At 34.2% G+C, this 57,671-nt stretch carries 51 protein-coding genes, 1 pseudogene and 1 riboswitch (1 of these 53 running past the window's edge); of the genes and pseudogenes, 39 read left to right on the top strand and 13 right to left on the bottom strand.

Annotated features, from left to right (window positions below):
* Positions 1–751, top strand: the 3' portion of a protein-coding gene (locus GOQ16_RS12600) for a hybrid sensor histidine kinase/response regulator (RefSeq protein WP_262886261.1). It extends 386 nt beyond the left edge of the window; only the last 751 of its 1,137 coding nucleotides appear in the window; its start codon lies off the left edge, out of view; its stop codon occupies positions 749–751.
* Between the two features lie 17 nt (positions 752–768).
* Positions 769–1,716 (top strand): UDP-glucuronic acid decarboxylase family protein, encoded by a 948-nt coding sequence (locus GOQ16_RS12595; protein ID WP_160069605.1) that lies wholly within the window; start codon positions 769–771, stop codon positions 1,714–1,716.
* Positions 1,717–1,911: 195 nt separating this feature from the next.
* On the opposite strand, the gene GOQ16_RS12590 is transcribed toward GOQ16_RS12595, so the two are convergent.
* Positions 1,912–3,390 carry a polysaccharide deacetylase family protein gene (locus GOQ16_RS12590; protein ID WP_160069604.1) on the bottom strand — a complete coding sequence of 493 codons (1,479 nt, stop codon included), beginning with the start codon at positions 3,388–3,390 and terminating at the stop codon, positions 1,912–1,914.
* A gap of 630 nt (positions 3,391–4,020) precedes the next feature.
* Here GOQ16_RS12590 and GOQ16_RS12585 point away from each other — a divergent pair.
* A complete protein-coding gene (locus GOQ16_RS12585) occupies positions 4,021–4,407 on the top strand; it encodes a hypothetical protein (RefSeq protein WP_160069603.1) in 387 nt (128 codons plus the stop codon).
* Positions 4,408–4,811: 404 nt separating this feature from the next.
* On the opposite strand, the gene GOQ16_RS12580 is transcribed toward GOQ16_RS12585, so the two are convergent.
* Together GOQ16_RS12580 and GOQ16_RS12575 are read right to left on the bottom strand one after the other, a co-directional pair.
* On the bottom strand, positions 4,812–6,932 hold the full coding sequence (locus GOQ16_RS12580; protein ID WP_240141038.1) for a carboxy terminal-processing peptidase: 2,121 nt from the start codon (positions 6,930–6,932) through the stop codon (positions 4,812–4,814).
* A 140-nt stretch (positions 6,933–7,072) separates the two neighbouring features.
* On the bottom strand, positions 7,073–8,155 hold the full coding sequence (locus tag GOQ16_RS12575) for a tetratricopeptide repeat protein (RefSeq protein ID WP_160069601.1): 1,083 nt from the start codon (positions 8,153–8,155) through the stop codon (positions 7,073–7,075).
* Between the two features lie 97 nt (positions 8,156–8,252).
* Between GOQ16_RS12575 and GOQ16_RS12570 the strand changes: the two genes are divergently transcribed.
* The 26 genes from GOQ16_RS12570 (at position 8,253) to GOQ16_RS12445 (ending at position 36,470) form a co-directional block, all read left to right on the top strand.
* Positions 8,253–9,533, top strand: coding sequence for a replication-associated recombination protein A (locus GOQ16_RS12570; protein WP_160069600.1), 1,281 nt, complete (start codon positions 8,253–8,255; stop codon positions 9,531–9,533).
* Between the two features lie 78 nt (positions 9,534–9,611).
* Positions 9,612–10,148 (top strand): exonuclease domain-containing protein, encoded by a 537-nt coding sequence (locus tag GOQ16_RS12565; RefSeq protein ID WP_160069599.1) that lies wholly within the window; start codon positions 9,612–9,614, stop codon positions 10,146–10,148.
* 23 nt (positions 10,149–10,171) lie between these two features.
* Entirely contained in the window at positions 10,172–10,660 is a 489-nt protein-coding gene (locus GOQ16_RS12560; RefSeq protein WP_160069598.1) for an adenylyltransferase/cytidyltransferase family protein, read from the top strand.
* A gap of 426 nt (positions 10,661–11,086) precedes the next feature.
* A complete protein-coding gene (locus tag GOQ16_RS12555; protein ID WP_160069597.1) occupies positions 11,087–12,253 on the top strand; it encodes a nucleotide sugar dehydrogenase in 1,167 nt (388 codons plus the stop codon).
* 94 nt (positions 12,254–12,347) lie between these two features.
* The gene (locus GOQ16_RS12550; protein ID WP_160069596.1) at positions 12,348–13,343 is read left to right on the top strand and encodes a mannose-1-phosphate guanylyltransferase; all 996 of its coding nucleotides are present in this window, start codon (positions 12,348–12,350) and stop codon (positions 13,341–13,343) included.
* A gap of 18 nt (positions 13,344–13,361) precedes the next feature.
* Positions 13,362–14,312, top strand: a complete 951-nt coding sequence (locus tag GOQ16_RS12545; RefSeq protein WP_160069595.1) for a GDP-L-fucose synthase family protein — start codon at positions 13,362–13,364, stop codon at positions 14,310–14,312.
* A gap of 8 nt (positions 14,313–14,320) precedes the next feature.
* Positions 14,321–15,415, top strand: coding sequence for a GDP-mannose 4,6-dehydratase (gene gmd, locus GOQ16_RS12540; RefSeq protein ID WP_160069594.1), 1,095 nt, complete (start codon positions 14,321–14,323; stop codon positions 15,413–15,415).
* A 51-nt stretch (positions 15,416–15,466) separates the two neighbouring features.
* On the top strand, positions 15,467–16,525 hold the full coding sequence (gene rfbB, locus GOQ16_RS12535) for a dTDP-glucose 4,6-dehydratase (protein ID WP_160069593.1): 1,059 nt from the start codon (positions 15,467–15,469) through the stop codon (positions 16,523–16,525).
* Positions 16,526–16,529: 4 nt separating this feature from the next.
* Entirely contained in the window at positions 16,530–17,060 is a 531-nt protein-coding gene (gene rfbC / locus GOQ16_RS12530) for a dTDP-4-dehydrorhamnose 3,5-epimerase (RefSeq protein ID WP_160069592.1), read from the top strand.
* 7 nt (positions 17,061–17,067) lie between these two features.
* Complete coding sequence (gene rfbD, locus GOQ16_RS12525; protein ID WP_240141037.1) at positions 17,068–17,928, top strand: dTDP-4-dehydrorhamnose reductase; 861 nt, start codon at positions 17,068–17,070, stop codon at positions 17,926–17,928.
* Positions 17,929–17,940: 12 nt separating this feature from the next.
* Entirely contained in the window at positions 17,941–18,801 is an 861-nt protein-coding gene (gene rfbA / locus GOQ16_RS12520; RefSeq protein ID WP_160069591.1) for a glucose-1-phosphate thymidylyltransferase RfbA, read from the top strand.
* A 187-nt stretch (positions 18,802–18,988) separates the two neighbouring features.
* Positions 18,989–19,957: an SDR family oxidoreductase gene (locus GOQ16_RS12515; protein ID WP_160069590.1), complete on the top strand. Its 969-nt coding sequence runs from the start codon at positions 18,989–18,991 to the stop codon at positions 19,955–19,957.
* Between the two features lie 25 nt (positions 19,958–19,982).
* Complete coding sequence (locus GOQ16_RS12510; RefSeq protein WP_160069589.1) at positions 19,983–21,263, top strand: nucleotide sugar dehydrogenase; 1,281 nt, start codon at positions 19,983–19,985, stop codon at positions 21,261–21,263.
* Positions 21,250–22,653, top strand: a complete 1,404-nt coding sequence (locus GOQ16_RS12505) for a lipopolysaccharide biosynthesis protein (protein ID WP_160069588.1) — start codon at positions 21,250–21,252, stop codon at positions 22,651–22,653. The genes GOQ16_RS12510 and GOQ16_RS12505 overlap by 14 nt, the downstream gene beginning before the upstream one ends.
* A gap of 3 nt (positions 22,654–22,656) precedes the next feature.
* On the top strand, positions 22,657–23,649 hold the full coding sequence (locus GOQ16_RS12500; RefSeq protein WP_160069587.1) for a polysaccharide pyruvyl transferase family protein: 993 nt from the start codon (positions 22,657–22,659) through the stop codon (positions 23,647–23,649).
* Positions 23,650–25,017: a hypothetical protein gene (locus GOQ16_RS12495; protein ID WP_160069586.1), complete on the top strand. Its 1,368-nt coding sequence runs from the start codon at positions 23,650–23,652 to the stop codon at positions 25,015–25,017. It begins immediately after the preceding gene.
* Positions 25,014–26,108: a glycosyltransferase gene (locus tag GOQ16_RS12490; RefSeq protein WP_160069585.1), complete on the top strand. Its 1,095-nt coding sequence runs from the start codon at positions 25,014–25,016 to the stop codon at positions 26,106–26,108. The genes GOQ16_RS12495 and GOQ16_RS12490 overlap by 4 nt, the downstream gene beginning before the upstream one ends.
* The gene (locus GOQ16_RS12485) at positions 26,101–27,504 is read left to right on the top strand and encodes a hypothetical protein (RefSeq protein ID WP_160069584.1); all 1,404 of its coding nucleotides are present in this window, start codon (positions 26,101–26,103) and stop codon (positions 27,502–27,504) included. The genes GOQ16_RS12490 and GOQ16_RS12485 overlap by 8 nt, the downstream gene beginning before the upstream one ends.
* The gene (locus GOQ16_RS12480; protein WP_160069583.1) at positions 27,505–28,548 is read left to right on the top strand and encodes a glycosyltransferase family 4 protein; all 1,044 of its coding nucleotides are present in this window, start codon (positions 27,505–27,507) and stop codon (positions 28,546–28,548) included.
* 5 nt (positions 28,549–28,553) lie between these two features.
* Positions 28,554–29,651 carry a non-hydrolyzing UDP-N-acetylglucosamine 2-epimerase gene (gene wecB, locus GOQ16_RS12475; RefSeq protein ID WP_160069582.1) on the top strand — a complete coding sequence of 366 codons (1,098 nt, stop codon included), beginning with the start codon at positions 28,554–28,556 and terminating at the stop codon, positions 29,649–29,651.
* A 63-nt stretch (positions 29,652–29,714) separates the two neighbouring features.
* Complete coding sequence (locus tag GOQ16_RS12470; protein ID WP_160069581.1) at positions 29,715–30,917, top strand: glycosyltransferase family 4 protein; 1,203 nt, start codon at positions 29,715–29,717, stop codon at positions 30,915–30,917.
* Complete coding sequence (locus tag GOQ16_RS12465; RefSeq protein WP_160069580.1) at positions 30,904–31,800, top strand: NAD-dependent epimerase/dehydratase family protein; 897 nt, start codon at positions 30,904–30,906, stop codon at positions 31,798–31,800. Before GOQ16_RS12470 ends, GOQ16_RS12465 begins: the two co-directional genes overlap by 14 nt.
* Positions 31,801–31,803: 3 nt before the next feature.
* Positions 31,804–32,763: an MraY family glycosyltransferase gene (locus tag GOQ16_RS12460; protein WP_160069579.1), complete on the top strand. Its 960-nt coding sequence runs from the start codon at positions 31,804–31,806 to the stop codon at positions 32,761–32,763.
* Positions 32,750–33,217 carry a WxcM-like domain-containing protein gene (locus GOQ16_RS12455; protein WP_160069578.1) on the top strand — a complete coding sequence of 156 codons (468 nt, stop codon included), beginning with the start codon at positions 32,750–32,752 and terminating at the stop codon, positions 33,215–33,217. Before GOQ16_RS12460 ends, GOQ16_RS12455 begins: the two co-directional genes overlap by 14 nt.
* 95 nt (positions 33,218–33,312) lie before the next feature.
* Positions 33,313–34,086 (top strand): polysaccharide biosynthesis/export family protein, encoded by a 774-nt coding sequence (locus GOQ16_RS12450; protein ID WP_192922529.1) that lies wholly within the window; start codon positions 33,313–33,315, stop codon positions 34,084–34,086.
* An 11-nt stretch (positions 34,087–34,097) separates the two neighbouring features.
* Entirely contained in the window at positions 34,098–36,470 is a 2,373-nt protein-coding gene (locus GOQ16_RS12445; RefSeq protein WP_160069577.1) for a GumC family protein, read from the top strand.
* A gap of 96 nt (positions 36,471–36,566) precedes the next feature.
* Here GOQ16_RS12445 and GOQ16_RS12440 read toward each other — a convergent pair whose 3' ends face one another.
* Complete coding sequence (locus GOQ16_RS12440; protein WP_160069576.1) at positions 36,567–38,069, bottom strand: sulfatase-like hydrolase/transferase; 1,503 nt, start codon at positions 38,067–38,069, stop codon at positions 36,567–36,569.
* A 203-nt stretch (positions 38,070–38,272) separates the two neighbouring features.
* Positions 38,273–38,500 carry a hypothetical protein gene (locus GOQ16_RS17670; protein ID WP_204987481.1) on the bottom strand — a complete coding sequence of 76 codons (228 nt, stop codon included), beginning with the start codon at positions 38,498–38,500 and terminating at the stop codon, positions 38,273–38,275.
* Positions 38,501–38,924: 424 nt separating this feature from the next.
* Between GOQ16_RS17670 and GOQ16_RS12430 the strand changes: the two genes are divergently transcribed.
* Positions 38,925–40,256, top strand: a complete 1,332-nt coding sequence (locus tag GOQ16_RS12430) for an AAA family ATPase (protein WP_160069575.1) — start codon at positions 38,925–38,927, stop codon at positions 40,254–40,256.
* Between the two features lie 941 nt (positions 40,257–41,197).
* On the opposite strand, the gene GOQ16_RS12425 is transcribed toward GOQ16_RS12430, so the two are convergent.
* The 7 genes from GOQ16_RS12425 to GOQ16_RS12395 form a co-directional block, all read right to left on the bottom strand.
* Positions 41,198–41,812, bottom strand: coding sequence for a flavin reductase family protein (locus GOQ16_RS12425; protein ID WP_160069574.1), 615 nt, complete (start codon positions 41,810–41,812; stop codon positions 41,198–41,200).
* A gap of 19 nt (positions 41,813–41,831) precedes the next feature.
* Positions 41,832–42,530 carry an SDR family NAD(P)-dependent oxidoreductase gene (locus GOQ16_RS12420; protein ID WP_160069573.1) on the bottom strand — a complete coding sequence of 233 codons (699 nt, stop codon included), beginning with the start codon at positions 42,528–42,530 and terminating at the stop codon, positions 41,832–41,834.
* Between the two features lie 13 nt (positions 42,531–42,543).
* Entirely contained in the window at positions 42,544–42,822 is a 279-nt protein-coding gene (locus GOQ16_RS12415; protein WP_160069572.1) for a TIGR03643 family protein, read from the bottom strand.
* The gene (locus GOQ16_RS12410; protein ID WP_160069571.1) at positions 42,819–44,300 is read right to left on the bottom strand and encodes a cryptochrome/photolyase family protein; all 1,482 of its coding nucleotides are present in this window, start codon (positions 44,298–44,300) and stop codon (positions 42,819–42,821) included. The genes GOQ16_RS12415 and GOQ16_RS12410 overlap by 4 nt, the downstream gene beginning before the upstream one ends.
* Entirely contained in the window at positions 44,285–45,583 is a 1,299-nt protein-coding gene (locus GOQ16_RS12405; protein ID WP_160069570.1) for a DASH family cryptochrome, read from the bottom strand. The genes GOQ16_RS12410 and GOQ16_RS12405 overlap by 16 nt, the downstream gene beginning before the upstream one ends.
* A gap of 101 nt (positions 45,584–45,684) precedes the next feature.
* Entirely contained in the window at positions 45,685–47,004 is a 1,320-nt protein-coding gene (locus GOQ16_RS12400) for an ABC1 kinase family protein (RefSeq protein WP_160069569.1), read from the bottom strand.
* 2 nt (positions 47,005–47,006) lie between these two features.
* Entirely contained in the window at positions 47,007–47,666 is a 660-nt protein-coding gene (locus GOQ16_RS12395) for a TetR/AcrR family transcriptional regulator (RefSeq protein WP_160069568.1), read from the bottom strand.
* Between the two features lie 160 nt (positions 47,667–47,826).
* Here GOQ16_RS12395 and GOQ16_RS12390 point away from each other — a divergent pair, with 160 nt between their 5' ends.
* The 9 genes from GOQ16_RS12390 (at position 47,827) to GOQ16_RS12350 (ending at position 57,289) form a co-directional block, all read left to right on the top strand.
* On the top strand, positions 47,827–49,257 hold the full coding sequence (locus tag GOQ16_RS12390) for an SDR family oxidoreductase (RefSeq protein WP_160069567.1): 1,431 nt from the start codon (positions 47,827–47,829) through the stop codon (positions 49,255–49,257).
* Between the two features lie 666 nt (positions 49,258–49,923).
* A complete protein-coding gene (locus GOQ16_RS12385; protein WP_160069566.1) occupies positions 49,924–51,459 on the top strand; it encodes a SulP family inorganic anion transporter in 1,536 nt (511 codons plus the stop codon).
* A gap of 133 nt (positions 51,460–51,592) precedes the next feature.
* Positions 51,593–51,922: an ArsR/SmtB family transcription factor gene (locus tag GOQ16_RS12380; RefSeq protein WP_160069565.1), complete on the top strand. Its 330-nt coding sequence runs from the start codon at positions 51,593–51,595 to the stop codon at positions 51,920–51,922.
* 69 nt (positions 51,923–51,991) lie between these two features.
* Positions 51,992–52,465, top strand: a complete 474-nt coding sequence (locus GOQ16_RS12375; RefSeq protein WP_160069564.1) for a DUF6428 family protein — start codon at positions 51,992–51,994, stop codon at positions 52,463–52,465.
* A gap of 31 nt (positions 52,466–52,496) precedes the next feature.
* Positions 52,497–53,552: an ArsO family NAD(P)H-dependent flavin-containing monooxygenase gene (locus GOQ16_RS12370; RefSeq protein WP_160069563.1), complete on the top strand. Its 1,056-nt coding sequence runs from the start codon at positions 52,497–52,499 to the stop codon at positions 53,550–53,552.
* A gap of 9 nt (positions 53,553–53,561) precedes the next feature.
* Complete coding sequence (locus GOQ16_RS12365) at positions 53,562–54,335, top strand: metallophosphoesterase family protein (RefSeq protein ID WP_160069562.1); 774 nt, start codon at positions 53,562–53,564, stop codon at positions 54,333–54,335.
* Between the two features lie 18 nt (positions 54,336–54,353).
* Positions 54,354–54,731 (top strand): glycine cleavage system protein GcvH, encoded by a 378-nt coding sequence (gene gcvH / locus GOQ16_RS12360; RefSeq protein ID WP_160069561.1) that lies wholly within the window; start codon positions 54,354–54,356, stop codon positions 54,729–54,731.
* 7 nt (positions 54,732–54,738) lie between these two features.
* Entirely contained in the window at positions 54,739–55,770 is a 1,032-nt protein-coding gene (gene arsB / locus GOQ16_RS12355) for an ACR3 family arsenite efflux transporter (protein WP_160069560.1), read from the top strand.
* 111 nt (positions 55,771–55,881) lie between these two features.
* Positions 55,882–55,949, top strand: a riboswitch (Fluoride riboswitch).
* A 32-nt stretch (positions 55,950–55,981) separates the two neighbouring features.
* The gene (locus GOQ16_RS12350; protein ID WP_160069559.1) at positions 55,982–57,289 is read left to right on the top strand and encodes a voltage-gated chloride channel family protein; all 1,308 of its coding nucleotides are present in this window, start codon (positions 55,982–55,984) and stop codon (positions 57,287–57,289) included.
* 264 nt (positions 57,290–57,553) lie between these two features.
* On the opposite strand, the pseudogene GOQ16_RS17955 reads toward GOQ16_RS12350, so the two are convergent.
* Positions 57,554–57,671, bottom strand: a pseudogene (locus GOQ16_RS17955) (transposase); the annotation flags it as partial.

The following is a 57,671-nucleotide window of genomic DNA, read 5'->3' as shown; positions in this document are numbered from 1 at the left end:
TTTTCATAACACCATTGTAAAGCAAAATGAGGATTTGCAGACGATTATTGATAATCGCGATAGATTACATGCTATTCTGGCGCATGATTTAAGGACTCCAATTTCTTCGTTAAAAATGATTTTCAGTATTTTGTCTCTCAAAAATGAGGGCGATGTATTGGATGGTGATTTTATACGTATGCTCTACGCAGGTAGTGATATTGTGGAACAGCTATTCTCGCTTTTAGATAATCTTTTGAAGAGAATAAAATCCCAAATGGGATCTATGTCTCTGTTGCCCCAGATTTTTGATTTTGATATCGTGGTAGAATCTGCTGTTGAGGTCTCAAGACCTGCAGCTAAGATAAAAGATATTTGTGTTCAGGTAGATTTTCAGGATGAAATTGATGTACTTTTTGATATTGATGTCATGAAAAGTATTGTTCGTAACTTACTAATTAATGCAATTAAATTTAGTAATTCAAATTCTACGATACAGATTACGGTGCGTAAGGAGGATAATCAATTAGTTTTTGAGGTGCAAGATGAGGGCATCGGGATGACGGAAGCTGTTCAGGCTCGTCTGCGCAAGCGAATGTATGGCAACAGTGTTCAAGGGACTTTGAAAGAGGATGGTGTAGGACTTGGGTTATGGATTGTACAACATTTTATTGATTCTCATAATGGTTCTTTCTATTTTAGATCGGAGGAAGGCAAAGGTTCTCTTTTCGGATTTAAAATGCCGATAATTCACGATAAAAAAAACACATAGTTTAGTATATATTATAGATGAAAAATCCACTACGTAAGCGAATTTTAGTAACGGGCGGCGCTGGTTTTATTGGTTCACACCTTTGCGAACGTCTGCTAGAGCTTGGATGCGATGTTGTTTGTATGGATAACTACTTTACTGGGTCAAAGTCCAATATTTTACACCTTCTTGATAATCCTTATTTCGAATTAGTACGTCATGATGTTACGGTGCCTTTTATGGCTGAAGTTAATCAGATTTATAATCTCGCTTGTCCAGCTAGCCCCATCCATTACCAGCACAATCCAATCAAAACCGTGAAAACTTCAGTAATGGGTGCGATTAATATGCTAGGATTGGCTAAACGTGTTGGAGCACGTATTTTGCAAGCCTCAACAAGTGAAGTTTATGGTGATCCGAATGTGCATCCTCAACCTGAAAATTATTGGGGTAATGTGAATCCAATTGGCGTTCGTTCTTGCTATGATGAAGGGAAAAGGTGTGCTGAAACTTTGTTTATGGATTACCATAGACAGCATAACATTGATATAAAGATTATTCGTATTTTTAATACATATGGTCCCCGAATGCATCCCAAAGATGGTCGTGTGGTTTCTAATTTTATTATGCAGGCTTTGAAGGGAAAAGATATCACAATCTATGGTGATGGAAGTCAGACTCGTAGTTTCCAATATGTCGATGATCTGGTGGAAGGTATGTTGCGGATGATGGATTCAGATTCTTCCTTTATTGGTCCAGTAAACCTTGGAAATCCTGTAGAGTTTACCATGCTCGAGCTTGCTGAGCATATTGTAGCTTTAACAGGATCCAGCTCTAAAATCAAACATTTTAAATTACCAAAAGACGATCCAAAACAGCGTAAGCCAGAAATAGCCTTAGCAAAGAAAGAGTTAGGCTGGGAACCTAAAATACAGTTAGAGGAAGGATTGTTAAAAACAATTGCTTACTTCAAAGATATGGTTTAATTAATTACCTTGGGCAATATTTTGTATCCATAAAGTATCTTTAGTAATCCTTGATCTTACAAATAAATTGTTTTACCCAATTATTTCTGTGATTTACTAATAGCCTGAATTCGATTAATAATTTATTCCAAATTAATACTCGAATTCAGGTCTCATGTGCTATATTAACTTAAAAGGTGAGATTAGCGAAGCTAGTTAATCAGAAAGTTTAGATGTGAGACTCGTTTTGAATTCAGAATGTTTTAACATATTAACAAAGTATTTGGCATCTTTTAGATTGCTGTTGGTTCTATTTGAAAGATACTTTTCAGTATAGTATTCTGCTTGCTCATACAAGTGTTTTCTACAATCTATATTTATGGATATACCATCTTCGAACGAGCCGTAAGAAAGTCCTTTAACAGCTTCGTTAGATGAAATGTCTGCAATTTTTTCTAATTGTATACCGGGAATATTTAGTGTAAGTGAAGGGTAATAAAAATGAATTTTGTTTGGGAATTTCACTTTTATTTTAATAGTACGGTTTTCGGTCGTTATTTCAACTCTAGAATGTTGTCTATTGTAATTATATTCGTAATACTCTTCTTGAGATGGAACCCATAATGAATCCAGACCATCTTTACCGTATGTATTATTTAACCAAAGTAACAATTGCACATACCCATTGCCTGTCTCATGAACGCCAAGGTGAACTGCCTGTCGTTCTCTCGCATCTTTTTCGAATTTGCTTCTAACAAGGGATATCCCATCTGATTCATTGGTTAAGAAAACTCTTTCAAGAAGAACCTTATCTAGGTCGGTTGAGACTTGGTATGGCACTAAAATTGTGCCCCCTGTTTGGGCGGTCATGGTCTGAATATCATTAAACATTAATGCTGCCTGAACATAACTTTTGTTGCCATTGGGCTCAGCTAAAAATTTAAACGCCCTACCTTGCAGAGCCGCTTTTGTTTTAAGCTGAGCAATTTGAAAATGCTTGAGTAAAGAATCAGTATTCTTAGTATAATCAGTTTTAACATCATGTAACGCAATTCCCGTCCCGTAGTTAAGCATTTCGACCACATTGCTCCAACGTAAACCCGATTTCATATAGAAACGATAATAGTTTTCGGTAAATCCCCGTCTTACAGATACCTCAGCATTCATAAAATCCCATTGTGAGGCCAAGGTTGTTGTAAAATGAAATCTTACCTCTTTTCCGTTACCATCTGTGCTTCCGAGTGTTTTGCCAAGATGGTATACGCCAGGAGGGAGGTCGTTTGATTCCAAATTCTCAATATCGTAATAAAAGCTTCTCTCTGAAGTGCTATGATTCGTTATTGGTTTACCGTTTATGGCCGCCCAAGTTCTGCAAAAGGCAGATTGTTTGCAGTCGTCTTGTGTAAGCATAAACAACATCGTTTTATTGTATTTTAGCAGCGGAATATTTACACTTATATCTTTGGCAATTGTATGTTCATTAAGTGTCAAAGTAATTTCAGCTTCTGGGCCAACCACCTCCTTAGAAAATGGATAGTGATATTGGTTGAATACTACATTGTCTTCGTTTTTTTGACCTCCATTATCATCTTTCCCTTTATACAAATCTTTTTTGAGACAAGATTCAAACAGAAATGTTATAAATAAAATTCCTAAACAAAAGCTAATATTAAGTGTCTTTGATATTTTTCTCATTAATTCAAAAAAGCCTACAGTATTATAATTAAGTTAACATTTGAAAGCCACAAATATAGAAAAATAAACATAGTTATGGATACGGGAAACCTTATTGAATATACACCTTGTAATTAAGACCAGTATTTGTGTTGAAATTTGTTATAGTTTTTTCTATGTGAGATTTCAAATGTTTCTATCGGAATATTTCTTTAAATTGAAGATTGTCCTCTGGTTACAGCAGTACTAATAATACTGAGAGGTTTAAGTTAGTAGTTCTAATTCTACTCTGGTGGTTCTACCCTTTTTTTGCTAACACTTCCAGCTGTAATAGGGAGCTCGGGACTTAAATCCTAGAGTTTTTACTCACGAGAGGTGAACAAATTAAGTAGGGAAATAGTGATTATTTCCACTTCTTTCTTCAGCACTCACCATGCATACCGTTACTGGCGGTTAGTTAGAATAACGAGTTTTAATGAATTAGTTTTCCATTGATAGTAATTCTCTTATACTTGATAAGCTATCTTGGTAAAATATGAGGTGTTGCTACATTGGAACCAAGGGAGCAATATGTTATAATATAAAGGTTTTGAAAGCTGAACTTTTTAGGACTCCTGGTGAAAAATGTGAGGTATTTTTGAGTTGACTTAGTTGTTCTTGCACAAGGGTGGAGTATATTCGGAAATGCGATTAGAGATAAATCACCTTTTTGCATATCTTTACACTATGGATACAGAACAGGTAAAACTCTCAAAAGATGATCATATAAAAGTTATTTCTAAGCGTGACCAAACTCTTTCTACCCCAGTAGAGAAGATTACTTCTACAGCTTTCGATCTTGCTCAAGAAAATGATTACCAAAAAGCCTATGTTGAAATGCTAAATCGTATGCAGTTCGGCCAGGAGCGCGAGCGCTTTGAAAGTGATCCCAACCAGACTATGCATCCGTTCAAGGCGGATCCTAAGGAAGAGGAAATACATCAGCAATTGATCAAGGAGAAACTCGAATCTATCCGTAATAGACCTGGTTATACATGACGTGCACAATTACCTGCACACCTCCCTGTAGAGTAAGTAGAGATCTCCTGCCAAGTGAATCTGTCATAAATCGTCTGTTAGATTATCCGCAATATGCATTAGGAATAATTTAGCTTAGGAGGAAGGTTTTCAATTTTTGTATATTTTGAGTGCTTTCATTGTCTTCTTTTTCAGGTAATGCTATTTTTAGCATCTTCTTTCCAGCATGGTTATCCGTCCAAACTCCTAATGCGAAGTAATAGGATTTCAATCTTCGACGTTTTGCTGCATTGGGTTCATTAAGTGCATAATCTAGGATTAAGTGAATTACGGACTAGCGTTAATTATAAAGAAGTCTAGAAAATAATTATGCCCCTTAGATTAGATTTTAAGGGGCATGATTTATAGATAATTAAACTGCTAAATTAATTCTTTTTGAAAACTATATAATCCTTCATTACATTTAAACTCTCATCTAGGATAAAATCAAACTCAACTTTTGGCTGGGGTTGGCCTTCCTTCCAAAGAGGCATATTATGTAATTCTAGTAATTTATTCAAGCGAATTCTACTTTTAGCTTTATTCTCATCTCTTTCTTTTTTCAATTTGTCTTCATTAAGAACAATTGTTGAGGTAGTATTCATTGCTTTGGTAAAATCGTCGATATCCTCCAATAAAAACTTGTACTCCGATGAAGTTTTCATACGTGCTTCGTGTTTTTCAGCTAATTGATTTTTAATACCGGTTAAATCATTCACTTTGGTAAAGTTTGTGGAACGAATTTGATCCCATGGAAGTGCTGCTGGTTCTGAGCTTTCTCCATATTTTTCCGATGTTAATTGAGTAGGGAAGTCGATGTCTGGACTTACACCTTTATGTTGTGTGCTACTCCCATTGATTCTGTAGAATTTGGCAATAGTTACATTAATTTGTCCGAACTCCGGAGCGCCGTTAGGAGTGTCAGCATCCTTAGCTTCACCTGCTGCTTTTAATTTTAATTTATTTACAGAACTGATAAATCTTGACATATCAACAGCAGATTGAACTGTTCCTTTACCAAAAGTGGTTGATCCCAAAATAATCCCACGACCGTAATCTTGTATCGCTCCTGCAAAGATCTCTGAGGCGGAAGCAGAAAAACGGTTAATAATTACGCCAAAAGGACCTTTCCAAGCCACGCCACTATCTTCATCTTGATGTACCTCAATTTGTCCTCGCGTATCTTTTACTTGTACAACAGGACCTTTTTCTATAAATAAACCTGTTAGCTCTATTGACTCTTGTAATGAACCACCGCCATTGTTTCTTAAATCTAAAACAACTGCATCAACTTTTTCTTGGTTTAATGTGTCTAATAATAACCGAACATCGCGAGTGGTACTCTTATAATTTGGATCACGTTTGCGGTAAGCTTCGAAATCAATATAAAATTTAGGTAAAGTTATAACTCCAATTCTATAAGTTTTACCGTCTTCTCCTTTTACTGTTTTGATCGTCTTTTTCGCAGACTCTTCTTCAATTACTATTTTTTCACGCGTTAGTTTTACAATTACAGGTTGTGCGGAAAGATCAGCGCCAGCTGGGAGAATTTTTAAACGTACAACTGTACCTTTAGGTCCTTTAATTTTAGCAACTGCTGCATCTAAACGCCATCCAATGATATCTTCAAACTCTCCATCTCCTTGCGCAACTCCTATAATACGGTCATCCATTTTCAAGGTTTTATCTTTAAATGCAGGACCTCCAGCAATTATTTCTTTAATTGTCACCATTTCATTTTCCATCTGAAGTCTAGCTCCAATACCTTCTAAAGTATTTGACATATCTTCGTTGAAGCGCTGGGCGAAGGATGGATTATAATATGTGGTGTGCGGATCAATAGCGTTTGTATAAGCTGACATCACTAATTGAAATGCATCATTTGAATTTGTCTGCTTGGCTTGAGAAATAAGGTTGTTGTAGCGTTTTTTTAAAGTCTCTTTATGCTTTGCTGATTCATCCTTACCTTCTGCAGAAGTGAGTTTCAGGTTAAGCAAATCAAATTTTACGCGCTTACGCCATTGCTCTTTAAGCTCAGCATCCGTTTTAAACCAGTTTAGTTTATCTCTAAAATTGATATATGACTCTTCTTTAGTGAAATCATGTGAAACATCAACTTGTGTAAGTGCATACTGCAAGACCTCCAAAACTCTTTTGTTATATGTGTTAAATATATGGAAAGCACTAGAGAGATCTCCATTTCTGAAATCCTGACTTATTGTATTACGATATTTTTGAAATTCATCTATCTCAGATTGCAAAAAGTAGTTTTTACCTTCATCAAGTGATTTTATCAAGTTTTCATGAACAATCTTTGAGATTGAATCACTTGCTGCAACTTTTTTATAACTGTAGTTTTCTAATATCCCCACTACCTCCTTAGCAATAATTTCATGTTGTAGAGAAGGTTTAAGGTTAATTCCTCCTTCTTGAATATTCACGCGAGGCTTCGCGCCACAGGCAACAACTGAAATAAAAGCTAAACAAACTAAAAAATTTTTAAACATATAAATTGTGTTGTGAAATAACATTTTTGAATTGACTCCTACGGTTTTAATCGAATCTAAAATTAGGTAAAAAATATATCAAACTTAAATGCTTTGACATCAAAAATGGGGAAGTATTTACAATTGATGTAATATTTTTGCTAAAAAATATTATTTCTTAATTTCCAGTAGTGTGTCAAGTACTCTTTTGCTATTTCATAGTTTCCTAATTTAACATTTGCCCGGCCTAATTGTTCAGCTATCGCAAGTTGTAAATATTGGTTTTTGCTATCTTTTGCTAATTCCCAAGCTGACTCAAGTTCCTTTCTAGCAAACTTAAAATTATTTTGCTTCATCTTTGCAGAACCCAGCATGTATTCAATAATCGCTAATTTGTTATGGACTTCTCCTTCTTGGATCAAATCACGAGCTTGAATTAAAAACCATTGAGCTTGGGTATGTTTATTTTGACTACGATAAATTTCTGCTAACGTAATCCAAGCATCGATTTTTCCATCGTAAAATTTTGATTTATTAAAAAGTGGAATTGCTTTTCGGATTATAAGATTTTCTGCCATTTGATAATTCCGCTGATAGGCTTCAATTAGTGCTATCCGTGCATGTGATGTTGCCTGTCTGCGTAAGTCTTTTTTTTGCTGCATATGCATTAAATATGCACTTTCTAAGCCGAGAGCTTGCTTAATTTCACCAGTTATCAAATATACGGATGCCATATTTGACTGAATTATAGTGATATCATCCAAATTATTGCTTAAGCGTGCATGTGCTAAGGCGACCTGAAGTGCTGCTAAGGCATCACTTGTTTTATTTTCACCTAGATACTTAAAAGCAAGATCATTATATAAAGCATAAACTATCGGATGTTTTTTCTGTTCTACTAAATGTTTTATCAAAGAATCAGAGTGATTTATAAGATCCGAAGAAATAGTGGTTACTATTTCTTGATTGGTTGTATTCTGAAAGTTAGATAATAATACTTTTTGTTGAAACCTGAGATGTATAGAATCTTGAAATGAAAGTAAATCTTCATACTTATCTGTCATTTCTTCTTGTAGTGTTCGAGGTAAGGGTAAAATATAAACTTCAGGGCCAATACCATTAAAGGTTGTGTCATATTTTGTGACAAAACCATATGGATCTAATTGCTCTTGTTTAAATGACTGTCCGTAGCAGACCCTGCCTAAAAATATATATACTAAAAATAATAATATTTCTTTTTTCATTAGAAATTATGACGTTAATCAAATGTAATAATATTGGACAATATTCAAGCCAAATGATTTTGTGTAACTTTGGGTGTTATTTTATAAAAAGAGTATCATGGCTACAAGAATTCCTTTAGCAGAGCGATTAAGACCAAAGACTATTGAAGAATATGTAGGGCAGCGCCATTTGTTAGGCCAAGACTCTGTATTATATCATGCCATTTCCAGAAAAAATGTTCCCTCCATGATTTTATGGGGTCCTCCTGGAGTGGGGAAAACAAGTTTAGCATTTTTAATTGCTAAGGAATTGGAGCGCCCCTTTTTTAGTTTAAGCGCAATAAAAGCAGGCGTAAAGGATGTTAGAGAAATTATTGATAAAGCAGAGCAATTGCAAAGTTTTAATGGAGAACAACCCATACTCTTTATAGATGAGATACACCGATTTTCTAAAAGCCAGCAAGATTCTTTACTGGGGGCAGTTGAGCGAGGGTTAGTGACACTTATTGGAGCTACCACAGAGAATCCTTCTTTTGAAGTTATCTCGGCATTATTAAGCCGTTGTCAAGTTTATGTTTTAGAGTCGCTTGATAAGGATGATCTGATTGGATTGGTGAATAGAGCTATTAAAGAGGATGAATTTTTAAAAAATGATAAAATAGTTGTTAGTGAATATGATGCCCTTCTTAGAATTTCAGGGGGAGATGCTAGAAAATTATTAAATGTTCTGGAATTAGTTATCGACGCTGCCGTACCTTATAATATAGCTATAACAAACGATTTTGTGTTAAAGCAGGTTCAGCAGAATATGGCTCGATATGATAAAACGGGAGAACAGCATTACGATATTATTTCAGCATTTATAAAATCTATTCGAGGCTCAGATCCAAATGCGGCAGTTTACTGGCTTGCTCGAATGATTGAAGGTGGAGAAGATCCATCTTTTATTGCGCGCCGTCTGCTAATTTTAGCATCGGAAGATATAGGTAACGCTAATCCCAATGCGCTACTATTAGCAAATAATTGTTTCCAAGCAGTGAACGTTATTGGTTGGCCTGAGTCGAGAATTATTTTGTCGCAGACAGTTACTTATTTGGCTTCATCAGCAAAAAGCAATGCTTCCTATGAAGCAATTAATAAGGCGCAAGTTTTGGTTAAACAAACCGGCGATTTGTCTGTACCTATACATCTGCGAAATGCGCCTACAAAATTAATGAAGGAATTGGATTACGGTACTGAATATAAGTATGCTCATTCTTATTCAGGAAATTTCATAGAGCAGGAATTTATGCCAGTAGGAATACAAGGAACGACATTATATTCACCTGGGAAAAATAGTGCAGAGGACAAGCTAAGAATCTCCCTAAAAGAAAAATGGAAGAACAAATACGGCTATTAAAATGTTATTTCACGTGGAATTATTAACATTCCTGACGCTTATAAATGAATTTGTCAATTTGATTATTAATTTTGCCTAATGCATACTTTTACATCCATAGATTTTGAATTGGCAACTTCAGATTATAATAGTGTCTGTGCTGTTGGGTTAGTGAGTGTGGTGGGTGGTAAAATTGTTAATGAATATTATAGTCTTGTACAACCGCCAGAGAATAAATACATGTGGCAAACCACTCGTGTTCATGGTATAAAATCTAAAGACACCGCGAATGCACCTACTTTCTTAGATATATTTCCAGCAATTTTGCCTTTGGTGTATGGGCAAAAAATGGTTGCGCACAACGAAGAATTGGATCGAAAGGTATTGCGTCGTTGTATGCAGCATTATGGGCTGGTTTATGAAGATTTAGGACTACAGGAAAAGTGGGAGTGTACGAGTATTATATATAAACAGTTGGGATTTGCAAAAACTAAACTGAGTGTTGTTTGTGAGATTATGGGCATAGAGCTCAATCCCCACGACGCATTATCGGATGCGCGTGCGAGTGCAGAGCTTTTCTTATTTAAAGAAAAAGCTAAAGATAAATTAGTACAATATCAACTGATAAATCAATAAAATTATTTATTAATAAATCTTAAATGGACGAGAGAAAAAAACGAAATGATTACAATCCAGGACCAAGAGTAGGAATTACGTTTTCTACATTTGATTTATTGCATGCTGGACATATCATGATGTTGGCTGAAGCAAAGAGACAATGTGATTATTTAATTTGCGGTTTGCAAATGGATCCTACATTAGATAGACCTGATAAAAATGCGCCTACGCAAACTGTTGTTGAACGTTATATTCAATTGCGTGGTTGTCAATATGTAGATGAAATCGTACCTTATTCAACCGAACAGGACTTAGAGGATATTCTTCGTTCTTTTAAATTAGACGTGCGCATCGTTGGCGATGAATATAAGGAGCGTGATTTCACCGGAAGAAAATACTGTGAAGAAAAAGGGATAGAGCTTTATTTTAATAGCAGAGATCATAGATTCTCGAGTTCTGGTCTGCGTAAGATAGTGGCGGAGAGAGAAGCTGAAAAAAATATTGAAAAAAGGATTAATACGGAGATTTAACAAGAGGAGCATTTTTTTAGTTAATCATTACGAGGCTAATTTTTCTAAAATAAGGTGAGGTATGTTTTTTATAAGCACTTTTAGAGCTCTATGCTTATCTTACGTATGAAATTTTCAGGTATATAAAAAGATTCTCAAGCAGAGCTTATGCTAAAGAAGTTAAATATATGAAAAAGGTTTCCCTAGCGAAGTTTAATTCTATAATTAATTCAATTGTTCACTCTTGTTCAGAAGTTAGATTTAAAGTCAATAAGAAAGCCGAATAATGTTGTTTTTGATTGAAAAGTCATTTATCCCCTAGAATAATTATATGTTAGTTTGTGATTTTAACCATTTTAATATTTTATAAATGGAAATCTATCTATAGCATTATGGTTAATAAAATAATTTATATACATTGTCTACAATAAATTCATTTATTAGAATATGAAACTTGCAATAGTTGGTACAGGATATGTAGGTCTGTCAAATGCTATATTATTAGCGCAACACAATGAAGTTGTGGCATTGGATATAATACCAGAGAAAATTGAAATGCTGAATAACAAGGTTTCTCCTATTGAGGATAAAGAAATCATGGAGTATTTACGAACAAAAGACTTAAACTTTAAAGCTACGCAAGATAAAAAAGAAGCTTATAGAGATGTTTCCTTTGTTATTGTAGCTACACCTACGGATTACGATCCAGAAACAAATTATTTCAATACCACAACTGTAGAATCTGTTGTTGCTGATGTCTTTCAATATAACCCTAATGCAGTAGTAGTTATTAAATCTACGGTACCAGTAGGCTTTGTGGAAAATTTAAAAAAGACCTTATCATTTGATAATATTATATTTTCTCCTGAATTTTTAAGAGAAGGCAAAGCTCTATATGACAACCTTTATCCTTCCCGAATTATTATTGGAGAGCAGAGTGAGCGTGCGGAGGTATTTGCTGGGTTATTAAAACAAGGTGCTATTAAAAAAGATATTCCTATCTTATTTACTCACTCTACTGAAGCAGAAGCTATTAAGTTGTTTTCGAATACTTATTTAGCAATGCGCATTGCCTATTTCAATGAATTAGATAGTTATGCGCAAATCTATAACTTGGACAGTAGACAGATTATAGAAGGGGTTGGTTTAGATCCCCGTATAGGTTCGCATTATAATAATCCTTCCTTTGGCTATGGAGGATACTGTTTGCCTAAGGATACAAAGCAGCTCTTAGCAAATTACGATACTGTTCCCAACAATATTATACAAGCTATAGTAGATGCCAATAGAACTAGAAAAGATTTTATTGCGGAATCTATATTGGCAAAACGTCCCGAAAAAGTAGGGGTATATAGACTCATAATGAAATTAGGTTCGGATAATTTTAGAGCTTCTGCTATGCAGGGTGTTATGAAACGTATCAAGGCAAAAGGTATTGAAGTAATCGTTTATGAGCCGGTATTAATGGAGGAAACCTTTTATGGTTCCAAAGTTACACACGATTTAGAGTGGTTTAAACAAGAATGTGATCTAATTATTTCTAACCGAAATTCTGAAGAATTGTTAGATGTGCAGGAGAAAGTTTATACAAGAGACCTTTTTGGAAATGATTAACTTTGTATAAAGCTCTAGTTCATATTAAGTTCAAAGCAAGATATATGTTGCGCTTTAAGAGGAGGATTTAGGCTTTATAAAATTATTTAAATAAATGAGTGTAGTTCACGTATTATTAACAGGTGGAGTTGGAAGTAGATTGTGGCCTTTATCCAGAAAGCAGTCTCCTAAGCAATATTTACATTTATTCGAGGGAAGATCCTTATTTGAGATGACTGTGCAAAGAAATCAATGCTTGGCGGATAAGGTAATAATTGTGGGAAGTAGAGATAATACCCATTTAACCCATAAGGCAATGTTCAACTGCGGATTGCCGTACAAAAATATTGTAGAGGCAACTCCTAGAAATACAGCAGCAGCAATTGCATTTGCTGCATTCGCCGCACATCCAGACGATATCTTAATTGTTACCCCTTCGGATCATATGATTTCTGGAGAGAAAGAGTATGAAGAAGCGATGATTAAAGGTATTGAAAAGGCGAAAGAGGGATTTCTTGTGACTTTTGGTATCCAGCCCACAAGACCGGAAACAGGATATGGTTATATAGAATACGAAAACGACCATGTGAAATCTTTCCGTGAAAAGCCAAACTTAGATACTGCAGAAGATTTCTTGGAAAGAGGAAACTTCCTGTGGAATTCCGGTATGTTCTGTTTTCGAGCTTCTGTATTTTTGGAGGAACTGCAACAATATGAGCCGAAAGTGTATGAAAAATCTAAGTGCGCATTTGATAATTCTAAAGATGGTATTTTAGACGAAGCTTTATCCCTTGAAATACCTTCTATATCGGTAGATTATGCTGTGATGGAAAGATCTAAAAAAATTCGTGTGGTTCCTACAGCATTCCATTGGTCGGATTTAGGTTCTTATGAAGCCTTGTACGATTATTTTGTAGCCAGTGGCTACCCTAAGGATGATAATGGAAATATTGTTATTGGTACAGAGGTTTTTACAGGGTTTGTAGGTTTGAAAAATACGATCTTTATTTACACAAAAGACGCTTTTCTTATTGTACAAAAAGAGAAATCACAAGACGTTAAAAAAATATATAATATGCTGCAAAAGCTCCAATCTAAACTGTTGGATTAAAATTACTATTTCACAAATATGGATAAGCAAAGTAAAATTTATATTGCTGGACATCGAGGAATGGTTGGTTCTGCAATTTGGAGACAGCTAGAAGAATCGGGCTACACGAATTTGATAGGTAAATCAAGTGCGGAACTGGATCTCAGAAATCAAGAACAAGTAAATCAATTCTTAGAAAAGGAAAAGCCAGTTGCGGTGATAGATGCCGCAGCACGTGTGGGAGGAATATTAGCGAATAACACATTCCCATATCAGTTTTTAATGGATAACCTCCAGATACAAAATAATTTAATTGAAGCTTCTCTTAAAAATGAAGTTCAAAAATTTATTTTCTTAGGTTCTTCCTGTATCTATCCGAAACTAGCTCCACTGCCTTTAAAAGAGGAATATTTACTTACAGGAAGTTTGGAGCCTACTAATGATGCTTACGCTCTTGCAAAAATTGCAGGTATTAAAGCATGCGAAGCTATTCGTAAACAGTTTGGTAAAGACTATGTGAGTCTTATGCCTACAAACTTGTATGGCACGCATGATAATTTCGATTTAAATACTTCACATGTATTGCCCGCAATGATACGCAAATTTCACGATGCGAAACTAAATAATCATACTACCGTGACTTTGTGGGGATCAGGAACTCCGTTTCGAGAATTTTTGTTTGTGGATGATATGGCTGGCTCCATTATCTTTGCTTTAGAAAATGTATTGCCGGAGTATTTGTACAATGTAGGAACTGGGGAAGATTTATCTATTAAGGAGCTCGCTTTATTGATTCAGAGAGTAGTTGGATATGAGGGGGAGATAGAATGGGATTCTTCAAAGCCGGATGGTACTTATCGCAAGTTGATGGATATTTCGAAAATGCATGAACTTGGCTGGAAGCATCAGGTGGAGCTTGAGGACGGAATTAGATTAACTTACGATTGGTTTTTAAATAATCAGGGAAATATTAAAGAAGTTAAAATCTAGAGGATATAATGAAAGTAGCATTAATTACTGGGGTAACGGGACAGGATGGTTCTTATTTGGCGGAGTTGCTGCTAGAGAAAGGCTATAGTGTGCATGGTATAAAGCGCAGATCTTCCTCTTTTAATACCCAGCGTATAGATCATTTATATGTAGATCAGCATGAGAAACATGTTAACTTTAAGTTGCATTATGGAGATTTAACCGACTCTATGAATATTATACGTATAATTCAGGAGGTGCAGCCCGATGAAATATATAATCTTGGTGCCATGTCACATGTTAAAGTATCTTTTGATTCGCCAGAGTATGTAGGCAATGTGGATGCCCTTGGTACATTGCGTATATTGGAGGCTGTACGTATTCTAGGATTAGAACATAAAACTAAGATTTATCAAGCATCTACTTCTGAATTGTATGGAGGCATGCCAGAAAATAAGAATGATAGAGGATTTTATGATGAAAATTCTCCTTTCTATCCGCGATCTCCTTATGGTGTAGCGAAAATCTATGGTTTTTGGATTACCAAAAACTATCGTGAGGCTTATGGTATGTTTGCCTGCAACGGAATTTTATTTAACCACGAATCCCCTCGTAGAGGTGAAACTTTTGTGACGCGTAAAATTACAATGGCTACTGCAGCTATTGCTTTGGGTAGACAGGATTGTCTTTACTTGGGTAATCTGAATGCGCTGCGGGATTGGGGACATGCTAAGGATTATGTTGATGCTATGTGGCGCATATTACAACAGGAAAAACCTGAAGATTATGTTATTGCTACTGGTGCGACAACCTCGGTACGCGATTTTGTGCGTTTTGCTTTTGAAGAGCTTGGAATAGAGTTAATCTTTGAAGGAGAACAGGAAAATGAAGTAGCTAAAGTTTTAAAATGTCACAACAGCAGCTTTCAATTGGAAGAAGGTAAAGTGGTGGTAAAAGTTGATCCAAGATATTATCGTCCTACTGAAGTAGATCTTTTAATTGGAGATCCCACAAAATCTAAAACGCAACTAGGCTGGGAACCAAAATATGACCTAAAGGCGTTAGTAAAAGAAATGGTAAATTCGGATGTGGAATTAATGAATTCCTCAGCTAAAATTGATTGAGAGAATATCGCTGAATACTCATCTTTGACCTTAAAAATTATAAGAATTAATATGGCGCATAAAACAGTACTTATCACAGGAGGTGCAGGATTTATTGGTTCGCATGTGGTAAGAGAATTTGTTACAAAATATCCAACATATCAGATTATTAATTTAGATGCATTGACTTATGCAGGTAACCTTGAAAACTTAAAAGATATAGAGGACGAACCAAATTACACTTTTATTAAAGCGGATATTAGGGAAGCCTCTACAATGTTGGAAATCTTTCGAAAATATCAACCAGACGGCATTATACATTTAGCTGCGGAATCGCACGTCGATAGATCTATTACTAATCCAAATGATTTTGTGATGACCAATGTAATAGGAACTGTAAATCTGCTGAATGCAGCCACGGAAATTTGGAAAGATGATAGCCAGGGTAAAAGATTTCATCATGTGTCTACCGATGAAGTATATGGTACTTTAGGAGAAGATGGGTTGTTTACAGAACAAACTGCCTACGATCCGCATTCACCTTACTCTGCATCGAAGGCTTCCTCTGATCATTTTGTTCGTGCTTATCATGATACTTACGGTCTTCCTGTAGTTATTACTAATTGTTCCAATAACTATGGTCCTAACCATTTTCCGGAGAAATTAATTCCTTTATGCATCAATAATATTCTAATTAATAAAACCCTACCAATTTATGGAGATGGCAAGTTTACACGGGATTGGTTATTTGTAATCGATCACGCAAAAGCTATCGATATGGTATTTCACCTAGGGAAAAATGGAGATAGCTATAATGTAGGAGGATTCAATGAATGGAAAAATATTGATTTGGTAAGAGAGCTTTGTAAACAAGTAGATGAAAAATTGGACCGTCCAGTAGGAACGGCTGCGCAATTAATAACATTTGTTAAAGATCGTCCGGGTCATGATTTACGTTATGCCATTGATGCAACAAAAATTAATCAGGAATTAGGATATAAGCCTTCTGTTACTTTTGAAGAAGGATTGTCCATTACTATTGATTGGTTTTTATCAAATCCGGAGTGGTTAGATAACATCACTTCTGGAGATTATCAAAAATATTACGATAAACAATATAAAAGTAGTTAGTAGCATGAGAGCTATTGAAACAAAATTAAAAGGGTGCTTTATCCTAGAGCCTAATATTATAAAAGATAACAGAGGCTATTTTTTTGAAGCATTCAACGAAAAGAAGTTTAAAGAATTGATAGGTAACACTGTTGAGTTTGTTCAAGATAATCAATCCAAATCCACTTACGGCGTAGTGCGTGGATTACACCAACAAGTGGGTGAGCACGCACAAGCAAAATTAGTTCGTGTTCTGGAAGGTAGGGTTTTGGATGTAGCGGTGGATGTCCGACCACATTCTCCAACCTATGGTGAACATGTGGCAGTTGAGCTATCTGATGAAAATAATAGACAGCTTTTTATCCCACGAGGATTTTTACATGGCTTTGCGGTATTGTCTGAAACAGCTACCTTCTTTTATAAATGTGATAACGTTTACCATAAAGAATCTGAGGATGGTGTTTATCCTTTAGACGAAACATTGTCTGTCGATTGGCAAATTCCTTTGGATCTAATTATTTTATCAGGAAAGGATAAGGAAGCACGACGATTTTAACCCCATAATGATGAAAAAAATTCTTATAACAGGTGGAGGTGGTCAATTAGGATCTGAATTAAAAGACCTGTATCAAAGCAGAAAGGATGTAAAAGCAATTTTCGTTGATCGCGAAGAATTAGCACTTGATGACATAGATGGTATTATTAAGGTTTTGCATTTTTACAGACCCGATGTGATAATTCATGGCGGAGCATATACTGCTGTTGATGCAGCAGAAACAGAAGTAGGGCTCGCTGATACGGTGAATCACTTAGCTTCAGGTGAGATTGCTAAATATTGTAAACATAACGCGGCAAAGCTTATCGCTATTTCAACAGATTACGTTTTTGATGGTAATTCGTCGGTTCCTCTGAAGGAATCAGCAGAGGTTAGTCCTATAAATGTCTATGGTGCTACGAAGCTAAAAGGCGAACAAGCGATTCAAGCCAATCTTCCCGAAGCCATAATTATTCGTACGGCGTGGGTTTATTCGGTTTATGGACATAATTTCGTTAAAACGATGATTCAATTAATGAATGAGCGTGATGAGATTTCTGTGATAGCGGATCAAATCGGCTCGCCGACTTATGCGCTAGATTTGGCTAAAGCCATTGTGAGTGTTATTGATGGGGAAAAGTGGGAGTCGGGAATTTATCATTTTAGCAACGAAGGGGAGGTATCATGGTTTGACTTTGCCGTAGCAATCAAAGAAATAAGGGGTTTGGATTGCGTCATAAACGCAATTCCAACTTCAGCTTACCCTACTCCAGCTAAACGTCCAAAATTTTCCCTTTTAGATAAAACTAAAATAAAAGAAACTTTCGATCTTCAAATACCATTTTGGAAAGATAGTTTAATTAAGATGCTTGCTAAATTCCAATTATAAATTAAGCTTAGTATGAAAGGAATTATTCTTGCCGGAGGATCCGGAACTCGTTTACATCCCTTGACATTGGCTGTGTCAAAGCAGCTAATGCCAGTGTACGATAAACCCATGATTTATTACCCTTTATCAACATTAATGCTAGCTGGTATTAATGAAATATTAATTATTTCTACCCCACAAGATTTACCAAATTTTGAAAAGTTATTGGGTGACGGTTCACAAATAGGTTGTAAATTTTCTTATAAAGAGCAACCTTCACCAGATGGTCTTGCACAAGCATTTATTTTGGGTGAAGAATTTATTGGTGACGATAAAGTAGCATTAATTTTAGGAGATAATATCTTCTATGGTTCAGGACTGTCTAAGTTCTTACAGTCATGCGGGGATCCTGATGGTGGAGTGGTGTTTGCTTATCAAGTGAATGATCCCGAGAGATACGGTGTTGTAGAATTTGATTCGGAGAATAAGGTGGTTTCTATTGAAGAAAAGCCAGAGCAGCCTAAATCAAATTACGCAGTGCCAGGTCTCTATTTCTATAATAATGATGTCGTCGAAATTGCTAAAAATATAAAACCTTCACATCGAGGAGAATTAGAGATAACGGATGTTAATAAAGAATATCTTAACCGTGGTAAATTAAAAGTAGGCGTATTTGATCGTGGCACAGCTTGGTTAGACACAGGTACTATTCAATCTTTGATGCAGGCGGGACAATTTGTTCAGGTGATCGAAGAGCGTCAAGGAATGAAAATTGGAGCAATAGAGGAAGTCGCATACCGTATGGGCTATATTACGAAAGATGAGCTAAATAAAATAGCAGAACCTCTTCGTAAATCAGGATATGGAGAATATCTTCTTAGAATTTCAAATTAAAATTTAATGTACCCAAGATTAGGTAGAATTTATAAAAAGCTATTTATAGGCTATTTCCTATAAAAAAAAGCGTAATTTTGTGCGTTCATGAATTACCAATAACTTAATATGGAAAGATGTATAACTACCGTTTAAATCTGCCCTATTGTAAATATTTAGTAAAGAATATATTTATTAAAAATAAAAAATGAGTAAAATATTAATAACTGGAGGAGCTGGATTCATTGGTTCAAACTTAACGGAATATTTTCTGAATAAGGGACACCAAGTGGTTGTTCTAGATAACTTTGCGACAGGCCATCGTCACAATATATCAAATTATTTAGATAACTCCAATTTTAAATTAATAGAGGGGGATATCCGAAATATGGATGATTGTGCTTCGGCTGTAGAAGGTGTAGATTATGTTTTACATCAAGCCGCATTAGGGTCAGTACCCCGTTCTATAAAAGATCCACAGACTTCTAACGAAGTTAATGTTTCAGGATTTCTTAATATGTTAGTTGCGGCAAGAGATGCTGGAGTAAAGCGCTTTGTGTATGCAGCCTCTTCGTCTACATACGGCGATTCAGAGTCTCTACCTAAGGTGGAAGAGGTTATAGGTAAGCCTTTGTCACCATATGCCATTACAAAATATGTTAATGAATTATATGCAGATATATTTTCTAAAACATATGGCATGGAAACCATTGGCTTGCGTTACTTTAATGTTTTTGGCCGGCGCCAAGATCCGAATGGTGCCTATGCTGCAGTAATCCCTTTGTTTGTTAAGAAGTTTATGAATCACGAAAGCCCAGTTATTAATGGTACAGGTGATTATTCTAGAGACTTTACCTATATTGATAATGTCATTCAGATGAATGAACTAGCTATAACAACTACTAATCCAGAAGCAGTAAACACGGTGTATAACACCGCAGTTGGTGATAGGACGACGCTGAATCAATTAGTAGGGTATCTAAAAGAGTATTTAACAGATTACGATGCTGAAATTTCAAAAGTAGATGTCGAGCATGCTCCTAATCGACAAGGGGATATACCTCATTCATTAGCTTCTGTCGACAAAGCTAAAAATCTATTAGGTTATGAGCCTTCTCATACCATTAGCGAAGGTTTGAAAGAAGCTGTTAAATGGTACTGGGAAAATCTAAAATAAATTTAAAACTCTCCAATAATAAAGAATGAAAAAAATAGCAGTTATAGGCTTAGGTTACGTTGGTTTACCTCTAGCGCGTTTGTTTGCAACTAAATATCCTACAGTAGGATTTGATATTAATCAAAAACGTATTGATGAATTACGTGAAGGTAAGGATTTTACTTTAGAAGTAGAAGATGATATTTTGCAATCGGTATTAGTTAAGAATAATCCGCTTATTTCACAATCGGTTGGGTTATACTGTACCAATCAATTGGAAGAAATTAAAGAGGCGAACTTTTATGTAGTCACTGTACCTACCCCTGTAGATAAAAATAATAGACCAGATCTTACTCCATTATACAAAGCTTCTGAAACTGTAGGAAAAGTATTGAAAAAAGGAGATATCGTTGTATATGAATCTACGGTATATCCTGGTGTGACAGAAGAAGAGTGTATACCAGTATTGGAAAGAATTTCTGGTTTGAAATTTAATGTGGACTTTTATGCAGGTTATTCTCCAGAACGTATTAACCCTGGAGATAAAGAGCATACCGTTGAGAAGATTCTTAAAGTTACTTCTGGTTCTACTCCAGAAATTGGAATAGAAGTGGATGAAGTTTATAAGTCTGTAATTACAGCAGGTACTCATCTTGCTCCATGTATTAAGGTGGCTGAAGCTGCGAAGGTTATCGAAAATTCACAACGCGATATCAACATTGCATTCGTTAACGAATTAGCAAAGATCTTTAATATTCTGGGTATAAATACGCATGATGTTTTAGAAGCAGCAGGGACAAAATGGAATTTCTTAAAATTTAAACCGGGATTAGTTGGAGGTCATTGTATCGGGGTGGATCCTTATTATTTAGCGCAAAAAGCGCAAGAGCACGGGTACCATCCAGAGATTATTCTTGCAGGTCGTCGTTTGAATGATTCTATGGGTGAATATGTCGCTTCACAGGTAGTCAAAACAATGATAAAAAAAGGTATCAACGTGAATGGCGCTGAGATATTAATGTTAGGTGTTACCTTTAAGGAGAACTGTCCAGATGTGCGTAATACTAAAATTGTAGATGTTATTGCTGCATTACAGGATTACGGTGTAAAAATAACTACATACGATCCTTGGGCTAACCCTGTTGAAGTAAAGCATGAATATGGAATTGAGTCTACTACTGAATTACCTATTCATAAATTTGATGCTATTGTGTTAGGGGTATCGCACAATGAATTCTTGAATATAAATTTGGAAGCTTTGAAAAAGAATTCTGCAATTATTTATGATGTAAAAGGAATATTGCCAGTTTCTGATGAAAAGTTATAAAAATAATAAAAGTTTATTTTTTCTTTCGGCAATTTATGCGATGGGAAATTTTGGATCAAGAGTCCTAAGTTTCCTATTGATTTTTTTTACTACTTATTATCTAACAAGTAGTGAAGTCGGACAATTTGATTTGGTTCTGATTTCTCTTAATATTTTGATACCATTATTTTCCTTACAAATTTCAGATTCAATCTTTAGATGGTTAATTACAGTTAAGGACCGTAAGGAAGGGCAATTTATTGTAAGTACTGGAGTCTTTTTTTATTTTATTACCTCTATAGTTTTTATTTTAATTTGGAAAGGATTAGATTTTTTTTCCCTTATTTCTTTTCAATTCAGTAACTATATCATAATATTAATAATTGTTCAAAGTTTCTATATTGTTCTTCAGCAAATTGTAAGGGGAATAGGATATAATAAACTTTATGCAATAAATGGAGTTATTAATTCATTTATTAACGTTTCATTATCAGTCTATTTTTTAGTATTTACTAATTTGAAAATTGAGGGACTTTTAATTTCGATAATAACAGCATATTGTATTACTTCAATTCAGCTAATATTTGTATCAAAAATTTATAAATTAATAAATATAAAACTATTTGATATTAAGCTGTTAAAAGAGATGCTAAGCTACTCCTGCCCAATGATTCCTAATTCTTTAAGTTGGTGGGGTATTTCGTCGTCTAATCGTTATTTAATATTGCTGTTTTTAGGGACATCATTCAATGGAATTTTTGCTATAGCATTTAAGTTACCTACTATTGTTACTATGATTGTTGGTGTATTTACATTAGCATGGCAAGAAAAGTCTATTTTAACTTTTAATGATAAAAATAGAAATGAATATTATACTTCAGTTTTTGATAAATATAGTAGCCTATTAATTTGTTTTAGTGCAGTTGTTCTCTCATTAAACAATTTCTTATTTCATTTTTTTATTGACAAATCTTTTATTGAATCAAAATATTTAGTCCCAATACTTATGCTATCTACAATTTTTAGCTCTTTGGCTAGCTTTTATTCTTCAGGGTTTCTTGGTGCTAAAAAGACTTCCTCTCTATTTATCAGTACCGTATTATCTGGGTTATTTACCATAATTTTGTCATTTTTTTTAATACCCCATATAGGTTTGTATGGAGCCTCTATAGGTATTCTCACAGGTTATATTTTCTTGCTAAGTTTAAGAATTTACCAATCACGAGATATTTTCCGTATACATGTCAATTATCAAAAAATGTGTGGATTGTTAATTGTTTTTTTCATTTCTTTCATTCCCACTTACTTTGATAATATTTTAATACAAATAAGTGTAATTGTATTTGTTATTACAATTTCCTTGTATTTTAACTTTAATACAATTAAAACGTTTAAAAATAAATTTTTATAACTTATGAAATTTGGATTATTAAATTATGAAAATGGGGCTTCCGGTAAATTTAATGTAGGTGACCATATACAGAGTTTAGCAGCTAAGCAATTCTTACCAAAAATAGATGATATGATTTACAGAGATCGGTTAAACGAATATGATGGTAAAGATGAGATAAAAGTAATCATGAATGGATGGTATACTCACAAGCCTCTCAATTGGCCTCCAGCTGCTAGTATTAAGCCGTTGTTTGTTTCTTTTCATTTAAACTCGGCACATGCTCCTATTCTTTTAAGCAAAAAAGAAAATATCGATTATTTAAAAAAACATTCCCCTATTGGCTGTAGAGACTTTGGTACTGTTAAGTTTCTTGAAGATAAAGGAATTGATTGCTATTATAGTGCTTGTCTAACTACAACTTTAGGCTTGAAATATAAATCTGATGATAGAAATGATAAAATTTATATGGTTGATGTATTATATAAAGATGATTATAAGCAACTATATAAGGATTTTCCGATACGAATTTTAAGTCATCTTATTAAGGGGAAAATTTTTAAAATGTTTGATAGAGAGAAAAAAATTAAAAAAATTATCCCATCTGATATTTTGAATAAAGCCGAGTATTTAACTCATTCGTATTGGAATAAAGATTATAGCGAGTCAGAAAGGTTTGAAATAGCAGAAGATCTATTAAGAAAATTTTCTAAAGCAAAATTGGTCATAACTTCAAGAATCCATTGTGCTTTACCTTGCTTAGCGATGGGAACACCTGTTGTTTTTATTGGAGGAGGGGGCTTGACACATCCACATGAGATGTCTCGTTTAAAGGGTACAATTGAATTATTGAATGTAGTGTTAACGGATAAAGTGGAATTATCAAGAGAAATTTCAGATAATCTTCATGTCCTAGATCCCCAAAAAATAGATTGGGAAAATATAAAAAACCCAACTTTTAATGATGAATATACTAAAGAGCTTATAAATAAATGTAGAAATTTTATTCAATCTTAAATGGTTAAATTGAATTTAAAGTTGGTTTTATCAGTATTATTTTTTTTAATTCTATCTCTCTATTATAATAATATTGCAATAATAACAATTGCAATATTATTTAATTTAATTGGATTGATCTTTATTAAGGTATGCTTTAAAAAAAAATATGATAATTTTTCTGCTGAAATTTTTCAACTTTTTTTTCTCATCTATAGTTTATATGCATTTATAATTAATGAAGTTTATATTGATGATGGATATATAGATTATTTTATAGCAATAGATAGTGTAAAATTTTATTCAAATACACAAGAATTCCTTGCTTTTAATTCATATTTACATAGTATTGCAAGTGTAGGTGATAATTATCAATTAAATGAAGTTAGAGGGTATTATTATATTAGTATAACAGTTGGGTATTTAGCAAATTTTATACAAGCAAACACTTATTATATTCAATTAATGATTATTTCTTTTACAAGTTCGTTGGTTATAACATCTGTATATAATTTGTTAAATCTATACTTAGATAATAGGAAATCTTATTATTATGCAGTAATTTATGGGTTTTTAAGTTACATATTTGCTTATTCTGCTAATTTATTAAGAGATGTTCATATTAGTCTATTATTTGCAGTAGGATTTTATTATTTTCTAAAATATAAAACTCTTGGGAATCTTATTAGATTGTGTGTAATATTATATTTAATAAGTTTATTTAGACCAGAACATGCTGCTTTTTTCGGTGTAATTATTTTATTATATATTTTTGCTATCATTTTTAACGAAAATACAATAACTAACAAGAAAATGATATGGTCTGTTTTAGGGTTTATTCTTCTATTGATTGTTTTTGCTCGATTCAATGTTTTGTATATTTGGGAGCTATTGAACTCAACTTCCGAAAGATATTCTGAACTGAAGAATGAAGATGCTGCACCCGATGGTCTTGGTGCAACTTTACTTAATTTGCCAGGTGGTATCAAACATATTGCAAGCACTGCTTATTCCCAAATTTTACCATTTCCGATTACTTCAGGTGTGAGTACATCGCGCGGTATAATTAAAATTTTGGCATTTCCTATTATGCTTAGTGGTATTTTTTGGTTTACAATTTGGTATATTATTTTTTCCGGTATTAAGAAGATAAAATCATTTCCCGGTGACTATCAGTGTCTTTTGTTCATTTCTCTGGTGTTTTTAGTATTTGCATCTGCAGCATCTGGTGATTTTAGAAGGCTAATGGCTGTTTACCCTTTAGTTTATTTATTAGCTATAAGTATATATGTAGATGTCGGTAAATTACAAAAAATTAAAATTATAGTTGGTAGTCTTATTTTATATATAAGCTTACATTTGGTTTATATATTATTAAAATATTTATGATAAAAGTTGTACACATAATTCCGAATCTATCAACAGGAGGTGCTGAAAGGTTTGTAGTTGATTTAATCAATGAAGGTGTTTGTAATGATTGGGATTGTGAATTGATTTTATTTGAAAAGAATAATAATTTTTTTATAAACGAGCTTAATAAGAAAGTTAAAATTCATTTTTTAGAAAAAAAGCGAGGTTTTGACCTTGGTCTATTCTATAAATTATTTTTGCTAATAAAGAAGATAGATCCGAATATAGTGCAAAGTCATTTATCTGCTTTTAACTATATGGGTATGGCATTAATTTTCTGCTCATGTAAGTTTTTTCATACGATTCATAGTTTGCCATCAAAGGAATATAAAAGCACATTAGGTAAATATCTTCGATTAATATTTTTCAAATTCTTAAATAAATGCACGCCAATTAGTATTTCTCCTAAAGTTGATAAAGAAGCTCGTGGGTTATATGGTCAAAGTGTTAAAATGATTTTTAACGGACGCAGCGCTCCTGAGTCGACTTTAGAGTCAATTAAATTAGCAAAATATTTTGATAATTTAAGATCTCAAGGGTATAAAATATTTTTAAATATTGGAAGCCTAAAAGAAGCTAAGAATCATTTTAACTTAATTAATGCCGTTAAGGAATTAAATACATTAAAACACAATAAAATAAAGTTAATAATTCTCGGAGGGGAAAAAGGCAGTATTGAGTATAATCAGTTATATAGTTTAGTGGATAATAACATTGATTTATTGGGCAGTGTTAATAATCCACAAGATTACTTAGCCCAAACTGATTTTTTTATATTACCCTCATTGTGGGAAGGTATGCCTATCTCTTTAATCGAATCTTTCGCACTCGGTAAGGTTTCTTTAGGTACTAATGTCGGCGGTATTTCTTATATGATTAAAAATGGCGTAAATGGTTATCTTATTAATGGAACTAGTGTTATGGATATTAAAGCTGCTATAGAAAAAGCTTTAATTCTTGATCCAGATACTTTAAAAGTAATTTCGGTAAATGCCCGAAATGAGTATGATCAAAAATATAGTATTAATATCTGTTATAATGCTCATAATAAAATCTATCAAGATGTATAAGGCCCTTGTTTTTATATTTTGTTTTATATTTAATGTTGCTTTAGCACAACAAGCAAAGTGGTATTTGCCGTGGGACAATGAGGTTTCAAAATTAACTGTAGATAAGGTTGAAGGTATTCCAATTTTATTAAAAGGAGTTAATTACCGTATATTAAAAATATCTGGTGCAAATTCTAATAAAATTACTTTCAAATGTAGTTCAAGTAAAGTTAAAGTTTCATTTAATTATTTACCCTCCATCAAAAACTATAGTAAAAGAACAATTCTTGATGCAATATTGCCATTAGAAATGCAGGAATTATCTCAAGAAATGTATTTTCTAGTTAAATTTGAAGGAATTAGATCTGGTCACGAGAATGTGACGATTAGTATATCTAATACCGACATACATCTGAAGAAACAAGTTATAGTATCCAATTTAATACCGTCAATTGAATATGATATAAATGTATGGTCTTATTTTGATTACAATTCGGCTCTTGTCGGAAAAAGAAAGCAAGTTGAAAGTATGTTACAAACATATGGTTTTGATAATATTGTTATACCCCCATTTGCACTGCCAAAAATTAGTCAAGGGAATTTGAATTTTAGTAAGTTAGAATCTTACCTTCCACTTGGTAGTACTAAGTTTAAACGCTATTTTGTTTTTTTGAATCTAAATAAGAAAGGATTAAAATTTGATGAAAATTTTAAAATATCTTATAAAGAATGGGTGTATGGATTGAGGAAGGTATTTAAAAGTCGTTCAATACCTATTGAAAACATATATATATACTTAATTGACGAGCCTGATATTGAGGGGGTACAATTTATCAATAAAGTTATCTCCTTAGATAGTTCCTTAGCATTAAATTCGAATTTTTACAGTACTTTTGGTTCAAATACTAATCAAGTATATTCAATCAAAAATAACAAAACTTTTATTGCTCAAGTTGTTGCAAAAAAAATTAACTTAAAACCCACATTTACAAATAAGTCATATAATTATTGGAGCTATAATGTTGTTTCAAAAAGTAGGAATGTAAAACCTATTTATTTCATTTCACAAGCTTCAGAGGCTTTAAACTACAACTTACAAGGAATTGGCGTATGGAACTTTTGTGATATTAATAAAGCTTACAATTCACAAGACTTGACAAAAGCCTTAAATAGGGGGAGTTGGAAAATGCCCCCTACTTCTCCAATATATGATTATTCTTTAATATACTTTGATAAAAATAATATTTATCCAAGTATTAGACTAGTGGCGTTGGCATCATCACGTGATGATTATATCTTCCTTACTCAACTTAAACAAGTTGCTGGTAAGAGATCAATTAGAGACCTCGGTATTGATTTATATCATAATTATGGTGATTGGGAGAAAATGAAGTTTAATTTTTTAAAAAGTAAATAAATGAGGGGTAAAAAGAAGGTTTTAGTTTATGGGTATTTTGGGTTTGAGAATAATCAATTAGATGGACAAACTATTAAAACTAGATCTATCTTTGAATTATTGGAATTTTATTCGAGAGAACATCCAATTGTTGTGAATCTTTTTGATACTCAAAAATTCAAAAAGAGTAAATTAAATCTTGTTAAATCATTTCTTCAAGTTTCAAAATCTGATGTTTTATTTTATATTCCCGCGCATAATAATCTTAAATATTTATTTCCAATAATATATTTAATATGCAAAATTAGAGGTATTGATATTCATTATATTGTAGTTGGTGGGTGGTTAAGTGATTTTATAGAAAATTTACCAATACATCAATACATGTTGAAACGAGTTAAAGGCATCTATCCTCAAACTAAAGAATTGACAATTTTGTTAAAGGAAAAATATTGTTTTGACAATGTAGTTCAGTTACACAACTTCCGCTTTTCAGAAAAGAATAGGATTAATTTAAAAGATATTCAAACGCCAGTGAAATTAGTTTTTATGGCGCGAGTTCATCCCCAAAAGGGGGTAGATACTCTATTTAAATTAATAGATAAGTTAGAAACTAATGATGTTGATTATTTTTCTTTAGATATATATGGTCCTATATATAGTGATTATAATGATACATTCAATAGGCAAATTGAAAAATCTTCAGGGAGAATAAAGTATTGTGGATCAGTTGATCCTTCTAATATTCCTGACGTTTTATCAAATTATGATTTGTTATTATTCCCAACTGAATATTATACTGAAGGTTTTCCAGGAACTATATTAGATGCTTACCTAGCAAATGTACCTGTAGTAGTATCAAAGTGGAAATATGCATGTGAATTTGTTGAAGATGGTAAAACTGGTTTGATTGCTAACTTCGATGACTCAGAGGATTTCTTAGATAAAGTGATTATAATTTTAAAAAATCCAGAAGTGATTAATGATTTTAAAAATCATATAAGCAATTACGTAGATACATTTAGTCCTGAAAAGGCATGGCAAATATTAAAAAATAGAATTTAAGAATTATGAAGATTACAATAGTTGCAGGCGCTAGACCCAATTTCATGAAAATAGCACCGATAATTCATGAAATAATCGAAGCTAAGTCTCTTGGTGAGGAGATTGATTATCGATTGATACATACAGGTCAACATTATGATGATAAAATGTCTGGAAATTTTTTTAAACAACTAGATATACCAGAACCAAGTGTCAATCTAAATTCCGGAGGTGGAACTCAAGCCGAGCAAACGGCTTCAATTATGATTGGCTTCGAAAAGGAATTAGAGAGTAACCCTTGTGATCTTGTGCTTGTTGTAGGAGATGTAACTTCAACAATGGCTTGTGCAATCACGGCTCAAAAATTACATATTAAAGTAGCTCATGTGGAAGCGGGAATTAGGTCTGGTGACTGGTCCATGCCCGAAGAGATTAATCGCATGGTTACTGATAGTATATCAAATTATTTTTTTACAACATCCGAAGGGGCAAATGATAATTTATCTAAAAACGGAATAGCAGATGAAAGGATTTATTTTGTAGGTAATACAATGATAGATACTTTGTTAAAGCAAAAACCAAATTTCAAAAAGCCTTCAATCTGGAACGATTTGTCTTTGGTTGAACGTAAATACATCGTGATGACCTTGCATAGGCCAGCAAATGTTGACGAAGAATCTAAATTAAAGAACTTAATTGATGAAATAATCCTTAACTCTCAAGATTTTCCATTAATTTTCCCTGTACACCCTAGGACAGCTAAAATATTGTCAAACTTAGGGGTATCCCATCCAAGATTGCATTTGATTGAACCATTGGGGTATTTAGAATTTAATTACTTGGTTGAGAAGTCATTTGCAGTGATCACTGATTCAGGAGGTATTACAGAAGAAACCTCAGTTATGAATATTCCATGTATGACCTTAAGAGATAATACCGAAAGGCCAGAAACAATTTCATTAGGAACTAATGAGTTGCTAGGTACAAATCCTCAGGCTTTAAAACCAGCTTTTAAGATGCTTTTTGACGGTAAATGGAAAAAAGGGAAATCAATACCATTATGGGATGGAAATGCCGCAAAACGTATTGTGTCATCTCTGTTAAGTTTAGGGAATAAAAATTAAAATATTTAATCTACAATAACTTGTTGTTCTTGTGTTTTAGACATTTGGGTACAAATAATAATTATGAGAATAGTATACTTTTATCAATATTTTTCCTCTCCCAAGGGAGCATGGGGTACACGTGTATATGAATTTGCAAAAGAATGGGTTGATGAAGGACATGAGGTCACTGTCGTATCCAGTATTTACAGCAAGTCGGATTTGAAGGCAAAAAAACTTATAGAAGACCAAGTTTTTGATGGAATAAAAGTTAAAGTGTTAAATGTAAATATTGATAATAAACAATCATTTATTCGTCGAATATGGTCATTTGTACAATATAGTCTACTTTCCTCATATTATGCATTAACACTCCCTGCTGACATTGTGATCGCATCTTCAGGCCCTATTACCGTTGGGCTACCTGGACTAATAGCGAAATATATAAGGGGCAGGAAATTGGTTTTTGAAACAAGAGATTTATGGCCTGAAGGTGCTATTGATTTAGGAATTATTAAAAATAAAATAGTTCAAAAATTTGCATATTGGTTTGAAAAGGTGTGCTACGATGCTTCTTCCTATATTATAACTTTATCTCCTGGAATGACATCAAATATTAAATCAAGGTTCGATATTAATAATATTATAGATGTAACAAATGCAGCTAATATTGACTTATTTTCCAAGAAGCTTGATTTGCCTAAATCAAATTTAATAAGTAAAACGTACGCTATCTATACTGGTAATATAGGAATGGTAAATAATTCATATTGGTTGTTTGAAGCTGCAAAAGAATTACAGAAACTTGGAAGGGACGATATTAAGATTGTATTGATTGGGGAGGGACAACAGAGAGAAGAGTTAGAGCAAAAAGCAATGAGAGAAGGGGTAACTAATTTTATTAGAATGGGGTTAATGCCTAAAGATCAGTTGGTTTCTTATGTGCAGCACGCTTTTGTTTCTTTGGTACCTTTAAAAGGAACACCAATCTTGGACACATCTTCTCCAAATAAATTTTTTGAATCATTAGCAGCAGGGGTCCCAATTATACAAACAACTAATGGATGGATGAAAGAATTTCTAAATCAACATAGAGTGGGGTTTACCGTGGATCCAAATAACCCAAAGTTGCTAGCTCTGAAATTAATCGAATTAAAAGACAATTCAGAGAATACGGCGGAAATTGGAAATAATGCTTTAATAGTAGCTAAAAGATATTTCGATAAAAAATATTTGGCTTCTAAGATGTTGGATGCATTAAAACTCGTTCACAATGATAAAAATTAGTGGGTCTTCAGGTTTTATTGGTGAAAATTTAATTAAAATAATAGAAAATTCTGAAGGAGTATCCTTACGTTCGGAAGATTGGAGATTTCAACTTTCAACAGCGAAGGTCATTATAAATCTTGTAGGAAAAGCACATGATCATAAAGGTACAGCTATCGAAAGCGATTATTATTATGCAAATTTCGATTTATTAAAGGAGATTTATAACGAATTTATTAAGTCGTCAGCCTCTTTATTAATCCATATAAGTTCATTAGCCGCTGTTGAAGAATTCGAATCAAATGATTATTTAGATGAGATGGCTTCATGTAATCCAAAATCTTTTTATGGAAAATCAAAAAGAGAAGCTGAGAAATGGCTTTTAGATCAATCAATTCCAAGAAGTAAAAAAATAATTATTCTAAGACCACCAATGATACATGGGCCTGGGGACAAAGGTAATCTGGGCTTATTGTATAAGTTGATTTCAAAGGGTATTCCCTATCCATTGGCTTCATTTAACAATAGGCGCTCTTTTATATCTATTGATAATTTTAATTTTTTAGTTAAAGAAATCATAGCAAAGCAGAATTCACTAGAATCGGGAATTTATCATGTCGCAGATGATGAGCCAGTATCTACAAAGGAAATTATTTCAATAATAAAATCCGTTACAAATAAAAATGTACCAGATATTGCTTTGCCTAAATTGTTTATAAATGCGGTTGCTAAAGTTGGTGATATCTTGTCCATTCCTTTAAACACCAAGAGATTAAAAAAAATGACATCTAATTTGTTGGTTTCTAATACTAAAGTTAAAAATGCTCTTGGGATTGAAAAACTTCCTTTATCAGCTAAAGAAGGTTTAGAAATTACTATAAAATCGTTTAATCAAGCTAAATAATTAATGATTTATTTAATCGTTTTTGTAACACTATTTATTTTGGAGTTAGTATACTTCAATATTGCAGATCGCTATAATATTATTGACAAACCCAATGAGCGTTCTTCACATACTCAAATTACATTACGTGGGGGAGGTATCATATTTTACTTGGCCGCATTGATATATTTTATTTGGTCAGGCTTTCAATATCCTTGGTTTTTTCTTGGGTTGACTATGATGACTATAGTTTCTTTTGTAGATGATATTTTGACCTTATCCAATAAGCTAAGATTACTCGTACATTTTTCCGCTGTATTATTAATCGCGTATGAACTGCAAATTTTTTCATTACCTTGGTATTATTTGATTATATCGTTTGTAATCATCGTTGGCGTAATCAATGCCTATAATTTCATGGATGGAATTAATGGAATTACGGCTTGTTATAGTTTAGCCGTAGGGGGACTGTTAGCAATTGTAAATAATGAACTGAAATTCATTGACCAAGACTTATTGCTGTTTACTTTGTTGGGAGTAGTTGTATTTGCTTTTTTCAACTTTCGAACTAAGGCTAAAAGTTTTGCTGGTGATGTAGGGTCAGTAGCAATCGCCTTTATTTTACTGTTCGCTATGGGTAAACTTATTCTGGAAACAGGTAATTTTATTTACATATTATTTTTAGCTGTATATGGTATTGATGCAGTGTGGACGATAGTAAGACGTTTATATCTCAAAGAGAATATTTTTGAAGCGCATCGATCACATTTATATCAATTTCTAGGAAATGAGGCTGCGGTTAATAAATTGCTAATTTCATTTTTATATGGCGTGGTACAATTTATGATAGGATTTGTAACAATCTGTATTACAGACAAGAATTTCCAATATCAATTGTTATTTGCAATAACTACGCTAACTGCATTAAGTGTTTTGTATTTAGGGTTTAAGACTTATATAATCAATAAATATGTTAAAGCATAATAATAGACGGAATGCCGTTAAAACGATAAAAGGTGGGGTCGCAAAAGATGCAAGAGGTCAAATTCGTTTTGTTAACGATTTTGACATGAGTTTAGTAAAAAGATTTTATATTATTAAAAATGGTGATACAGAACTTATAAGAGGATGGCGTGCGCATCGTATAGAACAACGTTGGTTTTATGTATTGTCTGGTAGTTTCCAGGTTAATATTGTTAAGATTGATAATTGGGAAAATCCTTCTGCTAATTTGGCCATAGAGACATTAATACTATCAACGGAAAATTTAGAGGTATTACATTTACCCAAAGGATACGGTACTGCTTTAAGAGCTTTAGAGGATAATTCTGAGCTACTTGTTTTTGCAGATCATGGAATTGAACATGCTCCCTTAGATGATTATACATGGTCTACCAATTATTTTGTTGGAATAGGAAATAATACGATTGATCTCTAGGTTTAGGTATATTTTAATTAGTTGCTAGTAGATACTACAAAAATGATTATTTTTGCCAAATTGCAATTCATTATTTGCATCATATAATTTCAATTATGAAAAGATACATCCTATATATTATTTTAATAGTTAGCTTGACTATTTTGTCATGTGCTTCTCGAAAAGACCTTGTGTATTTTCAGCAGTATGACAGCATTGCATTAGTTTCCAATTATGAGAATAATGCCCCTAAATTACAATCTGGCGACATTTTGGCAATATCTGTTACAGCGGATGATGTAAGAGCTACCGCTCCCTTTAATCCTATATCCTCCTATGCTGGTAATTCAGGTTCATTGCAAACTGCGAACCCTTTTATACCAACTTATGCCATTGATAATAATGGCTTTATTGATTTTCCAAAACTGGGTAAAATTAAATTGGCTGGTAAAACAAGAACAGAAGCGATTGATTACTTGCGTACAGAAGTAAGTAAGTATATAGTAAGTCCTGGTATAAGCATGGAGATACGTAATTTTAGAGTTACGGTGTTGGGTGAGGTCAAAAACCCTGGGACATATCCGATTAATAACGACCGTATTACATTGCTTGAGGCTATCGGATTAGCTGGAGATTTAACAATTAATGGGGTTCGAAAAAATGTTCTAGTTGTGCGTGAACAAAATGGTATTAAGAATGAGTATCGAGTAGATTTGACTTCGAGAGATGCACTTAATTCTCCAGTTTATTATTTAGCTCAAAACGATGTTATTTATGTCGAGCCTAATGGTGCTCGTGTGCAATCTTCCAAATATACGCAAAATACCTCTATATTTGTTTCAGTTTCAAGTGTGATTATTGGTTTAATAGCTATTTTTGTACGTAATTAGATATTTTTTAAATGAGTAATGAATCTCCTCAACCAATTCAAGAAGAATCGGATTTAAATTTAAGACAACTATTTGAACAATATGCCTATTTTTGGAAATGGTTTTTATTTTCAATTATAATTTGTCTTTTCTTGTCCATGTTATATCTACGCTATGCGGAGAAAATATACAAAGTAGAAGCAAAAGTTTTGTTACAAGACGAAAAGCAAGCTTCAGGTGATTTAGCCGGCCTATCTGAGCTTGCATCCATGGCCAGTGGAGGAAGTCAGACTTCAGCTTTTGTTTCTGACCAAATTGATGTGATTAAGTCGCGTAGAATTTTACGAAAAGTGATTGTGTCTAATAAACTTAATATAAGCTATACTTCCAGGGGCAATGTTAAAAAATCAGAATTATTAGAAAAAGACTCTCCAGTAAAAATTGTTTTACTAGATCCTAATAATTCAAACATTGATAGTATATCTTACGAAGTAAAAGTGTCGTTGAGTGATGGCAAAGTTAAGCTAACCGATGACAAACAGGTGATCGATAACTATACTTTTGGAAAGAAGTTTGTGACACCAATTGGAGCTGTGATGCTGGTACCGAATTCCTCAATGAAACTAGAGAGTACCTTGATTGTTCAGGTCTCTCCGATAGAGAAAGTAATTGACAATTTGTTAACAGGTATTCAAGTTACTCCTAATAAGGAAAAGCAATCTTTTATAGTTAATTTCTCGATGAATCACCCTAATCGGGAAAAAGCAAGATTAATTTTGAATTCATTAGTTCAGCAGTATGACGCAGATGCAGCTGAGGATAAAATTAAAGTTTCTAAGACTACTTCTGATTTTATTAATAATCGATTAGTTCTAATTACAAGAGATTTATCATCGTCAGATTCAAGAGTAGCTGACTACAAAGATAGAAACAACTTAGTCGATATGAGTTCAGAAGTACAGATGTATATGCAGAATGCAACTGAAAATGAACGCAAGTTGATTGAATATCAAACTCAGTTGAGACTCGCTGATATGATGCGTGAAACTGTAACTGATGAGGGAGGTCTTTTGCCGTCTAACATTGGTCTTAATGATCCATCAATTGAAACTACGGTTAAGTCATATAATGAATTAGTATTGGAACGTGAGGATTTATTGAAATCTGCTACTCCAGATAACCCTATCGTTCAAAATTTAGATAAAAATATACGCGATATTAAAGCAAATTTGAATACTTCATTAAGTAATTATAGAAATGTTCTTTCAACTAATGTTAATGTTATTCAAGCGCAGTCCAGTAAATACTCTGGTAAACTAGGACAGCTTCCAAATCAAGAAAGAGATTATAAGGATATTTCAAGACAACAGCAAATTTTTGAAGCGCTATATTTATTCTTATTACAAAAGCGTGAAGAGACTGAAATTAAAGCTGCTGCAACCCCAGCAAATCTTAAAATTATTGATGAAGCTTATGGATCTAACATTCCTGTAGCACCTAAAAAATCAATAATCCTATTAGGAGCCATGATTTTAGGTTTCATTATTCCATTTGCTATCCTTTACATAAAATTTTTATTAGACAATAAAGTACAGTCACGTAGAGACATCGAGGCCGAGTTTCCTGCCCCTATTCTTGGGGAAATACCAACATCCGAATATCCGATTATTAAAGAAAATGATCGTTCTTCTTTAGCGGAGGCAATTCGTATTCTCCGCACCAACATTTCTTTCATGTTAACTAAGAAGAAAGGGGAGAGTGCGGTTATTTATGTGACTTCCACTACCTCAGGTGAAGGTAAATCTTTTATAGCTACCAATCTTTCTAAAATTCTAGCGATGTCTGGAAAGAAAGTATTACTTCTTGGAGCGGATATTAGGTCGCCTAAAGTGTTGGATTATTTAGGTTTATCTCATTTGCAACATACAAATATTGGTATTACGCAATATTTGATAAATCCTGATATGCCGATTGACCAAATCATCATTCGCAAGCCAGCTCCTTATGATTTTGATATCATATATTCGGGATATATTGCTCCTAATCCAGCTGAACTTTTAATGAATGGTCATTTTACAGATATTGTAGAGTATGGTCGTGAAAATTACGATTTTGTGATTGTTGATACTGCTCCAGTGAGTTTAGTAACAGATACCATTCTTATAGCTGAACATGCCGATTTAACAATTTATGTGGCACGTGCCAATTACCTTGACAAACGTTTACTAAATGTACCAAAAGAATTGTTTTATCAACGTAAGTTAAAAAATATGGCTGTGGTAATTAACGATGTTGATTTTAAACGTGGTTATGGCTATGGTTATGGTTACGGGTATGGTTATGGAGACAATTTAAAACAGAAAAGCTTCTGGAGCAGATTTATTTCTGGATTTAAAAGTAGCTAACAAATTATTTTTTTTTTAATGATATATTCGCGGGCCTTAGTATTAAAACTCTAAGGCCCTTTTTACGGTAAACCGTGTGCTTACTTTTCAACTGTCTTATTTTTCAACTGTTTTTGAGGGTACGGGACTGCTGCTACTTTTTATACGAGTATGTAAAATATCCTTTAATTCAGTTGCTATATTCTGAACTTCTTTTACTGCAATTAGGTTATTCTTTTCGCCAATATCATCTATTAAATAGTAAAGTTCATAGCTATCTTGACGCCAATTGTATATAAGTTTGAAGAAGCCTTTCCTTACCGCTGATTTATAGTTAAAACCATCGCCATCATTCTGGGTCCATTTATTTGGTATATGAAAGATCAATGGTCTACTATCCGTATCATTCTTAGTTTTTCCATCTAAATACCCCATAGCAGACCTACCATCGATTTTTTGCGGTAAGGCACTATATCGCGCTTTACTCATATCTAAAATAGTAGGAAATATATCCTCAATAATAACAGGTGTATCAACTCTTTTTCCCTTTGCATTTCCTTTGATTCCTTTTATGATCAGCGGTACTCTAATTCCACCTTCATATATGGAACCCTTTCCAGAGCGTAACGGCGCATTATGCGTATGTGGTTCTCCATCTCGTGGTGGAGTAAGGCTTAATCCTCCATTATCGCTAATGAATATGATGTGCGTGTTATCAATAATGGCATGTTTTTCTAAGTATGCTAAAATATCACCCAAGCTTTTATCCATTCCTTCAATCATAGAGGCATACTTGGCTTCATCCTTACTCAAGCCCTGGGCTAGGTATTTTTCATAATACCTATTGTCTGCCATCAACGGGTCGTGAAGGGCATAATGACCTAAATTTAAAAAGAAGGGCAGCTTATTTTTGACGGGATAGTCCAGCGCTTTTAAAGCTTCCAAAGTCAGTGCCTCTGTCAAATAAATGTCTTTACCAAAATATTCCTGCATATTTTCAACCCCATGGTAGTCTGCCGTATTTCTTCCAAAATTCTCTTTACCCAAAAAGCTGGCAGGTCTACCCGTGGATGAGCCAGCAATATTGACGATAAATCCTAAAGAATACGGATTGGATCCTGGAGTTCCAGATGAGGCCCAGTGTGCTTTTCCAGCATGAATGGTGAAATAGCCGTTGTCTTTTAGAATTTGAGATATGGGGGTTGCATAAGCCGTATGGGGGATACCTGCAACTGGGCTAAGTCCATTGTGATTCCATTTGGGTTCAGCAAATTGCTTGTCTTTTTGGCCCGTAGGAGCATCTTTGAAAGGTGATGTCCAGTTGGTTACTTGATGCTGAAGGACATTCATCCCTGTTATTAAACTTATGCGCGATGGCTTACAGACTGGCGTACTATAGGCGTTTGTAAAGGCAACACCCATTTTAGCCAATTTCTCCATATTTGGGGTGCTATAGATTTTATTATATGCACTTAGCGCCGAATCAAATGGATATGAGGTGTCCTGCCAGCCCATATCATCTACCATAAATACAATAATATTAGGTTTCTTCTGCGCTTGAAGCATACTTATGTTTGCAAGCAGGATTATTATAAAGGCAAATTTTAGTCTTCTTTTCATCTTATTTATTACTGTATAGTGAGAAATTAATGATTTTAGGTGTGGCCCTACTTGAAGTTACCCTCACACGCCAATTATTTGCAATAATAGGCATTTCTAATTTTTTAATGTACTTATGTCCTACAGCCGTTCCTGAATCTATTATCTTCCATGATTTACCATCTTGACCTCTACCGCAAATTCCATAATTCTGTGGCCATAAGCTATATTTTCTTGTAGCATGATATATGTGACAGGTATTTTTTTTCGTTTTTAATTACGGCAATAAGTCCATCCGAATTCACTTTTGCGATAGGATTATCAAATAAGCGATTTATTTCTTTCCCAAATTCCTCTAATCTTTTAAAATCTCCAGCAGGGATTAGTCCCGATGTATCGGGCGTTATACCTAAAATAAGAGTAGAATTTCGACCTACAGATTTCAGATACATAATTTCAGTGGATATAAAAATATCCACCGAATTATAAAGCTTGAAAGTAAGTATTTAGTAGATGAAATGAGTAAATAGAATAAGCGGGCTTAACCCTTATTTTATTTAAATAAGTCAATTATAGTTTTTAGAGGTAAAAACATACGCTTTGTTGATTTTATAGGTACAAATCCAAGCTTAGAATAGAGTTTTTTTGCTGATTCATTATCAGGATTGACTATACCAGCATGGTTACCAACTAGCGCACTGATTTAAACAATACCAGACAAATGTTTACAAACAATTAGAAAATGTCAACTTACGGATAACTTAATATTAGTCAATTTTGTAAAAGTAATTTATCAAAAATCGAAATTTGAAAAAAATTTGCAAATTTTAATTTTCGGTGTATATTTGTTATATAATACAAACATAAACAATAGGTATGTTAATAGAATTCAGCATTGAGAATTTCCTCTCATTTAAAGATTTAACGACACTGTCAATGGTAGTCGCAAAGTCTTTTAAGGAGCACCAAAACACACATATTATCGGGACCCAAGACAATATCAATCTCTTAAAATCTGCTGTAATTTACGGAAACAACGCAAGCGGAAAAAGTAATCTTCTTGAAGCTATGGGTTTCATGAAGCAAACTGTTTTAAACTCATTCCGAGATGCGCTGATGGAAAATAATGAAAGAAAATTCCCATTAGAGAAATTTGCTCTAAATGCAAATTCGGAGAAAGAATCCAGCTTCTTTGAAATATCTTTTATACAAAAAGAAACTAAATATCGCTATGGATTTGAAATAGACTACGACAAAATTGTAGCTGAATGGCTTTTTCATACTACTAGTAAAGAGGTATATCTTTTCAAAAGAGACTACCAAAAAATTGAAGTAAATAAATCAGCTTTTCAGGAAGGCCTGGGAAAGGAAGAAGATTTAAAAGAGAATGTTTTGTTTTTATCTCTTTTGGCAACCTTAGGTAAAGAGACTTCTTCAAATATTGTTGACTGGTTTAAGAAATTCAATTTCGTTAATGGAATTCATGACCGAGGACACAAAAGATACACTATTGATAAATTAAAATCAGATAAACAGTTCTTCAACTGGGTTTTGCATTTCGTGAAATACCTAGAGATAGCTAACCTTTCAACAACAGAAGAAGATGTGAACGAAATAGATCTTGAAACTTTAAGAGAAAAGGAGAAAGACGAAGAAGTAATTAATCTTCTTACAAGTATTCAAAAAATAAAGTCAAAACAACCTAGAAGAGACCAACTAATTACATTTCACAGAAAATATGACGAGAATAATATTTTAGTTGGTACTGTTCCGTTTAATTTTGATAAACAGGAGTCTGAAGGCACTAAAAAACTATTATATCTGCTTGGCCCTTGGTATGACTCATTGCAAAATGGAAAAGTATTAATCATTGACGAAATTGACTCAAGGATCCATACCCATTTAACGTTACGACTAGTAGATTTCTTTCATAAGTTTAACAAGAGCAATGCCCAGCTCATATGTGCAGTTCATGATATTTCTTTACTTAACAAAGAAACATTTAGAAGAGACCAAATTTGGTTTGTCGAAAAAAATCAGTTTGGATCATCCGAATTGTTTTCATTAGCTGATTTTAAAACTGATAAAGTCAGAAATAAGTCTGCCTTTGATAAGAATTATTTAGAAGGTAAATATGGTGCAATTCCTAATTTTGATATTGATGAAAAATTAGACGAATTACTCTATAGCAAAAGGCAAGCAGAGTAAGTTTAAAGAAAGGGATATTGCTTCCTACAAAAGAGAAGTTCATACCACTGCCACTAGGAAGGACGAAAGGAACCATTGATTGTACTAAGTTTTCGGGATTTTGACCGAAATCAAGGACAAAGTTTTGAAGAATGGGAACACGACAAATTACTCGGTTTAGCGGTCAGTAAACTAAGAGAGATATGCCAATTGACAGTTGGACAAGCCACGTCCCAAAAGATTATTAAACCATATACCAAGGTAGTATTTCCTCCCTAATCAGGATTTGTTCACCCAAAGCATGTCCTCCCAGATGTGATTTGGTGTTCAATGCATATACAAGGAAAGGAATGTATAATTGGATATTTTGAAGATAATGTTTTTCAAGTCGTTTTTCTTGATAAATACCACGAGTTTTGGAAATCAAAAAAGAAAAACACTTGATAAAACTTACAAATACTCACAAATACTCATTGCAAAAGAAACCTAAAAATAAAAAGACCATTTTAATTGACGGCATAACTTCAATAAATTTATCTTATACTTTCAAATTTGTAGATGCATATGAAAATTACAGCACATTTATTTGGCTGGAGTACAGCATATGTTTAATCTCAAAATGGTTCAAATAAAGCTACAAAATTTAATATACTTAAAAGAACGACCACTATAATAGGTGCTGTAATAATATTTAGGTCTTCGTTTTACACTTTTAACCCTAAACTATGCACTGATAAAATGCTCATGCAAAAGTCAGTATAGATAGCAATAAAAATCTCATTTATGAATGAATCAATATGAAGGCACTAATCTTCTTGACTTTAATGTTTTCAAGATCTATTTATGCTTATTATTTCAGCCTAGCTACAATGCAAAAAATGGCGATTAAATCTAAACTCACGTCTTAGATGTAATGTATTTTTTATAAAAATGTTGATTCATTTAGCTTTTATGCTGTAAAATTAAGGTTTTGCATAGTTCATCCACTCAAGAGGTATTGTTTCATGGTAACCATTAAGCGAGCTCCCGCAAATGCTATCAGCTATATCTAAATTAAGATTACCATCTTCCATCAGTGCACTTTGCGGGAAATAAACATCTAAAATTTCACCTACAACTAAGTAAGTTTGATTAACGTTAATAGAAATTATCTCATTAAGCTTTAAGCCTATTTGTATCGTCGATTCCTTGACAAATGGCGCGAAAAAGTTATTCTTATAAATTTCGTGAAGACCTACAGCATCAAATTCTGATACTGAGGATTCATATCGCGCTGATGTTTGATGCGCTTGTTTATAAATGCTTTTGGTTACGTTGTTTATCGTATAGTAACCACTGTTTCTAATATTAGTTAAGGTATGTCTATCTACAGAATCGGGACGAACCACAAAGCCCATTAGCGGAGGGTTTGCCCCAATGTGTATAACAGAATTAAAAATGGCTAAATTTGCTACTTCATCGTCGTTTTTAGTGCCGATTAAATTTAGGCTTTTAAAGCCACTTAACGAATTAACAAAAGCTGTACGTTTTCTGTCTTCTAATTCAGTTATATTTATTTTACTAAAATGTGTATTCATATTGCAACTATTTAAATAATTAAACCTTTAGGGTTCCCAGACCTCCGTCTACACCAATAATTTGGCCTGTCATCCAGCTTGATTTATCAGAAATTAAAAATGCTGTCATTTCAGCCATCTCCTCTGGTGAACCAATTCTTTTAAGGGGGTGTCTATTTTCTGCTGCTTCAATATTTTTGGGGTTAGACAAAAGCGCTGAAGCAAGTGGCGTGTTAGTTAAGGAAGGGGCAATGGCGTTAACCCTAATTTTGAAATTCGAAAATTCTGCCGCTAAGCTTTTAGTTAAACCCTCAATAGCACTTTTACTACAAGCTACACTTGCATGATACGGCATGCCTATCTTTGCAGCAACCGTGCTGAATAGCACGATAGAAGCACTCGGTGATTTTTTTAAATTAGGTAGCAGTTTTTGAATAATTTTTACAGCACCAATTACGTTTATCTCAAAATCCTGTTTAAAATCATCTTCCTTAAGCCTATTGAAAGGTTTTAAATTGATGCTTCCCGGAGTATAAACCAACCCATCGATGATCTCAGGGAAATGAATTTCATCTAAGTTACCCGATAAAACATCTATAGCATGAAATGTAATATTGGCATGGTATAATGTTTCATTATAAGTTCGTGATAATCCAATAACACAGTGATTTTCACTTAAAATCTTTGTTGTAGCAAGTCCTATTCCTTTGCTGCAGCCAACAATAACTATGTTTTTCATATTCATTCAATATTTAACGTTTACTGATTTTATTTAAAGATATATTCCGCTGCCTGTCAGACTTGAATCGCTTAATTTCTCCATTTCGTTTTGATAAATGTTTTTTACTCACGCCCGAGTGTACGCGTTGCCGCCAAATTTTAAAACAAGATGATTTGAGTTGTAAACGCATTAATGCGATTACTTCAGCTTCGCTTAACCCAAATTGAAAAGTTATAGCCTCAAAAGGAGTTCTGTCTTCCCAGGACATCTCAATAATTCGATCTATATCATGTATGCTCAAATGCTTCATTGGCTCAATCGTTGTATTAAAGCTTCTGCTTTTTTGAAATATTCTTCTTTTTGTGTAGGTGACATTTTATCCATTAACTTAACCATTAACGATAACCTGGCATTCGAGTTAAAAAAGCTACGGTTTTGGTTTATAAAGTTCCAAAATAAGGCGTCCCAGTCATTAGCCCAATTGCCTGGAGTATAGTCACTCATTTTCTTGATATAATTACTTCCACTTACATAGGGTTTTGTGCTCATTATGCCGCCATCAGCATAACTGCTCATTCCGTATACATTGGGGACCATCACCCAATCGTAAGCGTCGATGAAAAGCTCCATAAACCAGCGATAAATTGCATTAGGATGAAATTCGCACATATTCATGAAACTAGATAGAACCATCAGCCGTTCTATATGATGGGCATACCCTGTTTTAAGCACTTTTTTAATGGAGCTGTCAATGGGACGTATTGCTGTGGAGCCCGTATAGAATGATTCTGAAATTTTATTATGGTGCTTCCAGAAATTATTTGTGCGTTGTTTCGAGCCCTCATAAACATATACTCCTCTCACAAATTCCCGCCAGCCAAGTATCTGGCGGATAAATCCTTCAAGTGAATTAATTGATATTGATTTATTTTGAGCATAAAGTATTGCTTTTTCTAAAACTTCAGAGGATCTTAATAAACCGACATTCATCAAAGGGGAAATTATGCTGTGATGTAAAAAATTGGCATTTTCGACTATGCTATCTTCATAATTTCCGAAATCGGAGAAACGATGTTCTAAAAATTGATTAAACCAAGTTTCAGCTGTTTGAAAATTTATTGGATAAAGAATGCCGCAGTCAAGATGCCCATAATTTCCGCTGAAATATTTATTTGTGTAATTTATCGCTTCGGCGGTATAGTGGTCTTGTTCAGGAAAATAAATCGGTGGAGGTATTTTGTTTTTTGGATACCTTTTTCTGTTTTCCTTATCAAAAGTCCATTTTCCACCCACCGGTTTGCCATCGCTCATAAGAATGTTTCTATATGTTCTTTGCTGTTTGTAAAAATCAGTTTGGTGATAGATGGTTTTTCCTGTAAAATACTTTTTTAACTCTTCTTTTGTATTAATAAAAAGAGGACTTTCAAAAATCACTATTTGCAAGTGAGTGTTTCTTAACCTCTTCTCAAGCCACATGTCGCAGGGATCAGTTGTGGTAATTTTTTTAAATCCCTGATCTGCTAAAAAGAACATCAATTTTCTAATGTCTGAAAGCGCATCGGTACTTTCAATATACTCTACCTGGAATCCATGATCTAGTAAATACTGCGCATAAAATTTCATAGAGGCCCTATGGAAAGCTATTTTTTGCTTATGAAATTTGTACTGTCTAAAGAATAAATATTCCTCAATTAAATAGATGGGATATTGCTTTTCCAAGTAGGAGGTATCCTTGAAAAGCTGATGCGGGAAGATCAGCTGCGCGGTATGTTTTATTGCCCTAGCCATAACTCCCTATATATTTTTTCAGGATCGTAAACTGTAGCCTGTTTACATGTATTGAATACACGATCACGATTATCATTTCCTACACCAGCAAGATACATCCAGTTACCATAATTACTATGTACATCGTAATCAATCAGCATCTCTTGGAAATAAGCTGCACCAATTCTCCAATCTTGATGTAATGTTTTACAAAAATAGGAGGCTACATTTTGTCTACCTCTGTTACTCATCCATCCCGTATTTTTAAGCTCTATCATGTTGGCATTTACAAAATCGCATGCCGTTTTTCCAGCTTTCCACTCGGCAATAGCTTCATAGTTTGGGGATGTGGGATAGGAGAGGTCTTTAATACCCTTCTTATGAAAAATCTTGTTTTTATGCGCTAAGGAAACATATTTGAAAAAATCTCGCCAAAACAGTTCATAAATGAACCAGTATGATGACTCGTTAGCACCGTAGTGTTTTTCATAATTTCTTACTTCATGGTAGATACTCACTGCCGAAAGACTACCATTAGCTAGCCACGCCGATAGTTTTGAGCTGTAGTCTAAACCCAATAGTCCGTTTCGGGTTTCTTTATATTTACCTAGAAGCTCAGATTCTGTGAAATAATAGTTAAGTCGTTTCCACCCCTGAGATTCACCACCTTTAAAATCAAATGCCGTTCTATTGTCAATTTTAAACTGATCGAAGCCTAGTACACCTAAAGAAATTTCATCACTTTTAATGTCAATGGATGTATTCTTATAAGAAAGGCTTTCAGTTTCATACTCTGGAGATACCTTTAGTTTTTTTTCAATTTTTTGCCTAAATGCAGTAAACAAATCAGGGATTTTTTCAAAGACTGAAAATGTGAATTGCGGATGAATTAAAAATTGGGAATAACTTTTATTCCATCGTATCTGGGGGAATAACTCATTAATACTTTTCTCCAGTTCCATCTCGTGAAAGGTCCATTCGTTTTGAGAAAAGATAGTTTGAATGGCAAATGACTTATTAAGCTCTATAAATACATCAATGCTCTTTGTATGTTTTACGACTAATGGAATGTTCTTTTGCGCTAAACTTAACTTAAGATCCTGAATAGTTTCCACTAGAAACTTGGTACGAAAGCACCCGTGTATTGCGCTTCCATATTGCATTTGATTATACTCTTGGCTATCAAAAATATATAGCGCAATAAAGGGCAATTCGCCCTGCATGGCTAGCTTTAAAGCTTCATTATCACGTACCCTTAGGTTTTTATTAAATAAAAGAATGTTGATTTTTAGTTTCTTAGACATCTCTCGCTACCATCTTTAATCGCTCGCCATTTTTCTCAATTTTTTACCATTGAAATCTCCAATACATTCCTACAATATTGATCAACAATCCCAATGCATAGTTAATTTGGGAGAAATTCTCTAAAGTTGTTAATTAGAATGTGATTTGCTTTTAATTCGTGCATCATATTATATAATCCAAAAAATGTTCTATTGATATAAATAAAATGTTTAGAGCCTCTGTTTGTATCCATTCCTTTGATATCATTCAGTTTGGCGTAGCGCTGACCTAGGTCCGCTATTTGTTTAAAGAAAGTTTCATCGGAAAAATCAAAATGTGCTACATTAAACGGCCGGGTAAATAGCTCGAGCAGCTCATAAAAAAGTGTTGAAAAAAATACTTTTTCTTTTTCGCTGTCTTGCTCACGAAGAATTTCTAACGCATATAGATTCTTTAAAAATAGTTCCCGATTGTCTAGATTTTCCTTTTTAGCCAGCTCAAAATAAGGAATGTAAAAATCCTCTGGTACTTCTTTAATACATCCAAAATCTATCACTATTAGTTTATTATCTTCGCTAATTAAAAAATTTCCAGGATGTGGGTCTGCATGTACTTTTTTAAGGATATGCATTTGGTACATATAAAAATCCCACAGCGTTTGACCAATTAAATTCAAGTCTTGCTCTGGATGAACATTCTTTGTGAATTCGGAAAAATGAATCCCTTGCATCCATTCCATTGTAATAATCTTTTCGCACGATAATTCCGGATAATATTCTGGAAAACAAATATTGGGTAGATGCTGACATTCACGAGCAAAATCAACACTTCGATTTAGTTCCAAATTATAATCTGTCTCTTCAAATAATTTGTCTTCAACTTCTTGGAAGTAACTCTGCGATCCTTCTTTTTTAATATTAAACATTTTCATAGCAATGGGTTTAATCATTTTAAGATCGCTTGAAATACTTTCTCTAACCCCTGGATATTGAATTTTTACGGCTAAATCTTTATTATTTAATCTTGCTTTATGTACCTGGCCTATACTGGCAGCATTTACCGCTTCTAATGAAAAATCATCGTACATAGTTTCTGGATTTTTTCCAAAATATTTTCTGAAGGTTTTCTTTACCAAGGCCCCAGATAGGGGTGGGACAGAGAATTGGGAGAGTGAAAATTTTTCAACATATTCTAAGGGAAGGATGTTTTTCTCCATGCTTAACATCTGAGCGACTTTTAAAGCCGAGCCTTTCATCTCCTGAAGAGAATCGTAGATATCTTCTGCATTTTCTTGATGAAGTATTCTACGTGCTTGCTCATCGTCTTTAACTATTTTGTTGCCGTAGTATTTGATGTAATTCACACCTACCTTCACCCCGGCCTTTAGTAGATTGCTTGTTCTTTCTAATTTACCCGTAGGAATTTTATTCAATGTCTTCATCTTTAGTTCGTTTTAATCTTTTCTTGCCAAAGGAATTTACCTAAATCGAATAATTTTCGTAGGGCCTCATTCTCTACAATTTCAAATCCAGTGTCTATCGTTTTTTCTATGAAAATATCTGTTTTAACGAAATCTGCAGAATTGTCATTCTTCCAAAATTCAATGATGGATAATAAATGCAACCATAGTGCAGCATGTCTGGATTTTTGAAAAAGTTTCTTGGTTTGATCTCGGGCATTTTCGAAAATTTCCACGTTTTTAAAATCTATATTATCAATGAAATTGAAAAAGCTAGTACGCAATGCTTCTAATGTTTTTAGCTGTTCGAGTTTGCTGTTTTTTAGCAACGTAAGCACAAGAGAGCGGTTCATACTGAGATTTTCAAAAAATACAAAATAAACGTTCAATAGCTTTTCCTTAGCAGACATCTCTTTGGCACCAGGTTCCTTGAAGACCAATTCAAATGATTTTTGAAAAAAGTGATTTATAATTTCTTTCTCTATTTCATGAAAATTCGCAAAAAAATGATAGAATTCTTTTTCTTCAAAATTATTTTCCTTAGCAAACGCATATACGCTAGTAGGACGGTGTCCACGATTTAGGATATAATCACCATAAATTGTAAATATTAACTCACGTGAAATCTCTGTAGTATTTTTCATGACAATTGTATTTATATGAGTGAAATTTAAAAACATACCAATTATACAAAATATAGTGTATTTTTATACTATATAATTATTTGTAAATTGTCATAATCATAAAACACTTACTTATATTTAATATTTAATACCGCTGCTGAAATCCTCAAAAAAAACTCTCATGGAAAAAATACTTTTAACAGGTGCAACCGGCTACATAGGCAAAAGAATGATTGAAGTAATTGTAGCCAGGGGATATAAAGTAGTTTGCTGCAGTAGAGATGCACAACGTTTTTATAAAAACATAGAGTATGATGAGATGATTGAGGTTATTGAAGTTGATTTTCTGAACCCAGCATCATTACAACTAATCCCTAAAGATATCTCTGGGGCTTATTATCTTATGCATTCAATGAGTGGCAATGATCACTATGAAGAATTGGAAAGGGAGTGTGCTATGAATTTTATAAACTCCATTGAACAGACCGACTGTAAGCATATTGTCTATCTTTCAGGCTTAGTAAATGGGACGCAGCTATCAAAGCATCTTAAGTCCAGGTTCCAGGTAGAGGAAATTTTGATGACTTCTAGCGTACCTACAACTATTCTTCGCGCAGGAATTATAATCGGTTCGGGAAGTGCCTCTTTTGAAATAATTAGAGACTTGGTAGAAAAGCTTCCCATTATGATAACACCTAAATGGCTTAACACAAGATGCCAACCCATAGGTATCGCCAATGTTTTGGATTATTTAATTTTTGCAATGTTCAAAGAGAAAGCATATAACCGAAGTTTTGATATTGGGTGTGATGATATACTAACTTATAAAGAGATGTTGTTAGAGTTTGCAAAAGTAAGAGGGCTTAAAAGAGTTATTTTTACGCTTCCTGTTATGACGCCGAAATTGTCCTCTTATTGGTTATATTTTATCACTTCTACCTCCTACAAACTAGCTTCTGCTTTGGTAGGGAGTATGAAAGTTGAAGTGGTTTGTCGTGAAGATACCCGAGCGGAAATAAATGAAATTACAGGCATTAAACCATTTTCATATAAAACGGCCTTAATGCGTACACTTGCAAAAATTCAATCGAACGAAATAATATCAAGCTGGAAGGATAGCTTCATAAGTAGCCGATCAGATACTTCTTTGAAAGAATATTTAGATGTACCCAAATACGGTTGTTTTACAGATTTAAGAGTCATCCCATATGATAACCGCGAGGCCTGCCTGAGCAGAGTTTTTTCAATAGGTGGCAAAAACGGATGGTATGGCCAATTTCTATGGCGTATTCGAGGTCTAATGGATTTACTAATTGGAGGGCCTGGCTTAAGAAGGGGACGCAGGCATCCTGAGGATCTGCATCAAGGTGATGCATTAGACTTTTGGCGTGTATTATACGCCAGCAAGATGGAAGGCAAATTAATACTTTTTGCAGAGATGAAGCTTCCAGGAGAGGCTTGGTTAATGTTTAAATTATACAAAGGGAAGCTATGGCAGAAAGCAGTTTTTAGGCCCCGTGGTATAACAGGCAGGATTTATTGGTATGCTGTTTTACCTTTTCATGGAATAATTTTTAAAGGAATGATAAAGCGGTTGGCAGGTGAAAAATAAACTTTTAAGAAAGATGAAGATGAATAAAAGGAATATGAGATTATATAATAATGCTGAAGTAATTACATTCTCGAAAACGAAGGAAGCCTTTGGAAAGTTGCCAACATGTCTTCCAAATTCCCTTTGTTCGTAAATGATATCATTATACCTAGTAGCGAAGCCTTTTACCAAGCAATGCGTTATTCGCTCTTCCCAAAGGCACAAAATGAGATAATTGTTCAGACTAGTCCAATGACTTTGAAAATAATCAGTAAAAATATAATCAATATTCCAGACAGGACTGGGAGCTTATTAAGTTAAATGTAATGCGTAGGCTCATGAAAATAAAGCTCTCCCAACACTGGAGTAAATTAGCTCCTATACTGGAAAGGACTGGAAATAAGCCAATCGTGGAGCTGTCCTACATTTGCTTGTTACAAACATAAGAGCCAGCCTTCTTTAGTTTTTTTTTCGCATTAAATTGTCTAAAATATTTATAAATTGTACTTTTGCTCAACTAAATGAAAAGAACAGTACAAATATCATCTCAAGTTACTCCGCCCTGAGCGTAGGCTAAACTGTTATTTTTTCCAATTTAATTTATTGGCTTTTTAATCGTACCCAATGGTTTCACTTTGGTACATCCTCTTTTTTAATTACATTTTTCATATTAAACATAAATCTTTTATGCAGAAAGTTCTCAATCTGTTTGATTTCAGAAAGAAAATCAATTACAAGAATGAAATTCTTGCAGGTCTGGCAGTAGCTATGACCATGATACCGGAGTCTTTATCGTTTGCCATTTTAGCGGGTCTCTCACCATTAACAGGTCTATATGCAGCATTTTTAATGGGTATTGTTACCGCCATTCTTGGTGGAAGACCGGGTATGGTTTCGGGAGGCGCCGGAGCAACGGTTGTAGTACTTATCGCGTTGGCGGCTTCACACGGTGTAGAGTACCTTTTTGCAGCTGTTATAATGGCAGGTCTACTGCAATTTTTAGTAGGAATTTTCAAGCTGGGTAAATTTGTACGCCTCATTCCCCAACCTGTAATGTATGGTTTTTTAAACGGTCTTGCAGTAATTATATTCATGGCTCAGGTAGCCCAATTTAAAGTTGTAGAAAATGGGATCGAAGATTGGATGCAGGGTCCGACACTCTATTTAATGGTCGGTTTGACGTTGTTAACAATAGCAATCGTATTTATATTACCAAAATTTACAAAGGCTGTTCCCGCATCTTTAGTAGCCATAATAGTTGTCTTCGGAATCGTATATTTTTTTGATATAGACACTAAAAAAGTGATTGATATAGCTTCTGTAGGTGGTTCACTGCCATCATTTCATATTCCCGGAATACCGTTTAATCTGGAAACACTGAAAATCATTTTTCCGTATGCCTTGGTAATGGCAGGTGTAGGATTAATTGAAAGTCTGCTAACATTGAATATGGTTGATGAAATCACCAATACAAAAGGACAATCTAACCGAGAAGCTGCAGCACAGGGAATAGCCAATATCACCAACGGTTTCTTTGGCGGAATGGGCGGTTGTGCAATGGTTGCTCAAACATTGGTAAATATTGGGGCTGGAGGAAGAGCCAGACTTTCGGCTATTGTTGCATCCATAGCGATCTTATCGATTATTCTGGTTGCAGGTCCCGTAATCGAACAAATACCTATGGCGGCTTTAATCGGTGTAATGATGATGGTTGCCATTGGAACATTTGAATGGGTAAGTTTCCGTATTATTAATAAAATGCCACGCCATGATATTTTTGTCGGTATGCTGGTAGCAGTCATTACTGTCGTCTTACATAACCTCGCTTTAGCTGTTTTGATAGGGGTTGTCATTTCAGCCCTCGTATTTGCATGGGAAAGTGCCAAAAGAATACGTGCAAGAAAATATGTAGATGAAGATGGTGTAAAGCATTACGAAATTTTTGGACCGCTCTTCTTTGGATCTACTGCGGCATTTATTGATAAATTTGATGTGTTAAATGACCCAAAAGAGGTCATAATAGATTTTAAGGAAAGTAAGGTAGTGGATATGTCTGCTATTGAAGCATTAAATAAAATTACGGAGAAATATCACAAAGAAGGTAAAAAACTGCATCTACGTTATTTAAGTCAAGATTGTAGGCAATTACTTAAAAATGCTGAAACAGTTATTGATGTGAATATCATTGAAGATCCTACCTACAAAGTAATGACCAACAAATAGCAAGGGTACTCAAGCACCGAAAGCAATCTAATTTTATTCCATAGATTCTTCGGTGCTTTTTTATGAAAAATAAATTAAAAAATATCGTAAGTTATAATTTATTATCGTAATATTGCAATATATAATTTTAATTATGGGACTTACTAAAACCGAAATATTTACAGACAAACAGAATAAGCTATCTTCTTTGTTCAAGGTTTTGGCACATCCAGCTAGAATTGCTATACTGCAGTACATTATCGATCAGAAAACATGTATTTGCAATGACCTAGTTGAAGAATTGGGCTTGGCACAGGCAACTATTTCACAGCATTTAAAAGAACTAAAAAATATAGGTATTATTCAGGGAACAATTGAAGGTAAATCCGTCTGCTATTGTATTGATCAAAGTTTATGGAAGCATTTTCAAAAAGAGTTCAACGTGTTCTTTGATCAGGATGTGAATACCAAAAAATGCTGCTAAAGCATTGTTTTATTTACTATTTATTATCGTAACATTGCAATATATCATTTATTATAAAATAGCTACAATATGAAACTATCAAACATTAAAGAAATCTTACCTACATTAGATAATGTAGCATTTCAATTAGAGAACGGGACGTTTATTCCCGAACATTTTCACGTTACCGAAGTGGGACAGATCACTAAAAACTTTATAGACTGCGGTGGGATTATACGCACAGAAAAAGTGGTTAATTTCCAACTGTGGAATGCAGACGATTTTGAGCATAGACTGAAACCTGGAAAACTACTAAACATCATTAGGCTCTCCGAAGAAAAGTTAGGTATTGAAAATGGCGAAATTGAAGTAGAATACCAAAGTGACACTATTGGTAAATACGATCTGGAATTCAATGGAAAAAACTTTGTATTGAAAAATAAAACAACAGCTTGTCTGGCTGAAGACGCTTGCGGTATTCCATCTGAAAAGCAGAAGAAAAATTTAGCAGAATTAAACGTTGGTAAAAGCAATACATGCACACCGGGAGGTGGATGTTGCTAATTACATTAAACGCTAAAAAAATAAATCACAAATGACCGAGGTATTTGATACAATAGTCGTGGGAGCTGGACAAAGTGGTCTGGCATGCGGATACTATCTAAGAAGGGCAAAACTTAAATTTCTGATATTAGATAAGCAATCAGATTCGGGAGGCGCCTGGTTGCATGCCTGGTATAGTTTAACGCTCTTTTCTCCTGCTGAGTACAGCTCTTTACCCGGCTGGCCAATGCCTAAAACAGTAGATAAATTTCCGCTGCGTAAAGAGGTTATTGATTATTTAACGAAGTATGAGCAACATTATCAATTACCTGTACAACGGGGTATTGAAGTTACGCAGGTCTTAAAAGTTGATAATATTTTTCATATTCATACCTCAAAAGGTATGTTCCAAACAAAAACCATTGTTTCAGCTACCGGTACATGGGGAAATCCGTTTATTCCAAACGTAAAAGGTATTGCTCTGTTCATGGGCATTCAGTTACATTCTGCAAACTATAAATCTCCCGAGAATTTTGTCGGTCTTAAAACCTTGGTGGTCGGGGAAGGAAACTCAGGGGCGCAAATCGTTGCAGAAGTTTCCAAAGTTACAGATGTAAAATGGTCAACCAGAAAAGAGCCCCAGTTTTTACCGGATGAAGTTGATGGTTATTATCTCTTTAATGTGGCAACTGCGAGATATAAAGCTGAAAAAGAGGGAAAGCCATTCGATGCTTCAGCATACAATTTGGGAAATATAGTCATGGTACCGCCGGTAAAAGAAGCGCGTGAAAGAGGGGTACTCATTTCTTCCGGTTCTTTTACGGAATTATACAATCAAGGTATAGTTTGGGAAAACGGACAAAAGGAAGCATTCGATGCAGTTATCTGGTGCACGGGCTTTGGTTATGACACGAAGTATTTGAACACTCTGGTACCGCTTGATGAAAAAGGAAGTACGGAAACACTTGAAAGTAAATCCACTAATACAGATGGATTATGGTTGGTAGGTTATGGCAATTGGACCGGTTATGCCTCGGCGACCTTAATTGGATTAAACCGAACGGCCAAACAAACGATACAGGAAATAAATGATTTTTTAAACTCTTAATTAATAAAAATGAAAATTGCATTATTCAGCGACATTCACGCTAATTTACCCGCATTAGAAGCCTTTTTTGAGGATGTGGAAAAAAGAAATCCCGACAGTATTTATTGTCTGGGTGATTTAGTAGGTTATAACATATGGCCAAATGAGGTGGTCAACGAAATCCGTAAAAGAAAGATACCCACCATTGCAGGAAATTATGATTTTGGTATCGGACGTATGAGCAATGAGTGTGGTTGTGCCTATAAGACAGATAGCGAAAAGGATAACGGAAGTATTTCCATCTCTTTTACAAATTCTATAATGAAAGAAGAAGAAAGAGCTTATCTGCGTACACTTCCTGCCCATATCAAAGTAGAATTCCAACTGAACCAAGATAAACTCAACTTACTTTTGGTCCACGGAAGTCCGAGAAAAATAAATGAGTACCTTTTTGAAGAACGTGAAGAAAAGAGCATGCTTCGAATTATGGAACAGGCAGATGCAGACATTATGTGTTTCGGGCATACGCACAAGCCCTATCATCGTATTTTAAATTCAGGTATTGATGGGCAAAATCATTTCAGACACGCCGTTAATATTGGTTCGGTTGGCAAACCAAAAGACAGCGATGTCAGAGGTGGTTATGTAATGCTTACTATAAACGAGCAAAGCTCTGTATTGGATAAGGACAGTATCAGCGTTGAATTCATACGCTTTGATTACGATATCGAGAGAGCAGCAAAAGCAGTGGAGGAAAGCCCGTTGCCTAATGAGTATGCAGAAAATTTAAGAAGAGGGCATTAATCTACAAAAATCAAAAAAATGGAACTTCCAAACGATTTATACTATTCAAAAGAGCATACTTGGATCCGGATAGAGCACAATATTGGAACAATAGGTATCACAGCATTTGCCCAAAGCGAATTGGGCGAAATCGTATATGCAGATCTTCCTGAAGTTGGCAATAGTTTTGAGCAGGACGAAGTATTCGGCTCTGTTGAAGCCATAAAAACAGTAAGTGATTTATTTATGCCTCTATCGGGTAAAGTAATTGAATCAAATGAACATCTGTTAAAAAAGCCAACGTCTATCAATGAAGACCCTTACCAGCAAGGTTGGATGATTAAAATTGCAATAACCAATGATTCAGAATTAGATAGTTTGCTTACAGCGGAACAATATAAAGGACTGATAAACTAACCTCAAAATGCAGCCAAAATTAAAATTTTTAGACAGATACCTTACCTTGTGGATATTCCTCGCAATGGCGCTAGGAATAGCATTGGGTAATATTTTTCCAGCTATTTCAAAAATTACAGATACCCTTTCTGTCGGCACAACAAATATTCCGCTGGCAATAGGATTGATACTCATGATGTACCCACCACTGGCAAAGGTTGATTATTCTTTATTACCACTGGCATTTAAGGATAGAAAAGTAATCGGCATATCCTTAATACTTAATTGGGTGATCGGCACGATTTTGATGTTCGGACTAGCCGTTTTGTTTTTGCGCAACGAACCTGATTATATGACGGGTTTGATACTGATCGGTTTGGCAAGGTGTATTGCAATGGTGATCGTGTGGAGCGACCTGGCTAAAGCAAACAGGGAGTATACGGCTATGCTGGTTGCCCTAAACAGTATATTCCAGATATTTACATACAGTTTCTTGGTTTGGCTGTTTATTAACGTACTACCTGCAAAGTTGGGATTAGCCAATTTCAATGTGAGCGTATCTATGAAAGATGTTACCGAAAGTGTATTGATCTATTTAGGTATTCCGTTCTTAGCAGGTTTTTTAACCCGTTATTTCCTTGTGAAATCAAAAGGAATAACATGGTACAATACCAAATTCGTACCCAGAATATCACCCATTACTTTATATTCCTTACTTTTTACTATAGTCTTAATGTTCAGCCTGAAAGGCGATAAAATATTGGAACTGCCAATGGATGTGATAAAAGTGGCTATCCCGTTGGTTATCTATTTTATACTGATGTTCTTTGTGAGTTTCTTTATCAATAAATCCCTGAAAGTTCCTTATGATAAAAATGCATCCATCGCATTTACAGCCACGGGAAACAATTTTGAACTGGCAATAGCCGTAGCCATAGCGGTGTTCGGTATTCATTCACCCCAGGCGTTTGTTGGCGTCATTGGACCGCTAGTAGAAGTTCCGGTATTAATACTGTTGGTAAAGGCAAGTTTATGGTTGAAGAAGAAGTATTATAGGTAATAAAGCGGATAGTTAACTATCCGCCTTATTACAGTTTATGGCTTACAATAAAATGAGATTGTAATATTTTCTACTGTATTTAATCTCCTGATAATTTTTTATACATTTGTATCCACAAAAGGAAATGGTGTTCTTCCTTATCCAACCGCTTTAAAAAAGCTGATGACGCCTGATTGATCATTAATTGTTATTATAATTAATCAGGTAATTTATGTCAAATAATCAGCGCTCGGTAAGTAAAAGTATTTCGCTACAAACTAAAGTTTTTTTTAAAAGATACCCTGCATTACCCTACTTATTCAAATGGTTCTACATCAGTTTGATCATCGGACTTACGGTAGGATCTGCATCGGCAGGTTTTCTTATTTCACTTGACTGGGCAACCAATTTAAGGGAAAACCACCAATGGCTTATTACGCTGCTGCCTGTTGGTGGATTACTTGTGGGTTTGCTATACTACTATTACGGTAAAGATGTAGAAGCAGGAAATAACCTTTTGATAGATACCATTCACGAACCACAGAAGGTTATTCCCTTCAGGATGGCTTTATTTGTCTATTTAGGCACTATTGTTACACATTTTTTCGGGGGATCGGCAGGACGTGAAGGCACTGCCTTGCAAATGGCAGGAGCTATTGCAGACCAGTTCAGCAAGCCCTTCAAGCTTTCTCCTTCCGAAAGAAGTATCCTCATCATAGCAGCCGTTGCCGCAGGTTTTGGTTCTGTTTTTGGCACACCATTAGCCGGCGCCGTTTTCGGTCTTGAAGTTTTCCTAATCGGGCGTATTCGTTACAATGCCCTGTTCCCAGCTTTTGCTTCGGCTATATTTGCCAATTGGGTTACGCATATCTGGCAGGCAAAACATACCCATTATCATATCAATTTGATTCCCCAACTTGATTTTTTTCCGGTATTGTACAGCATTATAGCAGGTATCACTTTTGGTCTGTGTGCAGCATCGTTCAGCAAAATTATTCATTGGACGGGCAGTCAATTTAGAAAACGAATTGCGTTTCCTCCATTACGTCCTTTTATGGGAGGTATTATTGTAGCATTGGCTGTAGTCGCTATTGGCAGTACAAAATACATAGGATTGGGCATCCCCACTATTGTCCAGTCATTTGAAATGCAACTTCCACCTTATGACTTTGCTCTAAAAATGGCTTTTACCATCATTACGCTTGCGGCAGGTTTTAAAGGTGGAGAGGTGACTCCGCTGTTCTTTATTGGTGGGGCATTAGGCAGCGCTTTGTCTTTAATAATTCCATTGCCAGTCGGATTATTGGCAGCAATGGGCTTTGTTGCCGTATTTGCGGGAGCTACCAATACGCCACTGGCCTGTATACTGATGGGTATTGAATTGTTCGGGTCAGATTGCGGTGTTTATGTAGCTATTGCCTGTGTAGTGGCGTACCTGTTTTCGGGTCATAACAGTATATACGGAAAACAAAAAATTGGAGCACCTAAACACAGCCGTTTCGGTATCTATATAGATAAAACGATTTCAAACTTAAAGTAAAATTCAAGTACTCTGGAACAGCATCAATTATTAAGATTATATTTTAAATACGAACAGAAATCCAGAAAATTATCGTTTTGGCAAAGGCTTTGCAAAAGCAGTCTAAGTGATTGACTACTAAAAAAGCCAAGAGCTAAAACATATATCAGGCAAAAGTTTTGATTGCAAATGCAAGTTGAATAATTATTTACGGACTACCTCTTGCTCTTTATAAAACGGAGCGTAAAACCCACAGGTGTTTAGCCTGTGGGATGTAAGGGACTCACCCTGATTGAGAATATACTCACGAATAGTATCATGAGATACTTCACCTATTGAACAAACAAAATAACCATCAGACCAGAAAGTATGTTCTTTCCAAAAATGTTTAAATAAGAATGAC

The organism is Sphingobacterium bovisgrunnientis (assembly GCF_009829085.1).
Classification (GTDB): Bacteria; Bacteroidota; Bacteroidia; order Sphingobacteriales; family Sphingobacteriaceae; genus Sphingobacterium; species Sphingobacterium bovisgrunnientis.
Note: the sequence above shows the minus strand (reverse complement) of the source record. Positions and strands in the feature narration are given on the sequence as shown.

What these genes read in the sequence shown, in the direction of transcription:
- GOQ16_RS12595 (WP_160069605.1), top strand. Translation starts at nt 769, where the DNA reads ATGAAAAATCCACTACGTAAGCGAATTTTAGTAACGGGCGGCGCTGGT.
- GOQ16_RS12590 (WP_160069604.1), bottom strand. Translation starts at nt 3,390, where the DNA reads ATGAGAAAAATATCAAAGACACTTAATATTAGCTTTTGTTTAGGAATT.
- GOQ16_RS12580 (WP_240141038.1), bottom strand. Translation starts at nt 6,932, where the DNA reads ATGTTTAAAAATTTTTTAGTTTGTTTAGCTTTTATTTCAGTTGTTGCC.
- GOQ16_RS12575 (WP_160069601.1), bottom strand. Translation starts at nt 8,155, where the DNA reads ATGAAAAAAGAAATATTATTATTTTTAGTATATATATTTTTAGGCAGG.
- GOQ16_RS12570 (WP_160069600.1), top strand. Translation starts at nt 8,253, where the DNA reads ATGGCTACAAGAATTCCTTTAGCAGAGCGATTAAGACCAAAGACTATT.
- GOQ16_RS12565 (WP_160069599.1), top strand. Translation starts at nt 9,612, where the DNA reads ATGCATACTTTTACATCCATAGATTTTGAATTGGCAACTTCAGATTAT.
- GOQ16_RS12560 (WP_160069598.1), top strand. Translation starts at nt 10,172, where the DNA reads ATGGACGAGAGAAAAAAACGAAATGATTACAATCCAGGACCAAGAGTA.
- GOQ16_RS12555 (WP_160069597.1), top strand. Translation starts at nt 11,087, where the DNA reads ATGAAACTTGCAATAGTTGGTACAGGATATGTAGGTCTGTCAAATGCT.
- GOQ16_RS12550 (WP_160069596.1), top strand. Translation starts at nt 12,348, where the DNA reads ATGAGTGTAGTTCACGTATTATTAACAGGTGGAGTTGGAAGTAGATTG.
- GOQ16_RS12545 (WP_160069595.1), top strand. Translation starts at nt 13,362, where the DNA reads ATGGATAAGCAAAGTAAAATTTATATTGCTGGACATCGAGGAATGGTT.
- gmd (WP_160069594.1), top strand. Translation starts at nt 14,321, where the DNA reads ATGAAAGTAGCATTAATTACTGGGGTAACGGGACAGGATGGTTCTTAT.
- rfbB (WP_160069593.1), top strand. Translation starts at nt 15,467, where the DNA reads ATGGCGCATAAAACAGTACTTATCACAGGAGGTGCAGGATTTATTGGT.
- rfbC (WP_160069592.1), top strand. Translation starts at nt 16,530, where the DNA reads ATGAGAGCTATTGAAACAAAATTAAAAGGGTGCTTTATCCTAGAGCCT.
- rfbD (WP_240141037.1), top strand. Translation starts at nt 17,068, where the DNA reads ATGATGAAAAAAATTCTTATAACAGGTGGAGGTGGTCAATTAGGATCT.
- rfbA (WP_160069591.1), top strand. Translation starts at nt 17,941, where the DNA reads ATGAAAGGAATTATTCTTGCCGGAGGATCCGGAACTCGTTTACATCCC.
- GOQ16_RS12515 (WP_160069590.1), top strand. Translation starts at nt 18,989, where the DNA reads ATGAGTAAAATATTAATAACTGGAGGAGCTGGATTCATTGGTTCAAAC.
- GOQ16_RS12510 (WP_160069589.1), top strand. Translation starts at nt 19,983, where the DNA reads ATGAAAAAAATAGCAGTTATAGGCTTAGGTTACGTTGGTTTACCTCTA.
- GOQ16_RS12505 (WP_160069588.1), top strand. Translation starts at nt 21,250, where the DNA reads ATGAAAAGTTATAAAAATAATAAAAGTTTATTTTTTCTTTCGGCAATT.
- GOQ16_RS12500 (WP_160069587.1), top strand. Translation starts at nt 22,657, where the DNA reads ATGAAATTTGGATTATTAAATTATGAAAATGGGGCTTCCGGTAAATTT.
- GOQ16_RS12495 (WP_160069586.1), top strand. Translation starts at nt 23,650, where the DNA reads ATGGTTAAATTGAATTTAAAGTTGGTTTTATCAGTATTATTTTTTTTA.
- GOQ16_RS12490 (WP_160069585.1), top strand. Translation starts at nt 25,014, where the DNA reads ATGATAAAAGTTGTACACATAATTCCGAATCTATCAACAGGAGGTGCT.
- GOQ16_RS12485 (WP_160069584.1), top strand. Translation starts at nt 26,101, where the DNA reads ATGTATAAGGCCCTTGTTTTTATATTTTGTTTTATATTTAATGTTGCT.
- GOQ16_RS12480 (WP_160069583.1), top strand. Translation starts at nt 27,505, where the DNA reads ATGAGGGGTAAAAAGAAGGTTTTAGTTTATGGGTATTTTGGGTTTGAG.
- wecB (WP_160069582.1), top strand. Translation starts at nt 28,554, where the DNA reads ATGAAGATTACAATAGTTGCAGGCGCTAGACCCAATTTCATGAAAATA.
- GOQ16_RS12470 (WP_160069581.1), top strand. Translation starts at nt 29,715, where the DNA reads ATGAGAATAGTATACTTTTATCAATATTTTTCCTCTCCCAAGGGAGCA.
- GOQ16_RS12465 (WP_160069580.1), top strand. Translation starts at nt 30,904, where the DNA reads ATGATAAAAATTAGTGGGTCTTCAGGTTTTATTGGTGAAAATTTAATT.
- GOQ16_RS12460 (WP_160069579.1), top strand. Translation starts at nt 31,804, where the DNA reads ATGATTTATTTAATCGTTTTTGTAACACTATTTATTTTGGAGTTAGTA.
- GOQ16_RS12455 (WP_160069578.1), top strand. Translation starts at nt 32,750, where the DNA reads ATGTTAAAGCATAATAATAGACGGAATGCCGTTAAAACGATAAAAGGT.
- GOQ16_RS12450 (WP_192922529.1), top strand. Translation starts at nt 33,313, where the DNA reads ATGAAAAGATACATCCTATATATTATTTTAATAGTTAGCTTGACTATT.
- GOQ16_RS12445 (WP_160069577.1), top strand. Translation starts at nt 34,098, where the DNA reads ATGAGTAATGAATCTCCTCAACCAATTCAAGAAGAATCGGATTTAAAT.
- GOQ16_RS12440 (WP_160069576.1), bottom strand. Translation starts at nt 38,069, where the DNA reads ATGAAAAGAAGACTAAAATTTGCCTTTATAATAATCCTGCTTGCAAAC.
- GOQ16_RS17670 (WP_204987481.1), bottom strand. Translation starts at nt 38,500, where the DNA reads ATGTATCTGAAATCTGTAGGTCGAAATTCTACTCTTATTTTAGGTATA.
- GOQ16_RS12430 (WP_160069575.1), top strand. Translation starts at nt 38,925, where the DNA reads ATGTTAATAGAATTCAGCATTGAGAATTTCCTCTCATTTAAAGATTTA.
- GOQ16_RS12425 (WP_160069574.1), bottom strand. Translation starts at nt 41,812, where the DNA reads ATGAATACACATTTTAGTAAAATAAATATAACTGAATTAGAAGACAGA.
- GOQ16_RS12420 (WP_160069573.1), bottom strand. Translation starts at nt 42,530, where the DNA reads ATGAAAAACATAGTTATTGTTGGCTGCAGCAAAGGAATAGGACTTGCT.
- GOQ16_RS12415 (WP_160069572.1), bottom strand. Translation starts at nt 42,822, where the DNA reads ATGAAGCATTTGAGCATACATGATATAGATCGAATTATTGAGATGTCC.
- GOQ16_RS12410 (WP_160069571.1), bottom strand. Translation starts at nt 44,300, where the DNA reads ATGGCTAGGGCAATAAAACATACCGCGCAGCTGATCTTCCCGCATCAG.
- GOQ16_RS12405 (WP_160069570.1), bottom strand. Translation starts at nt 45,583, where the DNA reads ATGTCTAAGAAACTAAAAATCAACATTCTTTTATTTAATAAAAACCTA.
- GOQ16_RS12400 (WP_160069569.1), bottom strand. Translation starts at nt 47,004, where the DNA reads ATGAAGACATTGAATAAAATTCCTACGGGTAAATTAGAAAGAACAAGC.
- GOQ16_RS12395 (WP_160069568.1), bottom strand. Translation starts at nt 47,666, where the DNA reads ATGAAAAATACTACAGAGATTTCACGTGAGTTAATATTTACAATTTAT.
- GOQ16_RS12390 (WP_160069567.1), top strand. Translation starts at nt 47,827, where the DNA reads ATGGAAAAAATACTTTTAACAGGTGCAACCGGCTACATAGGCAAAAGA.
- GOQ16_RS12385 (WP_160069566.1), top strand. Translation starts at nt 49,924, where the DNA reads ATGCAGAAAGTTCTCAATCTGTTTGATTTCAGAAAGAAAATCAATTAC.
- GOQ16_RS12380 (WP_160069565.1), top strand. Translation starts at nt 51,593, where the DNA reads ATGGGACTTACTAAAACCGAAATATTTACAGACAAACAGAATAAGCTA.
- GOQ16_RS12375 (WP_160069564.1), top strand. Translation starts at nt 51,992, where the DNA reads ATGAAACTATCAAACATTAAAGAAATCTTACCTACATTAGATAATGTA.
- GOQ16_RS12370 (WP_160069563.1), top strand. Translation starts at nt 52,497, where the DNA reads ATGACCGAGGTATTTGATACAATAGTCGTGGGAGCTGGACAAAGTGGT.
- GOQ16_RS12365 (WP_160069562.1), top strand. Translation starts at nt 53,562, where the DNA reads ATGAAAATTGCATTATTCAGCGACATTCACGCTAATTTACCCGCATTA.
- gcvH (WP_160069561.1), top strand. Translation starts at nt 54,354, where the DNA reads ATGGAACTTCCAAACGATTTATACTATTCAAAAGAGCATACTTGGATC.
- arsB (WP_160069560.1), top strand. Translation starts at nt 54,739, where the DNA reads ATGCAGCCAAAATTAAAATTTTTAGACAGATACCTTACCTTGTGGATA.
- GOQ16_RS12350 (WP_160069559.1), top strand. Translation starts at nt 55,982, where the DNA reads ATGTCAAATAATCAGCGCTCGGTAAGTAAAAGTATTTCGCTACAAACT.